Origin of the sequence: Streptomyces sp. NRRL B-1140 (assembly GCF_001280065.1) — a bacterium.
Classification (GTDB): domain Bacteria; phylum Actinomycetota; class Actinomycetes; order Streptomycetales; family Streptomycetaceae; genus Streptomyces.
Genome location: NZ_LGEA01000117.1, coordinates 1 through 42,164 on the forward strand (window position 1 = coordinate 1; position 42,164 = coordinate 42,164).

A 42,164-nucleotide genomic window follows, 5' to 3' on the forward strand; every position below is an offset into this window, starting at 1 on the left:
CCCGCTTTCGCGTTTCCCTTTCCGGCGGTTCCGACTCTATCAGATCCTTTCGGGCCTGATCCCCGGTCAGCGGGGTTTGTCTTTGCGGCTGTTGGGCCGTTCCGACGAGTGAGACTTTAGCGGATTCCCCGGCTCCCGAGCGAATCGGGGGCCGCGTCCTTTCGAACGGGGATTCCTCATTCCGTAAATACACATGCCAATGCAGCGACGGCAGACGTACTGCGCGGCGTTGAATGGTGGGTACTTGCGGAGTGGCCGCCCGGGGACCGACCGGAGTCGGCGCTCACGTCGGGCAACTCGGAGAACACTACGGATGGGGGTAGGGCGTGTCAACTCAGGGGCGGGCGGCACTCCCGGGGCGTAGCCTGGGCTTCATGACGACGCGTACGTGCACCCGGCTGTGGTGGGCCGCCTGACGGCGGCCGCGCTCACGTACGCACTCAACGGCCGCCGCTTCGGCGGCCGTTTTCGTTTCTCCCTCCCGGAACCACGGAGGGGCGGCCGCCCGGGGCGGCGGTCCCGACCGGGAGGTGGAGGAGAGATGACGCGGGTCTTCAGCGGGGTCAAGCCGACGGGACATCTGACGCTGGGGAACTATCTGGGGGCCATGCGGCGGTGGGCCGCCGTGGACCAGCACGAGGCGGAGGCGTTGTTCTGTGTCGTCGATCTGCACGCACTGACCGTGGACCACGATCCCGCGCGGGTGCTGAGGCTGAGCCGGCAGTCGGCGACGCTGCTGCTGGCGGCCGGTCTGGATCCGCGACTGTGCACGGTGTTCGTGCAGAGCCATGTGGACGAGCACGCCCGGCTGTCGTACGTGCTGGAGTGCGTGGCCACCGACGGTGAGATGCGGCGGATGATCCAGTACAAGGAGAAGGCCGCGCGGGAGCAGCGGCGGGGCGGGAGCGTGCGGCTGTCGCTGCTGACGTATCCCGTGCTGATGGCGGCGGACATCCTGGCGTACGGGGCCGACGCGGTACCGGTCGGGGACGATCAGCGGCAGCACGTGGAGCTCGCACGGGACATCGCCGTGCGGTTCAACCAGCGGTACGGGCACACGTTCGTGGTGCCGCGGGCCACGCGGCCGGAGGTGGCGGCGCGGGTGATGAACCTGCAGGAGCCGGCGTCGAAGATGGGCAAGAGCGACGACGTCGGGCCGGGGATCGTCTATCTGCTGGACGAGCCGGACGTGGTGCGCAAGAAGGTCATGCGGGCGGTGACCGACAGCGGGCGGGAGGTCGTCTACGACCGGGAGGACCGGCCGGGGCTCGCGAATCTGCTGGAGATCCTCGCCGCGTGCACCGGTGGGGCTCCTGAGGAGCTGGCCGGGGCGTACACGTCGTACGGGGATCTGAAGAGGGACACCGCCGAGGCCGTGGTCGAGGTGCTCCGGCCCCTTCGGGAGAGGCACAAGGAGTTGTGCGCGGATCCCGCGTATGTGGAAGGGGTGCTGCGGGAGGGGGCCGAGCGGGCTCGGGGGATGGCCCGGCCGACGGTGGATGCCGCGTATCGGGCGATCGGGCTGCTGCCGGCCGTGCCGGAGGCGGCCGGGGCCGTGGTGACGGTCTGAGGTGACGCCGGTGCGGGGGCGGGTGGTGGGCCCGCCCCCGGGTGGTCAGCTGTTGTTGCCGGAGGCCAGGGCGCGGCTGCGGTCGCGGGCGGCTTCGAGGGCGGCGATGAGGGCGGCCCGTACGCCGTGGTTCTCCAGTTCGCGGATGGCGTTGATCGTCGTGCCGGCGGGGGACGTGACGTTCTCGCGGAGCTTGACCGGGTGTTCGCCGCTGTCGCGGAGCATCGTCGCGGCGCCGATGGCGGACTGGACGATGAGGTCGTGGGCCTTGTCGCGGGGCAGGCCGAGGAGGATGCCGGCGTCGGTCATGGCTTCGACCAGGTAGAAGAAGTAGGCCGGGCCGGAGCCGGAGAGGGCGGTGCAGGCGTCCTGCTGGGACTCGGGGACGCGGAGCGTCTTGCCGACGGCGCCGAAGATCTCCTCGGTGTGGGCGAGGTGGTCGGCGGTGGCGTGGGTGCCCGCGGAGATGACGGACATCGCCTCGTCGACGAGGGCGGGGGTGTTCGTCATGACGCGGACGACCGGGGTGTCGGGAGCGAGGCGCTCCTCGAAGTAGGCCGTGGGGATGCCGGCGGCGCCGCTGATGACCAGGCGGTCGGCGGGGACGTGGGGGGCGAGCTCGTCGAGGAGGGTGCCCATGTCCTGCGGCTTGACCGTGAGGATCAGGGTGTCGGCGGTCTTGGCGGCCTCGGGGTTGGTGACCGGGGTGACGCCGTAGCGGCTGCGGAGTTCCTCGGCTCGTTCCTGGCGGCGGGCGGTGACCAGGAGGTCGGACGGGGTCCAGCCGGCGCGGATCATTCCGCTGAGCAGGGCTTCGCCGATCTTGCCGGTGCCGAGGACTGCGACTTTCTGGGTCATGGCGCGGGGTGCCTCCGAAGGGTGCGTCGTCCGGGGTCCATCCTCGCACCGGGGAGTGGGGGACGGCTCGGGTGTCCGCTGGGCGGGATGTCGCGCCGGGCCGGCTACGCCGTCCGGCGCCTCAGGGTCGCGGCGCCCAGGGTCAGGACCAGGAGGGCGCAGCCGGCGACGATCAGGGTGTCCCGGACGAAGGTGGCGGTCATGTCGCTGTGGTGCAGGACCTCGTTCATGCCGTCGACGGCGTAGGACATGGGCAGGACGTCGGAGAGGGCCTCCAGGGCCGGGTGCATGTTGTCGCGTGGGGTGAACAGCCCGCACAGGAGGAGCTGGGGGAAGATCACCGCCGGCATGAACTGGACCGCCTGGAATTCCGAGGCCGCGAAGGCCGAGACGAAGAGGCCGAGGGCCGTGCCGAGGAGGGCGTCGAGGAGGGCCACCAGGAGGAGGAGCCAGGGGCTGCCGGTGACGTCGAGGCCGAGGAACCAGACGGCGAGGCCGGTGGCCAGGGCGGACTGGATGATCGCGAGGGTGCCGAAGGCGAGGGCGTAGCCGGCGATGAGGTCGCCCTTGCCGAGGGGCATGGCGAGGAGGCGTTCGAGGGTGCCTGAGGTGCGTTCGCGCAGGGTGGCGATGGACGTCACCAGGAACATCGTGATGAGCGGGAAGATGCCGAGGAGGGACGCGCCGATGCCGTCGAAGGTGCGGGGGCTGCCGTCGAAGACGTAGCGCAGCAGGAGCAGCATCACGCAGGGGATGAGGACCAGCAGCGCGATGGTGCGGGGGTCGTGGGTGAGCTGGCGCAGGACCCTGGCCGCGGTGGCGGTGGTGCGGGAGGCGTTCAGGGCCCTGGGTGGGGTGGTCGTCCTGGGCGGGGTGGTGGTCATCGGGTCGTCTCCTTCGTGCGGGGTGCTGCCTTCGCCTCGTCGACCAGGTGGAGGAAGGCCTCCTCGACCGTGTCGGTGCCGGTGCGGGCGCGCAGGGCGTCGGGGGTGTCGTCGGCCAGGAGTTCGCCGTCGCGCATGAGGAGGAGGCGGTGGCAGCGTTCGGCCTCGTCCATGACGTGGGAGGAGACCAGGAGAGTGGCGCCGCGGGCGGTCGCGATGTCGTCGAAGAGGTTCCAGAGGTCGCGGCGCAGGACCGGGTCGAGGCCGACGGTCGGTTCGTCGAGGACGAGCAGGTCGGGCGTGCCGAGGAGGGCGACGGCGAGGGAGACGCGGTTGCGCTGGCCGCCGGAGAGGTTGCCGGCGAGGGAGTCGGCGTGGGTGGTGAGGTCGACGTCGGCTATGGCCCGGGTGACGTCCTCGGCACGGCGGTCGGCGGCTGCCCGGCCGGGGTTCAGGATCGCGGCGAAGTAGTCCAGGTTCTGGCGGACGGTCAGGTCGTCGTAGACGGACGGGGCCTGGGTGACGTAGCCGATGCGGGTGCGCAGGGTGGGGTGGCCGGCGGGGTGGCCGAGGACGTCGAGGGTGCCGGTGACCTTGGCCTGGGTGCCGACGAGGGCGCGCATGAGGGTCGACTTGCCGCAGCCGGAGGGGCCGAGGAGACCGGTGATCTGGCCTCGGGGAACGGTGAAGCCGAGGTTGCGCAGGACGGTGCGGGTGCCGCGGGTGACGCTGAGGTGCTCGGCGTGGACGGCTGGGGTGTGCGGTGTCGGCGGACGGTCGGGGGCGGGGCCCGGGCGTGGTGAGCTCCCGGGAGCATTATTCATCATGCGATGAATAATGCTCCCGGGGGTTGGGTGCGTCAAGCGGCCGGGGTCTCGGCCAGGAGGAGGACCACCTCGTAGACCTCCTCCACGAGTCCGTCCGGGAAGGTGCGGAGGAGGTGCTCGCGTTCCGCGGCCAGGAAGGCTGCGGTGCGTTCCGGGTCGTGCGTGAGGAAGACCGAATGGCTGCCGATGTTGGCGAGGTGGGTGTCGACCGGGACGCGGCGGCTCCAGCGGACCGTTCGGCGGGTGAAGTCGAGGAGGCCGGTGGGGTCGGCGGCGCGGGCGTTGACGTTGCGCTTCTCCGCGGAGACGTCGATGCGGAAGTGGCGCTCGGTGCGGGTGGCGGCCTCGGCGATCCAGGGGACGTCCAGGGCGTCGGTGTTCCACCACAGGGCGAGGGCGCCGCCGGGGCGCAGGACGCGCAGGGCTTCGGGGACGGCTCGGGTGGGGTCGGTCCAGTGCCAGGCCTGCGCGTAGGTGAGGAGGTCGACGGAGTCGTCGGTGAGGGGGAGGTCGTCGCCGGTGCCGCGGACGATCGGGATGCCCGGGAGGGTGCGGCGGAACTGGGCCGCCATGCCGTCACCGGGTTCCACGGCGATGACGTGCGCGCCCCTCGCGTGCAGGAGGGCCGTGGCGATGCCGGTCCCGGCGCCGACGTCCGCGACGCGGGTGCCGGTGAGGGGGCGTCCGGTCAGGTCTTCTATCGCGTCGAAGAGGGCCGGGGGGGTAGGAGGGGCGGTTGGCCGCGTACTGGGCCGCGGCGGCGTTGAAGGAGTGCGCCCGGGCGGAGCGGGCGGGCTCGGAGGTGGGGTGTTCGTCAGGGGGTTCGGGGGCGGGGCGGGCTCCGGTGGGGTGGTGGGCGGAGGGAGGTGTGGTCATACGGCCATGGTGGCCGCGGGACGGGGTGGTGAGGGGTGAGATTTCGGTGAGAGCGGCGGGAGTTGGGCGGGGGTGGCCCGGAGGAGCCGGGGCGGCCCACGAACCGCCGGGATCACTCGACGCAACGAAGCGTTACTGGACCCGGCGGCGGTTCTTCGGGTTGCCCGAGCGGCGCGACGTGCGCTTCTCGTACTGCTTGCGGGCCTCCTCGTACTCCTCGCGGTGCAGCGTCTCGCCGGGTGCCTCGGTGAGGGAGCGGAGGAAGTAGGCGAGGAGGGAACCGACGAAGCCGACGGCCAGAAGGCCGCGCAGGGACGCCTGGCGCTCGGGGTCGGGGCGGCTGGTGAAGCCGGCCCGGGTGTGGCGGAAGGCCATCGCGCTGCAGAGGGCGAACATCGCGACCATGAGGACCGTGACGAAGCCGCCGATCGCGGCGATCCGGAGACCCTGGTAGGCGAGGCGGAGGACGAGGCAGGAGGCACCGGCGGTGGCCAGGGAGCCGACGGCCACGGCGATACGGCGGGCTGTGTAGCCGCGGTCGTGGTGCAGCCAGGTCGTGCCGAAGAAGCGCAGGGGCTCGGGCCGGGGGCCGGAGGCCTCGGCCGTGGAGCCCGCGGCGGCAGGGGTGCTGTCTTCTGCACTCACGGGTCGATTATCACCCTCGCCCGGCCGCGGGCTCTGTGCGGGCTATCCGCAGCGCGGACGGACGTAACCGTCGCTGCCGGTGTTCACGTAGGCGTCCGAGACGTACTCGCCGTCGCCGATGTTGTCCCAGATGTTCGAGCTGCCGTACGGGCCCGCCACGGTGGTGCCGGGCCTCTGGCAGATGATCGTGACCCTGGCTCCTTCGGGCAGGACGCGGACGAGGGCGTAGCCGGTACCGGGGCCGCTGCGGACGTTCAGGCGGACACCCGGAGCGACGGAGTACGAGCGCAGGGCCGTCGCCGCCATGGTGACGGCTTCTCCCTCGCCTCTGCGTTCGAGTTCCTCGGTGTGGTCGACGGACATGAAGTTCTCCCCCGTTGAGCCCCACGGCTGGCGTGGGGTCCCGTTGATTCCCGCGCATCACGGCATGCGGCACGTGTGCGCGACTCGTGCCGGGAGGCTAGCAAGCCGCCTCTGTCCCGCACGAGTCTTCGACTAGGCTCCGTGCGTCGCGCGCGCGGACGAACAGCACGGGGGTGGTTCCATGGCGCCACAGCGGAACGCCGGAGCGGGCGCGGAAGCGGAACTTCCCGAATACGCCGGGCACTACCGCCTGGAGTCCTGCCTGGGCTCCGGGGGGATGGGGGTCGTGCACCTGGCGCGCAGCACCTCCGGGATGACGCTCGCGGTCAAGGTCGTGCACGCGGAGTTCGCCAAGGACCCCGAGTTCCGGGGGCGTTTCCGGCAGGAGGTGGGGGCCGCCCGGCGGGTCAGCGGGGCCTTCACCGCGCCGGTCGTGGACGCCGACCCCGAGGCGGGGCGGCCCTGGATGGCCACCTTGTACATCCCGGGTCCCACGCTCGCCCAGGAGGTGAAGCGGAACGGGCCCTTGGCCCCTGCCCGGTTGCGGCGGCTGATGGCCGGGCTCGCGGAGGCGCTGCGGGACATCCACCGGGTCGGGGTCGTGCACCGGGATCTGAAGCCGGGCAACGTGCTGCTCGCCGAGGACGGGCCGAAGGTCATCGACTTCGGCATCTCCCGGCCGAAGGACAGCGAGTTGCGCACCGAGACCGGGAAGCTCATCGGGACACCGCCGTTCATGGCGCCCGAGCAGTTCAGTCGGCCGAGGGAGGTCGGGCCCGCGGCCGACGTGTTCGCGCTGGGCTCGGTGATGGTCCACGCGGCGACCGGGCGGGGGCCGTTCGACTCGGACAGTCCGTACGTGGTCGCCTACCAGGTCGTGCACGACGAGCCGGAGCTGACCGGCGTGCCCGAGGAGCTGGCTCCGCTCGTGCTGCGGTGCCTGGCCAAGGAGCCCGGGGACCGGCCCTCCCCCGACGAGTTGATGCGGGAGCTGCGGTCGGTGTCGGCGTCGTACGACACGCAGGTCTTCGTACCCCCGGAGCGGGCCGGGGAGGAGCCGGCGGAGCCCGCCCCCGAGGCGCCCGCCCCCGAGGCTCCGGCTGCCGAAGCGCCTGCTGCCGAGGCGCCGGTGCGTGAGGGGTCCGGCCGGCTGCGGAAACGGGGGGCCGTGGTGGCCGGGGCCCTGGGACTGGCGGTCGCCGGGGCGCTGGCGGTGGTGGGTCTGCCCGGGGGTGCGGATCCGGCGCGGGAGGTCGCCTCGCCGCGGACCACGGCCGCCGCGTTCTCCGGGTGGGAGGCGGAGCCGCTCGACGGCCGGAGCACGCCGCAGTGCTCGTACGCGGCGGACGCCGTGGTGTGCGCGCAGGAAGGGCTGGTGTTCGCGCGGGACTCCGTGGACGGGCGGCTGCTGTGGCGGCGGGCGCTGAAGGGCACCGCAGCGAGCGGGCCGCCGGCCGGGGCCCCGGTCGTGGCGGACGGCAGGGTGCTGGGCGGACTCGGTCAGGGACGGGAGCTCACGGTCGTCGACCTGGCCTCGGGCGGGGTGTCCCGGCGGGAGCTGCCGGCGTACGGCGGGCTGCGGGCCGTGGGGGGCATGGTGCTGCTCACCGGATCCGACGGCACGGTCAGCGGGGTGGAGGCCGCCTCGGGACGGGTGCGCTGGAGCCACCGGGTGCCGGGGCAGGACGTGCCGTACTTCGTCTCGTTCCCCGGCGACCGGCTGGCGTACGCGGTGAGCGTGTCCGGTGACGGGAGCCGGACGCGGGTCACGGCGGTGGATCCGCGGACGGGTGCGGCGCGGTGGCAGGCAATGCTGGACGGTGACCTGGAGGCCGTCGGCACGGCGGACGGGGCGCTCGTGGCGCTGGCCGTCGACCCGGCACGCGGTGAGGCGCGGGCCGTCGTGCGCTACGACCCCCGCAGCCGCACGACCGTGCGGGTGCCGTTGCGTGTGCCCCTGGCGCAGGCACAGGGCAGCGTGCGCGGGGAGGTCGTCCATCTCATGGCGAGCGGCGGGGCGTTGACGGCCGTGGACCTCAGGGCGCGTGAGCAGGTGTGGACCCTGGAGACGGGGGTCGTGCGGGCGTCCAGGCCGGCGGCGGACGGCCGGCATGTGTACGTGAGCGCGCCCGACGGGCGGATGCTCGCCGTCGACGCCCGGCGGGGCAGGCTCGTCGGGCAGACGCCGGTCCGGCTGAGCGAGCGGTCCGACCGGGTGCCGGCCTCCCTCCCCGAGCCGGTGGTGGTGGGCGACCGGGTCTACGGCAGCGCGCCGGACGGAACCGTGTTCGCCGTCAACGGGCGGGATCCGGCGGCCTGGTGAGCGCGCACGGCGAGGGCCGCCCCCCCGGTCGGGGGAGGCGGCCCTCGGCGTGTGGTGCGGGCTCAGCCCAGCTTCGACACATCCCGCACGGCGCCCTTGTCGGCGCTGGTCGCCATCGCCGCGTAGGCGCGCAGGGCGGCGGAGACCTTGCGCTCGCGGTTCTTGGGGGCGTACACGCCGTTCAGCGCCTGCTCACGGCGGGCCAGTTCGGCGTCGTCCACCAGCAGCTCGATGGCGCGGTTCGGGATGTCGATGCGGATGCGGTCGCCGTCCTCGACCAGGGCGATGGTGCCGCCCGCGGCCGCCTCGGGCGAGGCGTGGCCGATGGAGAGGCCGGAGGTGCCGCCGGAGAAGCGGCCGTCCGTGACCAGCGCGCAGGTCTTCCCGAGGCCGCGGCCCTTGAGGTACGAGGTCGGGTAGAGCATCTCCTGCATGCCGGGACCGCCCTTGGGGCCCTCGTAGCGGATGACGACCACGTCGCCGTCCTTGACCTGCTGGGTGAGGATCTTCTGGACGGCCTCCTCCTGCGACTCGCAGACGACCGCCGGGCCCTCGAAGGTCCAGATGGACTCGTCGACGCCGGCCGTCTTCACGACACAGCCGTCGACCGCCAGGTTCCCCTTGAGGACCGCGAGGCCGCCGTCCTTGGAGTAGGCGTGCTCGGCGGAGCGGATGCAGCCGCCCTCGGCGTCCTCGTCCAGGGCCTCCCAGCGCTCGGACTGGGAGAAGGCCTCGGCGGAGCGGACGCAGCCGGGGGCCGCGTGCCACAGCTCGACCGCCTTGGCGGAGGGGGAGCCGCCGCGCACGTCCCAGGTCTTCAGCCAGTCGGCGAGGGAGGGGCCGTGGACGGAGTGGACGTCCTCGTTGAGCAGGCCCGCGCGGTGCAGCTCGCCGAGCAGGGCGGGGATGCCGCCGGCGCGGTGCACGTCCTCCATGTAGTACGTGCGGTCCTTGGCCACGTTCGGGGCGACCTTGGCCAGGCACGGCACGCGGCGCGAGACCTCGTTGATCTCGTCGAGGCCGAAGGGGACACCGGCCTCCTGGGCGGCGGCCAGCAGGTGCAGGATCGTGTTGGTGGAGCCGCCCATGGCGATGTCGAGGGCCATGGCGTTCTCGAAGGCCGCGAAGGACGCCACGCTGCGGGGCAGGACCGTCTCGTCGTCCTGCTCGTAGTAGCGGCGGGTGATGTCCATGACCGTGTTGGCCGCGTCGACGTACAACTGCTTGCGGGCCGTGTGGGTGGCGAGGACCGAGCCGTTGCCCGGCAGGGACAGGCCGATGGCCTCGGTCAGGCAGTTCATCGAGTTGGCGGTGAACATGCCGGAACAGGAGCCGCAGGTCGGGCAGGCGTTCTCCTCGATGCGGAGGATGTCCTCGTCCGAGATCTTGTCGTTCACGGCGTCGGAGATCGCGTCGACCAGGTCGAGGGTGCGGACCGTGCCGTCGACCAGGGTGGCCCGGCCGGACTCCATGGGGCCGCCGGAGACGAAGACCGTCGGGACGTTCAGCCGCAGGGCGGCGTTGAGCATGCCCGGGGTGATCTTGTCGCAGTTGGAGATGCAGATCAGGGCGTCGGCGCAGTGCGCCTCGACCATGTACTCCACGCTGTCCGCGATCAGGTCGCGGGAGGGCAGGGAGTAGAGCATGCCGCCGTGGCCCATGGCGATGCCGTCGTCGACGGCGATGGTGTTGAACTCGCGGGGGATGCCGCCGGCGGCGACGACCGCCTCGCTGACGATCCGGCCGACCGGCGCGAGGTGCGTGTGCCCCGGCACGAACTCGGTGAAGCTGTTGGCGACCGCGATGATCGGCTTGCGGCCGATGTCGCCGCCCGGTACACCGGAGGCGCGCATAAGGGCGCGGGCGCCCGCCATGTTGCGGCCGTGGGTGACTGTGCGGGACCTCAGCTCGGGCATCGTCGCTCGCTCCTTCAGAGACGGCGTCAGAGAGTTCGGAGATTTCTGACTGCTACCGAGCGTACGCCCGTCATCCAGTGGGCGGGACGAGGTGTCCGGAATGCGGGACGCCTGTCTCGGACGACGGCACCCGTGGCGGCACGCAGGCGTTACGGATCGGTCAGATGTCCTTGTACGACGGGGGCCAGCCGTGCGATGACCTGCTCCGGGTCCGCCGAGGCCAGCGGCTCGATCCTCAGCACGTACCGCAGGATCGCGGTGCCCACGAGCTGGGCGGCGGCGAGCTCGGCCCGCAGCTCGGCGTCCGGCAGGTCCAGCCGCACGGCGATGCGGCGCAGCACCTGGGTGGCGATGATCCGCCGGAAGACGGCGGCCGCGGTGTCGTTGGTGAGGGCGGAGCGGACGATGGCGAGCAGCGGCGCGCGGGTCGCCGGGTTCTCCCAGACGCCGAAGAAGAAGCGGGCCAGACGCTCCCCCACCCCGTCGAGCGGGCCCTCCTCGACGGCCTTCGGCGCTTGCAGGGCCGGTCCGAAGGACTGGGTGATCGCCGCCTCGAAGACCTGCTCCTTGGTCCCGAAGTAGTGGTGCACGAGCGCCGAGTCGACCCCGGCGGACTTGGCGATGCCGCGCACGGACGTCTTCTCGTAGCCGCGCTCGGAGAACTCGTCGCGGGCGGCGGTCAGGATGCGGTCGCGGGTGTCCGCCGACTCCGTGCGCGGGGGGCGGCCGCGGCGGCGGGCGGTGGTGCCGGGCGCGCTGTCGGCCGGGGGCCGGCCGGTCATCGCCGTGGCACCTTCACCGCCGAGGCCAGGTGCAGGCGGGTGAAGGCCAGGGCCTCCGCCAGATCGGCCTCGCGCTCGGCGCTCGACATCGCGCGGCGGGTGTTGACCTCGATGACGACGTGCCCGTCGAAGCCGGTCAGGGCGAGGCGCTCCAGCACCTCGGCGCAGGGCTGGGTGCCGCGGCCGGGCACCAGGTGCTCGTCCTTGGCCGAGCCCCGTCCGTCGGCGAGGTGGACGTGGCCGAGGCGGTCCCCCATGCGGTCGACCATGTCGAGGGCGTCGGAGCGGGCCGTCGCGGTGTGGCTGAGGTCGATCGTGAAGTGCCGGTAGTCGTCCTTGGTGACGTCCCAGTCGGGGGCGTACGCGAGCATCTCGCGGTCGCGGTAGCGCCAGGGGTACATGTTCTCGACGGCGAACCGTACGTCCGTCTCGTTCGCCATGCGCCAGATGCCGGCGACGAAGTCCCGGGCGTACTGGCGCTGCCAGCGGAACGGGGGGTGGACCACGACCGTGCTCGCGTCGAGCTTCTCGGCCGCCGCGCGGGCCCGCTGCAGCTTGGTCCACGGGTCGGTGGACCAGACGCGCTGCGTGATGAGCAGGCAGGGGGCGTGCACGGCCAGGATGGGGATCTGGTGGTAGTCGCTGAGCCGGCGCAGGGCCTCGATGTCCTGGCTGACCGGGTCGGTCCAGACCATGACCTCGACCCCGTCGTAGCCGAGGCGCGCGGCGATCTCGAAGGCCGTGGCCGTCGACTCCGGGTAGACCGAGGCCGTCGACAGGGCGACCTTCGCGTCCGGGATCTTCACGGCTGGGTCTGCCATGCAGGACAGATTACGGGGTGTGGTCGGGGTGGGGTGGGGGTCCTCCCGGCCGTTGTGGTGTTTGCCATAGCGTTCGGCCCCCCTGACACCTGTCCTACTCGGACTCCATGTGATCCAGGCGACGCAGGATCACGCCTTCGCGCAGCGCCCAGGGGCATATCTCCACGCGCTCCACGCCGAAGAGGTCCAGCGCGGCCTCGGCGACCAGGGCGCCCGCCAGGAGCTGGCCGGCCCTGCCCTCCGAGACGCCGGGCAGCTCCGCGCGCTCCCGTTCGGTCATGGCGGCCAGTCGCGGGACCCAGCCCTCCAGGGACTCCCGCTTGAGCTCGCGCTGGACGTACAGGCCCTCCGCGGAGCGGGCCGCCCCGGCGATGCGGGCCAGCTGCTTGAAGGTCTTGGAGGTGGCGACGACGTGGTCGGGGGTGCCGAAGCGGCTGAACTCGCCGACCGTGCGGGCGATCTCGGTGCGGACGTGGCGGCGCAGGGCGCGGACGTCCTCCGGGTCGGGCGGGTCGCCGGGCAGCCAGCCGGCGGTGAGGCGGCCGGCGCCCAGCGGCAGCGAGGCGGCCGCGTCGGGCTCCTCGTCGATGCCGTAGGCGACCTCCAGGGAGCCGCCGCCGATGTCCAGGACCAGCAGCTTCCCGGCCGACCAGCCGAACCAGCGGCGGGCGGCGAGGAACGTCAGCCGGGCCTCCTCGGAGCCGGTGAGGACCTGGAGCTCGACGCCGGTCTCGGTGCGCACGCGCTCGAGGACGTCGTCGGCGTTGCGCGCCTCCCGTACGGCGGAGGTCGCGAACGGGAGGACCTCCTCGACACCCTTGTCCTCGGCGGCCTGGAGCGCCTCCTTGATCACCGAGACCAGCCGGTCGACGCCGTGCGGGCCGATCGCGCCGTCGTCGTCGAGGAGCTGGGCGAGGCGCAGTTCCGCCTTGTGCGAGTGCGCGGGCAACGGGCACGCGCCGGGGTGCGCGTCCACCACGAGCAGATGCACCGTGTTCGATCCCACGTCGAGGACACCGAGTCTCATGTACGGAACGCTAGCGCCCTGCGGGCCCTCCGCCGTCCTCGGCGGGGGTACAAGGCCCGTGGCGGGGCCCGTACCCTGGACTCGTGCCAAAGACGAAAAAGGCGAAGCGCGACAAATCACCGGCTGTCGTGGATTCCGACGAGAAGGGCCTCGACTTCGCTCGCGCATGGGTGGAGTTTCCTGATCCGGCGGACGACGAGCAGGTCTTCCGCTGCGATCTGACATGGCTGACCTCTCGCTGGAACTGCATCTTCGGCAGCGGCTGCCAGGGCATCCAGGCGGGCCGCGCGGACGACGGGTGCTGCACGTTGGGTGCCCACTTCTCCGACGAGGACGACGAGAAGCGCGTCGCCGAGCATGTGGCCAGGCTCACGCCGGACATCTGGCAGCACCACGCCGAGGGCACCCGGAACGGCTGGGTCTCCGAGGACGAGGACGGCGAGCGGCAGACACGGCCCTTCCAGGGCTCGTGCATCTTCCAGAACCGGCCCGGTTTCGAGGGCGGCATGGGCTGCTCGCTGCACATCCTCGCCCTGAAGGAGGGCCGCGAGCCGCTGGAGACCAAGCCGGACGTGTGCTGGCAGCTGCCGGTGCGCCGGACGTACGAGTGGATCGACCGGCCCGACGACACGCGTGTGCTGCAGGTGTCGATCGGGGAGTACGACCGGCGCGGCTGGGGCCCGGGCGGCCACGACCTGCACTGGTGGTGCACGTCGGCCACCTCGGCGCACGGCGCGGGCGATCCCGTGTACGTCTCCTACCGGCCCGAGCTGATCGAGCTGATGGGCAAGGCCGGCTACGACCGGCTGGTCGAGCTGTGCGAGGAGCGGCTGGCCTCGCAGTTGCCGCTGCTGGCTCCGCATCCCGCGGATCCCGCGCCTCCGGCGGGCCCTGGGGCCTGAGGGGCCGCGTCCCGCGCCTCCGGCCGGTTCCGGGCCCGAGGGGCCGGCTATGACGTGACCGGGTCCGGGTCGCCGCTGTCCGAGGGCGGTGGCGTCGAGCCCTCCGGATCGGTCGGGTCCGGGTCCGTCGGCGTGGGTGTGGGGTCCGGGTCGGTCGACGGGGGCGGGGTGGTCGGCGTCGGGTCGGGGTCCGGGGCGGAGGTCGTGGGTGTCGGATCGGGGTGGGTCGGCACCGGCTCGCCCGGGTCGCTGGGGCGGGGGTCCGGGCCGGAGGGCGTGGGCGCGGTGCCGTAGCCCTCGATGCGGACGACGGCGCCCCCCGGTGCCACCGCCACCTGCGCCTGCCAGGCGCCGGCGGGCTCCCGCAGATGGTCGACGTACACCTTGATCGTCAGCGACTCGCCGGGCCGGAGCGTTCCCGAGGACTGGCTGAGGTAGAGCCAGGGGGCTCCCGTGGACGCGGACCAGCGGACCGGGGCCGGACCGCTCGCGGTCAGGGTGATCAGGGTGGTGTCGCCGCTGTTGTCGGCCGTGATCTCCAGGGCGCTCTCCCGTCCCGCGCCGGCCACGCCGAGGACCTCCACGGAGACGTCGGCCTTGCCGTCCTTGCCGAAGCGGGGACCGGGGCGCGTGCTCGCGTTGCCCGTGTTCTCGTAGCCGCCGCCCGCGATCTCACCGTCCAGGCCGAACGGGTCGTCCGCCTCGAGCGCGGAGGCCGAGCGGCCGTCCTGGCCCTCGCCGACCGGGGTGCCCCGGTAGGCGGCCCACAGGGCCAGCACGGGGGCGGCCACGACGGTGGCGACGACGGTCGTGGTGATGGCACGCGCGCGAAGGCGGTCCCTACGGGCGGCGTGGTCCTTGGGGTCCATCGGGAATCCCCGCCGGTCGAAGCGGGGAGCGGCGTTCCGCGCGCGCGGGTGGTGGGCCATGGCGACGTGCACGGCCGCGCGGGGTGCCGGCAGGACGGGCAGTTCGGCGGGCGTGACGCTGGTGCCGGGCCAGCGGCCGGGGATGGCGCGCTCGGCGGTGCGGCGGCAGCGCGGGCAGTCGTCGACGTGCCGGACGAGTTCGCGGCGCAGGGCCGTACCGAGGACGAGCCGGTCGTCGCCGACGAGGTGCGCGACGCTCGGACACGCCCCGGTCTCGACCACGGCGAGGGCGGCACGCGTGCGTTCCACCTCGCACGCGGCGGAGGCGAGCAGATCGCGGGCGGCGGCCAGGTCCATGCCGAGGACGGCGGCGACCTCGTGGGCGGCGAGGTGGTGGCGCACGGCCAGTTCGAGCGCCTCGCGCTGCTCCGGGGTGGTGCCCGCGGCCTCCGGCCAGGCCAGCAGGGCCAGTTCGCGACGGCGCTGCTCCTGGACCTCCTCGGAGGGGGCCGGGGCGGCGGGACGGTCGGCGCGCCGACGGTCGGTGCGGCCCGCCGCATGACTGCTCAGACGTTTCTGCTTGGCCTCGGCCAGCTTGCGCAGGCACGCCCAGCGGGCCAGGGCGTACAGCCAGGCCCTGCGGTCTCCGGGTGCCCCGGGGGCCTGCCGGCCGCGGCGTTCGGCGAGTGCGAGGACGTCGCCCAGGGCGGTGGTCGCGGCCTCGTGGTCGCACAGCACCGACAGGCAGTAGGTGAACAGGCCGTCCAGGTACGGCTCGTAGCGCGCGGGCGGCCGCTGCGCCAGCGTGCGCGCCGCCCCGTGGTCGCGCGCTTCCCGGTGCGCCCGGTGTGCACCGGCCGTGCGGGTCGAGCGGGTCGAGATGTCCGGAGTACTGCTCATCATTCGGCGACCGTAGGGGGCCGGGAGTGGCCCCTTCCTCCGGCTTGAGCACATTTAATCCGTACGGGTGAAACGATCCCTCAATCGGGGACATGAACCGGTTGTTCCGCGGCCGGCGCGGGGTGGCGGGGCCCTGGCGCGCAGGTGGCCGCCGTCGGCCGGTCCTCGCGATGTCAGTGTCTGCGGCTACGGTTCCGTCCATGGCTGCCCGTACGAAGACCACCAAGGACCGTCCGTCCTACCGCTGCACGGAGTGCGGCTGGCAGACGGCGAAGTGGCTCGGCCGCTGCCCCGAGTGCCAGGCCTGGGGGACGGTCGAGGAGTACGGCGCGCCCGCGGTCCGGACGACGACACCGGGCCGGGTCACCACCTCCGCCCTGCCCATCGGCCAGGTGGACGGACGGCAGGCCACCGCCCGCCCCACCGGCGTGCCCGAGCTGGACCGCGTGCTCGGCGGCGGGCTGGTGCCCGGCGCGGTGGTGCTGGTCGCGGGCGAGCCGGGGGTCGGCAAGTCCACGCTGCTGCTCGACGTGGCGGCCAAGTCCGCGAGCGACGAGCACCGCACGCTGTACGTCACGGGCGAGGAGTCGGCGAGCCAGGTCCGGCTGCGCGCCGACCGCATCGGCGCCATCGACGACCACCTGTACCTGGCGGCCGAGACGGATCTGGCCGCGGTGCTGGGCCACTTGGACGCGGTGAAGCCGTCGCTGCTGATCATGGACTCGGTGCAGACGGTGGCCTCTCCCGAGATCGACGGCGCGCCCGGCGGCATGGCCCAGGTGCGGGAGGTCGCGGGCGCCCTCATCCGGGCCTCCAAGGAACGCGGCATGTCCACGCTGCTGGTGGGCCACGTCACCAAGGACGGCGCGATCGCGGGGCCGCGCCTGCTGGAGCACCTCGTGGACGTCGTCCTGCACTTCGAGGGCGACCGGCACGCCCGCCTGCGTCTGGTGCGCGGCGTCAAGAACCGCTACGGCACCACCGACGAGGTCGGCTGCTTCGAGCTGCACGACGAGGGCATCACGGGCCTCGCCGACCCGAGCGGGCTCTTCCTGACCCGCCGGGCCGAACCGGTCCCGGGCACCTGCCTGACCGTCACCCTGGAGGGCCGCCGCCCGCTGGTCGCCGAGGTCCAGGCGCTCACGGTCGACTCGCAGATCCCCTCCCCGCGCCGCACCACCTCGGGCCTGGAGACCTCCCGCGTCTCGATGATGCTCGCGGTGCTGGAACAGCGCGGGCGGATCAGCGCCTTGGGCAAAAGGGACATCTACTCCGCGACGGTCGGCGGTGTGAAGCTCTCGGAGCCGGCCGCTGACCTGGCCGTCGCCCTCGCCCTGGCGAGCGCCGCGAGTGACACACCTCTCCCGAAGAACCTCGTCGCGATCGGGGAAGTGGGCCTCGCGGGCGAGGTGAGACGCGTCACGGGCGTGCAGCGCAGACTGGCGGAAGCCCACCGTCTGGGCTTCACACATGCCCTGGTACCGGCCGATCCGGGCAAGGTCCCGCCGGGCATGAAGGTCCTGGAAGTCGCGGACATAGGGGACGCCCTGCGGGTCCTCCCGCGCTCCCGTCGCCGAGAGGCCCCACAGGACCAGGAGGGTCGCCGGTAGACTTTGCCCTGGTCTCGCCCGTCCGTGCGAACCGAGCGCGCGACACGGGGGCGCCCAGAACCTGCGACCGGAGGAGTGCAGTGGCAGCCAACGACCGGGCATCGGCTCCCGGAAAGTCCGGCGGGAGTGCCGGTACCGATGGCCTGATGCGCGCCTCCCTGAGCGCCGTGGCACCCGGCACCAGCCTGCGTGACGGCCTGGAGCGGGTGCTCCGCGGCAACACCGGCGGGCTCATCGTGCTCGGCTCCGACAAGACGGTCGAGGCGCTGTGCAGCGGCGGTTTCGTCCTGGACGTCGAGTTCACCGCGACCCGTCTGCGCGAGCTGTGCAAGCTGGACGGCGGCATCGTGCTGTCCTCGGATCTGTCGAAGATCCTGCGCGCCGGCGTGCAGCTGGTCCCGGACCCGACGATCCCCACGGAGGAGACGGGCACCCGGCACCGCACCGCCGACCGCGTCAGCAAGCAGGTCGGCTTCCCTGTGGTCTCCGTCTCCCAGTCGATGCGGCTGATCGCCCTGTACGTCGACGGCCAGCGCCGCGTCCTGGAGGACTCCGCGGCGATCCTGTCCCGCGCCAACCAGGCCCTCGCGACCCTGGAGCGCTACAAGCTCCGTCTCGACGAGGTGGCGGGCACCCTGTCGGCGCTGGAGATCGAGGACCTGGTGACCGTCCGGGACGTCTCGGCGGTCGCCCAGCGTCTGGAGATGGTCCGCCGCATCGCCACGGAGATCGCCGAGTACGTGGTGGAGCTGGGCACGGACGGCCGGCTGCTGGCCCTCCAGCTCGACGAGTTGATCGCGGGCGTGGAGCCCGAGCGCGAGCTGGTCGTGCGGGACTACGTCCCCGAGCCCACGGCCAAGCGCTCCCGCACGGTCGACGAGGCCCTCGCCGAACTCGACGCCCTCAGCCACGCCGAGCTCCTCGAACTGACCACGGTGGCAAGGGCGTTGGGCTACACCGGCGCGCCCGAGACGCTGGACTCGGCGGTCTCCCCGCGCGGGTTCCGCCTGCTGGCCAAGGTGCCCCGGCTGCCCGGCGCGATCATCGACCGCCTGGTCGAGCACTTCGGCGGGCTGCAGAAGCTGCTCGCCGCGAGCGTGGACGACCTGCAGACGGTGGACGGCGTGGGCGAGGCCCGGGCGCGCAGTGTCCGCGAGGGCCTGTCGCGGCTGGCGGAGTCGTCGATTCTGGAGCGGTACGTGTAGCGACGCGCAGGATCCCGTGTTCGAACGGCTGAGGGCGGTACCCGGAGAAAGAGGTACCGCCCTCGGACGGTTCCGCCGCGGCCTCTCGTTCGGTTGTTCGCTCGCTGCCCGGCGCCTGCCGCTGGTTCAACTGCCCGGGCTACGCCGCCGGGAGCCAGCCGGCCGGAGGCGGGCCGCCGGGCCCTGGGTGTCGCGGGTCAGGACGTTGGTGACGACGCATAGTGGCGGGCAAGATCGGTGGCGAGGTCGCGAAGGTGAGCCCTGGCTTCGGTGGGGCCGTGCACAGTGATGGCGCTCCCGAACGGCAGTAGTGCTCGCACGTCCTCAAGATGCAGGAAGCGGATCGTTACCTTGCGGCCGGTGGCGGATTCTTCCTTGTCGTCCAAGACGAGTCGTAGGCCGAAGATCCGTTGGGCTCGCTCGATCTGGGTCCGGTCGATGGTGGCGCTGACCTCGATCGCGTGGTTGTGTTCCCATCGGTCGACGAGCGCGGCAGCAACGGTGGCCAGGGTCTGACTTTCGCGGATCCGTCGTGGCCGGTCGACTTCCTGCCACGTCGTGATCCGTTCGAGTCGGTACATCCGTGGCACTCGGGCACAGTCGGCGACGAGGTACCAGGTGCCGGCCTTGGCGAACAGCCCGTAGGGATCCACGACCAGGTCGCGTGGGCTTGATTCGCGTGGGCTGTCGTACTGGATCCGTAGCCGGTGACCTCGCCGCACTGCGCCGATCAGCGAAGCCGGAGTCGTGTCGAAAGCCCGTGCCTGACGCCAGGGACGGCTGTCCACGTGCACCACGTCGGTGAGGGGCAGGAGTTCATGAACTCGATGTCCCTGTGTAGCGGCGACCTTGGAAAGCGCGCGCCGGCTTGCCACGGATGCGTCGAGCTCCGCGCGTTGCTTCTCGTCCAGCCCGGTGAGCGACAGATGATCACGCTCGTCCGGTGTGAGTCGCGTGAGGTCGAGTCCAGAACCGGGCAGCATGATCACGCCTCCGAGGCGGCCCCGGTGTGCGGTCACCGACAGACCGGCGTCACGGAGCCAGTTCAGGTCACGGGTGACGGTTCGAAGGGACACCCCGAGCGCTGAGGCGAGTTCCCGTGTGGTCACGGCATCCCTCGATGTGAGGAGCAGCATGAGGGTGAAGAAGCGGTCTGGGGTCACGCACCGATTTACTCAGGAATTGCGACACGATGCGGCGCATATCCCGGTCAGGCTGGTGGATGCGTATTCGCCACCTGTGAGAAGGAACAACCATGACCAGATCCGTCGTGTCCATCGTCTACGTGAACGACGCTCCCACCGCAGCTCGTTTCTACGGCGACCTCCTTGGCATGAGTCCCTCGTTCCAGACGCCGGGATACATCACCTTCGACCTCGGGCCAGGCGCTGACCTCGGTCTGTGGTCTGGCCAGTTCGAGGATCTGTCACCGGACGTCCCGCGCACCAGTGAGGTGTGCCTGGCCATCGGCGGTGGGCCCGACGAGCTCCGAACGATCTACGACCTGTGGAAGTCCAAGGGCGTCACGATCCTGCGCGAGCCTCATGATGCGGGGTTCGGGCTGACCTTCCTCGCAGCCGATCCTGACGGAAACCGTATCCGCGTCGCACCGAAGGACTGAAAGGCCGCAATGCGGCAGGCGCAGTCGGGAGGGACTCTGCTGGTGCTGGTAGAACAGTGACCGGTGGGTATCCAGGAGCGCGAGCGCAAGATGTACCGGCCGCTGCGGCGGGCCGGCCTCGAGGTGATCCCGGACGCCGTTCCGGACGGCACGATGCCGTTCGTCTTCGGATATCGTCCCGAGGACATTGTCGGCCGCTTCTCCCACCGCTACGAGACCCCACGGCTCATCGAGCGTCTCAACGAGGACTGGTACGACCTGGCGGTATCCTCCGGCCTTCTCGACCACCAGCGCGAGTTCCTCGTCCGGCTTCCCCACGGCACCCACACGCACCAAGCCGTCCTGCGTAGGCAGAACCAGCACTATGGCCGCCGTGCCGCACCGGAGGTCTGGACCCGGGTCAGGCTCCTGGACCGCTGGGACATCATGGGCCGGGGTGCGGCATCGGCGTTCCTCGGCATACGGGCGGGCCACCCGGGCTTCGGCATGATGGCGCTCGACAGCAGCGTGTACATCAGCTGCTCGACGGGCGAGGCCGGTGTCGACGTGAGCGCAGTGGCCCACCCGGCCCGCTCTGAGAATGTCCTTCAGTACCTGGAGTGGTACGCGCATTGGGACTATCCCCGCGCCGACAAGGAGTTGCAGAGGCGGATCGCCGTCTGGCTCGCGGGCCGCGCACCTGATGCCATCAGCAGTTCCGACCGATGACCGCGCGGCCCCAGCGGCGAGGTCGGCAAAAGGTCGCCGTCCAGTTGATCAGGTGACTACGCCCATTCGGCAAGCACTGGTAGCGCTTCGTTACGTGAGTGACCTCGCCCCCTGCAGACCAGCAGATCCGGCACCTGACGAAGCACTACTAGTCGGCCGAGAGCACGAACGACGTCTGCACCTTCGCGAAGCCCGGGGCCTTGGCTTCCACCAGGTACGTGCCCGGCCCGGCCGAGCCGGCGGGAGGCGTGGCGCACTTGGGAGCGCTTTGCTTGCGGTCCCACTTCACGGTGTAGGTGATGTCGCTGCCGGCGGCGACCCGGTACAGCTGGTGCGCGGCGGACTTGGGGCAGTCCTCGGAGGACCAGTAGTCGTCGTCGCTGCTCGCCGGCGCGATGGTGAACACGGCGTTCTTGGGCCCGAGATCGATCTTGCAGTCGCTGCCGGAGACGTTCCTCACGGTCAGCAGGAACGTGGGCGTCTGCCCGGGGTCGTAGGTGTTGTGCCGGCTGCGCAGGCTGAACTTGACCGCGCTCGCGGTGCAGTTGGGCAGGGTGGAGCCGGACGGCAGGGTGTCGCCCGCGCCGATACCGCCCGCGGTGGCGCCGTTCGCCGAGCCGTCGTCGTCGCCCGCCCCCTCGGAGCCGGAACCGGAACCGTCGCCGGAACCGGAGCCGGAGCCGTCTCCCGACCCGTTCCCCGAGCCGTCACCGGAGCCGTCGCCGGAGCCGGACGAGGAGCCGCCGGGACCACCGGAACCGCCGCCGCCCGACTCGTCGCGCCCGCCGGGTGCCTGACTGATGGCCGGACCCGAGCTCGACGGTCCGGGCGTGATGGAAGGCGCGGGATTCTTGCCGTTGGCGCCGTTGTCACCGCCCTTGCCGCCCCCGCCGCCCATCATCACGATCCAGGTGGTCAGCAGCGCCAACACGGCGACCACACACACCAGTACGACCCTCCGACGCCAGTAGATGGAGGAGGGAAGCGGCCCGACCGGATTGCGCAGAGATCCCACGGCCCAAACCTTACGAGAGATCGGCACGCCAACCCGTGCCACCCGCCGCTCGAAGCGACAACTTTTCCGGATCATCATCCCGGAAGTCGGCTTCCCGACCCCGTCTTTCGTCAGGTACGCGACCTGACGATCGCTGGGTGTGGCCGAACAGGCCATTCGCCTACCGTCCGTGAGCATGGCCTTCCAGGACGCGACGCTCTACCGCGACATCACCGACTTCGCCCGGACCACCCCGTCGTGGGTACAACACGGAGCCGAGGCATGGACGGAGGCAGGACTGCTCGTCTTTGTCGCACTGTTCACCGCCGGCTGGTGGCGCGCCCGCCGCGACAGTACCCGCGCGTTCGCGACAGCGGTCCTCGCACCTGCGGCCACGGCTGTGGCGTATGTGTGCGGTGAAGCACTCAAGTCCGTTGTCACGGAGGAACGTCCGTGCAGGGCGGTGACTGACGCGGCGGTGTCGCTGACCGGATGCCCGCCGCACGGCGACTGGTCCTTCCCGTCCAACCACGCCACGATCGCGGGCGCTTCGGCGGACGCCCTGGCCCTGGTTCGGCGTGCGCTGCTGTGGCTGACCGCCCCGCTCGCCCTGCTCATGGCCTCTCCAGGGTCTTCGTCGGCGTCCACTACCCGCACGACGTCTTGGCGGGCCTCGGACTCGGCGCACTCGTCGCCCTCGTCGCCGTACGGCTGAGCACCGAGCCGATGACCCGGCTGACCGAGGCGCTGCGCGCCTCCTCGGCACCGGCGGTGCGGTGGGTGCTGGGACCGGGTCAGGCGCTCGCCCCGCCGTACGAGACGGTCGCGCGCCGGTGAGCCGGGACGCACGGCGCGCAGCGCGACAGGGCGGCACGCGCGCCGCCCAACCGCTCCGCACGCGCGGCCGCTTACGACTCCACCAGCCCCGCCTCGTACGCCACGATCGCCGCCTGCACCCGGTTGCGTACGTCCAGCCGGTCCAGGACCGCGCTGACGTAGGCCTTCACGGTGCCCTCGACCAGGTGGAGCCGGGCGGCGATCTCCGGGTTGGACAGGCCCGCGCCGACCAATCCGAGCACCTCGCGCTCGCGAGGGCTCAGGACCGCCACCCGCGCGTGCCCGGGCCTCCCGGGTGAGGCGCCCGCCGCCGAGGCCCTCGTCGATGACGTACCGGGCCACCTTGGGCGAGAGGAACGCAGCCCCTGCGGGTAGGAGACGGTGAACAGGGCCGGGGCGGCGGCGAGACTCAAGGCCGCCACCAGCCCGAAGGCGACCAGAGGCAGCCGCCGGGACGCGGCGGCGGCCCCTGCCAGCACGACCACTCCGCCCACCTGCTGCCAGCCCGGCCGCGGCTCGTTCAGCCCGATCCGGTCCGCCGTGAGCGCCGGGACGGCGAGGGCGGCCCAGAGGAGGGCGCCACGGGCGAGGGAGGCTGGGCCGGGAGGTCGCATGCGCTTGACGCTACAAGCGCCCGGCACGCCCGCACTGCTGTCGATCGTCAGGTAGCTGCCTCCTTCACGGGTGGCGGTTCAACCGAACAGGCACCTCTGCGTGGCACCATCGAGAGGCCATGACTGCTCCCACGAAACCCCCGCACCCCACCGCCGCCTCCCCCTCCGCCCCCTCCGGCACCTCCACCGGCGACACTCCCCCGGGCCCGGCCCTCGGAGAGAACCTGCACTCCCCCGTCATCGACTGGTTCGGCGAGAACGCCCGTGACCTGCCGTGGCGGCGCCCCGAGGCCGGGGCGTGGGGAGTGATGGTCAGCGAGTTCATGCTGCAGCAGACGCCGGTGAGCCGTGTGCTGCCCGTCTACGAGCAGTGGCTGGAGCGCTGGCCACGGCCGGCCGACCTGGCCAAGGAGGCGCCCGGCGAGGCCGTTCGCGCCTGGGGGCGGCTCGGCTACCCCCGCCGCGCGCTGCGGCTGCACGGCGCCGCCGTCGCCATAACCGAACGGCACGGCGGTGACGTACCGGCCGACCACGCCCAGCTGCTCGCACTGCCCGGCATCGGCGAGTACACGGCGGCCGCCGTCGCCTCCTTCGCCTATGGGCAGCGGCACCCGGTGCTGGACACCAACGTCCGCCGGGTCTTCGCCCGCGCGGTCACCGGTGTGCAGTACCCGCCGAACGCCACCACCGCCGCCGAGCGCCGGCTGGCCCGCGCGCTGCTGCCCGAGGACGAGCCGACCGCCGCCCGCTGGGCCGCCGCCTCCATGGAGCTGGGCGCGCTGGTGTGCACGGCGAAGAGCGAGTCGTGTCACCGCTGCCCGATCGCCGCGCAGTGCGCGTGGCGGCTGGCGGGCAAGCCGGAGCACGAGGGGCCGCCCCGCCGGGGCCAGACGTACGCGGGCACCGACCGTCAGGTGCGCGGGCGGCTGCTGGCCGTGCTGCGGGAGGCCCCCGGACCCGTACCGCAGGCGGCTCTGGACCGGGTGTGGCACGAGCCGGTGCAGCGGGCCCGCGCCCTGGACGGTCTCGTCGCCGACGGCCTGGTGGAGCCGCTGGCGGGCGGTTCGTACCGGCTGCCGCTGACCTGACGTACAGGCAGGTCACAGCCGCGGACCGGCGTCCGTAACAGAGACCGGGTGGACAAATCACCCCTAACCAGCCTCAACACCCCCACCGCCCTACCCCGTTCGGATTTCCGTTACACAACCGACGGACAGCCGAGTGCTGGCCGCAGGCTGCTTCGGACAGTGCCGTGACAACGCCTCCGTACCTTCAGATGCGTTCCCGCAGAACAGGGGACGACTGAAGACCACAGCAGTGCACGGGCGGCGGGGAGCCGGCCCGAAACGGGGAAACGGGAGGCGGTTCACCATGGCGCAGGGCGAGGTGCTCGAGTTCGAGGAGTACGTCCGCACCCGGCAGGACGCGCTGCTGCGCAGTGCCCGCCGCCTGGTACCGGACCCGACCGACGCGCAGGACCTGCTGCAGACGGCGCTGGTCCGGACCTACGGCCGGTGGGAGACCATCGAGGACAAGCGGCTGGCCGACGCCTACCTGCGCCGGGTGATGATCAACACCCGCACGGAGTGGTGGCGGGCGCGGAAGCTGGAGGAGGTCCCGACCGAGCAGCTCCCGGACGCCTCGGTCGACGACGCCACCGAGCAGCACGCGGACCGCGCCCTGCTCATGGACGTCCTGAAGGTCCTCGCCCCGAAGCAGCGCAGTGTCGTGGTGCTGCGACACTGGGAGCAGATGTCCACGGAGGAGACGGCCGCCGCCCTCGGCATGTCGGCCGGAACGGTCAAGAGCACGCTGCACCGGGCGCTCGCCCGGCTCCGCGAGGAGCTGGAGTCCCGCGATCTGGACGCACGCGCGCTGGAGCGTGAGGAGCGGGAGCGGTGCGCGGCCTGACCGGCGAGGGTCCTGCACGGACCCGGGGCAGTATCCAGGCGGTGAGCGCGGCCCTGGCCGTGCCCACCGCCCTCGCCCTTTTGGTGTCGGGCTGCGGTGCGGGCGGCACCGGCGCCCGTGACGAGGGCCCGGCGCACGCCGACTCGGTGGCCGGCGCCGCCGCGACCCCGTCCGCCGCACCGTCGAAGTCGCCCGACAGCGTGAACGCGGTCAAGCTCGTCAAGGACGACCCGAAGGTCGCACCCGAGGTGAAGCGCGAGCTGAAGCCGTGCGTGGCCAACGAGTACCCGGTCGACGTCTCCTACGGCAATCTGACGTCAGGCTCCGCGGACGACGTCGTCGTCAACGTGCTGACCTGCGGTGACGCGGTGGGCGTCGGCAGTTACGTGTATCGCGAGCAGGGCGGCTCCTACGAGAACGTCTTCACGTCCGAGGAGCCGCCGGTCTACGCGGAGATCGACCGCGGCGACCTGGTGGTGACCAAGCAGGTGTACGACAAGGGTGACCCGGTGTCGAGTCCGTCCGGGGAGAACGTGATCACGTACAGATGGACCTCCGGCCACTTCGCCGAGAAGTACCGCACGCACAATGACTACGGGAAGGTCGCCGTCGACAGCGCGACGCCGGCGCCCGCGAGCTGACGCGGGCGCAGGGCCGCGTGAACCGATCGGGACACTCGGACCGATCCCTCCGTGAACGCATCGGGCGGAACGTGCGTCCCAGCAGTAGAACGCACCTCCATCAACCGCACATGCGTCCACAGGCGTAGAACGCACCCCCACGGACCACAGAGGACAGAGAGCACCGGGATGGCAGACCAGACCCACGTCCTGTTCGTCGAGGACGACGACGTCATCCGCGAGGCCACGCAGCTCGCCCTGGAACGCGACGGCTTCGTGGTCACCGCCATGCCCGACGGACTGTCGGGTCTGGAGGCGTTCCGGTCGGACCGCCCCGACATCGCGCTGCTGGACGTCATGGTGCCCGGCCTCGACGGGGTCAGCCTGTGCCGCCGGATCCGGGACGAGTCGACCGTGCCGGTGATCATGCTGTCGGCGCGGGCCGACTCCATCGACGTCGTGCTGGGCCTGGAGGCGGGCGCCGACGACTATGTGACCAAGCCGTTCGACGGTGCCGTCCTGGTCGCCCGGATCCGCGCGGTGCTGCGCCGCTTCGGGCACGCGGGCGGCGGCCGGGGCGAGGAGCCGGCGGCCCCGGCGAGCGGCGGGGTCCTGGCCTTCGGGGACCTGGAGGTCGACACCGAGGGCATGGAGGTCCGCCGCGCCGGGCAGCCGGTGGCGCTGACGCCGACCGAGATGCGGCTGCTGCTGGAGTTCTCCTCCGCGCCCGGCACGGTGCTCTCCCGCGACAAGCTGCTGGAACGGGTGTGGGACTACGGCTGGGGCGGCGACACCCGGGTCGTCGACGTGCATGTGCAGCGGCTGCGGCAGAAGATCGGCCAGGACCGGATCGAGACGGTCCGCGGCTTCGGCTACAAGTTGAAGGCCTGAGCAGGGGCAGGGGTATGAGGGGGCACTTCCGGCGCCTGGTCGCCGCGGGCTTGGAGCGTGCGGGTATCCGTACGGGCCTCAGATGGAAGCTGAGCGCCGCCATCGCCCTGGTGGGCGCACTGGTGGCGATCGCGCTGAGCCTCGTGGTGCACAACGCCGCCCGGGTCTCGATGCTGGACAACGCGCGCGATCTCGCCGACGAGCGGATCATGATCGCCCAGCGCAACTTCGAGCTGTCCGGGCGGATGAACTTCCCCAACACCAAGATCAACGACCCGGATCTGCCGCATGCGCTGCGGGAGCGGGTCGAGGCGGGCCGGCGGGCGACGTACGTGGCGGACCGGCCGGGCGACGTGCCCGACATATGGGCCGCCGTGCCGCTGAAGAACGGGCAGGTGATGTCGCTGCACTCGGGCTTCACCGACCGCAGCTCGGACATCCTCCAGGACCTCGACCAGGCCCTGCTCATCGGGTCCATCGCGGTCGTCCTCGGCGGCAGCGCGCTGGGCGTGCTCATCGGCGGGCATCTGTCGCGGCGGCTGCGCAAGGCGGCCATCGCGGCGAATCAGCTCGCGGGCGGCGAGACGGACGTGCGGGTGCGGGACGCCATGGGCGGGGTCGTGCGGGACGAGACCGACGACCTGGCGAGCGCGGTGGACGCCATGGCGGACGCGCTGCGCCAGCGCATCGAGGCCGAGCGGCGGGTCACCGCCGACATCGCGCACGAGCTGCGCACCCCGGTGACGGGGCTGCTGACGGCCGCGGAACTGCTGCCCCCCGGGCGCCCCACCGAGCTGGTGCTGGACCGGGCGAAGGCGATGCGCACGCTGGTCGAGGACGTGCTGGAGGTGGCCCGGCTGGACGGGGCCTCCGAGCGGGCGGAGCTGCAGGACCTCATGCTGGGGGAGTTCGTCGCCCGGCGGGTGGCGGCCAAGGATCCCGCCATCGAGGTGCGCATCGTGCACGAGTCGGAGGTGACCACCGACCCGCGCCGCCTGGAGCGCGTCCTGTTCAACCTCCTGGCCAACGCGGCCCGGCACGGCAAGCCGCCCATCGAGGTCAGCGTCGAGGGCCGGGTCATCCGGGTGCGCGACCACGGCCCGGGCTTTCCGGAGGACCTGCTCGCCGAGGGGCCGAGCCGCTTCCGCACCGGCAGCAAGGACCGGGCCGGGCAGGGTCACGGGCTCGGTCTGACCATCGCGGCCGGGCAGGCCCGGGTGATGGGCGCCCGGCTGACCTTCCGCAACATCCGCACCCCCGGAACACCGGAGCATCTGCCGGCCGAGGGCGCGGTCGCCGTGCTGTGGCTGCCGGAGCACGCGCCGACGAACACCGGCAGCTATCCGATGCTGCCGGGCTCGTGAGCCTCCCGGGCCTTCGGAGCCGGCCGCGTCGACGCCGTCAGCAGGACCAGTCCTGGTCCATGTCGAGGCCGCCCTCGCGGGGCTGGGTGAACGAGAACCAGTTGCCGGAGTCGTCGCGGAACAGCGCTTCCGTGCCGTAAGGGCGCTCCTGCGGCTCCTGGAGGAACTCCACGCCCTTGTCCTTGAGCTTCTTGTAGTCGCCGTGGATGTCGTCGGTGGTCAGCACGCCCGCGCCGAGCGCGCCCTTCGTCACCAGCTTGCGGAGCATCTCGGCGGACTCGGGGTCCATCGCGGGCCCGCCGGGCACCATCAGCGTCAGCTCGACGTCGGGCTGGTTCGGCGAGCCGACCGTGAGCCAGCGCATCCCGCCCTCGCCCATGGTCATGTCCGTGCGGACCTCCAGGCCCAGTTTCTCCGTGTAGAACTCCTTGGCCCGGTCCTGGTCGAGGACCCAGACGGTCGAGATGGCGAGACCCTTGATCATGGCGTACTCCTGCTCTGACGCTACGGCCGGTGGTGCCTGCCCTGCCACGGTAGGCAGCGGGGGTGTCAGCGCGCTTCTCCGGAATTGCGGTGCTGCGCCTCTCCGGGATCGCGCTGCTTGCCGACGGCGGGTGCGGGGCGGAAACCGCCGGCCCAGAGCATGGCGTAGCAGCCGGGTATGAGGGCGGCCCCGCGGCCCACGTGCCTGGTCCGGTACTCGCTCGGGGTGAGACCCGTCCAGGTCTTGAAGCGTGCCGAGAACGTGCCCACGCTGCTGAAGCCGACCAGATGGCAGATCTCCGTCACCGACAGGTTCGCCGTGCGCAGCAGGTCCTCGGCGCGTTCTGTCCGGCGGTGCGTGAGGTACTGGCCGGGGGTCTCGCCGTACGCCTCCTTGAAGGCGCGGATGAAGTGGTAGCGCGAGTACCCGGCGTGGGCGGCGACGGTGTCCAGGTCGAGGCCGGGGTCGGCCCAGTCCCGGTCCATCGCGTCCTTGGCCAGCCGGATCCGGCGCGTCTTGTCCATGCGACCGATGGTGGCACGGGGGGCTGACAACGGCTCCCGGCTCGATGCCGGGCATGACGGAGGCCCCCGGGCGGACACTCCCGGGGGCCTCGTACGGCGTGGTCAGACGGCCTCGACCATGGGCTGCTGCGCCGCCGGGGTGTCGGGCTTGCCGTCCTCCTTGGGTCCCGCTCCCTTCAGCGGCACCTCCTTGACGAACACGGCCGCCACGAGGGCGACCACCGCCACCACGGCGCCGAGCAGGAACGCCGAGTGCGTGCCGGCGGACACCGCGTGCTGGTACGCCTCCCGGACCAGCACCGGCAGCTTCTCCAGGCTCTTCGCGTCGAGCTGCGCCGACTGCTCGGTCACCTTGGAGCCCAGCGCACCGGCCCGCTCGCTCATGACGTCCTGGACGCGGTTGTTGAACAGCGCGCCCATGATCGCGACGCCGAAGGAGGAGCCGAGGGTGCGGAAGAGCGTGGTGGAGGAGGACGCGACGCCCATGTCCTTCATCTCCACGCTGTTCTGCGCGACCAGCATGGTGATCTGCATCAGGCAGCCCATGCCGAGCCCGACCACGGCCATGAAGACGCCGGACGTCAGACGCGAGGTGCCGGTGTCCATCGTGGACAGCAGGTACAGCCCGACGATCATCAGCGCGGAGCCGACGACCGGGAAGACCTTGTACTTGCCGGTGCTCGTCGTCACCCGTCCGGCGACCATCGAGGTCACCAGCATCGCGCCGAGCATCGGCAGGAGCAGCAGCCCGGAGTTGGTCGCGGAAGCGCCCTGCACGGACTGCTGGTACAGCGGCAGGAACAGCGTGGCACCGAACATCACGAAGCCGGTGATGAAGCCGATGACCGACATCAGCGTGAAGTTCAGGCTGCGGAAGATGTGCAGCGGAACCACCGGCTCCGCGGCCCGGGTCTGCCAGAACACGAACCCGACCAGTGCGGCGACCCCGATGCCGATCAGCTCCATGATCCGCGCGGAGCTCCACGCGTACTCCGTGCCGCCCCACGTCGTCACCAGCACGATCGCGGTGATGCCGACGGTCAGCAGCGCGGCGCCCAGGTAGTCGATCCGCGCCTTGGAGCGCTTCCTCGGCAGGTGCAGCACGGCACTGACGGCGACCAGCGCGACCACGCCGAGCGGCAGGTTGATGTAGAAGGCCCAGCGCCAGCCCCAGTTGTCGGTGATCGTGCCGCCGACCAGCGGGCCGCCGATCATCGCCAGCGCCATGACACCGGCCATCATGCCCTGGTACTTGCCGCGCTCACGGGGCGGGATCAGGTCACCGATGATCGCCATGACGCCGACCATCAGACCGCCGGCGCCGAGGCCCTGCACCGCGCGGAAGCCGATCAGTTCGCCCATGTTCTGGGCCATGCCACTCAGCGCGGAGCCGATCAGGAAGATCACGATGGACGACAGGAACGTGCCCTTGCGGCCGTACATGTCGCCGAGCTTGCCCCACAGGGGGGTGGAGGCCGCGGTCGCGAGGGTGTAGGCGGTGACGACCCAGGAGAGGTGTTCGAGCCCGCCCAGCTCGCCGACGATCGTCGGCATCGCGGTGCCGATGATCATGTTGTCGAGCATCGCGAGCATCATCGCGATCATCAGCGCGAGCAGCACGACCCGTACGCTCTTGGGTTGCTTCTCCCCCGCGGCGCCTGCCGCCGACTGGCCCTTTGTGTCCGTTGTGTCCGCCATCGCTTCCCACTCCCCCAGCTACCGCTACTTACTTGCCGACCGGCTAGTGACTACACTCGGAAGCTAGCCGCGGAACTAGCCGGGCGTCAAGTAAGTTTTATGGAAAGCGGGCGGCGTAGGAGGATGGGCGGCACCATGGACGGCACCAGGCAGCGGCGCCGCGGGGACACCCGCCGGCGCATCCAGGACGTGGCCCTCGAACTCTTCGCCGAGCACGGCTACGAGAAGACCTCCCTGCGCGAGATCGCGGAGCGCCTGGAGGTCACGAAGGCGGCGCTCTATTACCACTTCAAGACGAAGGAAGAGATCCTCGTCAGCATCTTCGAGGACCTCACGCAGCCGATCGAGGACCTGATCGAGTGGGGCCGACAGCAGCCGCACACCCTCGCGACCAAGCAGGAGATCATCCGCCGCTACGCCGACACACTCGCCGAGGCGACGCCGCTGTTCCGCTTCATGCACGAGAACCAGGCGACGGTACGGGACCTGCGGATCGGCGAGTCGTTCAAGGAGCGCATCCACAGTCTGCGCGACATCATCGTCGACCCGGACGCGGACCTGGTCGACCAGGTCCGCTGCGCCAGCGCGATCTTCACGCTGCACGCCGGCATGTTCCTGCTCCAGGACATGGGAGACGACCCCGAGGAGAAGAACAAAGCCGTCCTCGAGGTCGCCACGGACCTGGTGAGCCAGGCCCACCGGGGAGCCGGAGGCTCCTAGCGGGCCCGCCCGGTCAAGCGGGTCAGACCGTCACGCCCTTGGCGCGCAGGAACTTCACCGGGTCGACCGCCGAGCCGTAGTTCGGGGTCGTACGGATCTCGAAGTGCAGGTGCGGGCCGCTGGAGTTGCCGGTGTTGCCGGACTTGGCTATCTCCTGGCCGGTCTTGACGATCTGGCCGATGCGCACCTCGACCTTCGACAGGTGGGCGTACTGGGAGTACGTGCCGTTGCCGTGCTTGATGACGATGGCGTTGCCGTACGCGGGACCGTCACCGGCGCCGTTGCCGCCGGCCTTGACCACGGTGCCGCCGTGGGTGGCGACGACCTGGGTGCCGCTGGGCACGGCGAAGTCCTGGCCGCTGTGCTTGTGCGCCCACATGCCGCCGTTCTGGGCGAAGCTCGCGGAGAGCGTGTACTTCTTCACCGGGTCGACCCAGGACGGCTTGGCCTTCTTGGCCGCGGCCTTCTTCTCGGCCGCCTTCTTGGCGGCGGCGGCCTTGGCGGCCTTCTCGGCCTTCACGGCCTCGGCCTTGGCGACCTTGGCCTGGGCGGCGGCCTGCGCCTGGACGGCACTGGCGGCCCCGGACGCGGCCGTGGTGTCGGCGGCGGACGCGACCCCGGCTCCCAGTGCGACCGAGACACCGAGGCCGGCGGCCAGCACGGTCGCACGGGTGCGGAGCTGGGACGTACGGGAAGAACGGGACGTGACGCGCTGAGACATCGAAACCTCGTGGGGAAGGGGACGGAGAAAACCACCCGGCGCACAACCGCTCGCCGTGTGGCCATCCCTTGGTAACCCGAAGCCCGACAAAGCCCCAAAAGCGTGATCTACGACGTTCTTTAGTAATTTGGTTCAGTGTTCTACGTCTCTTGACACAGCAGCCATTCAGGACAAATCAGGGCACTGGCCCCCACTTCCGCCTGTATCGCTGAGCGAGAATCCCTTTTGCCCCGGCCGCTTATCCACTATTCCGTCTAGTAACGGACATATCGCCTGTGCGCCATGTCACCGGGGACCCTCTTCGGCCATTCAGAAAATGTGGCGCAGGCCTCTAGGCGCCTACCGTCCGGTAACCCTACGGTTCCCCTCACGCCACCCTCGAGCACAAGCATGCACACGACATGTTGGCAGCGTCACGGACGTGAGAGGACCCCCACGACATGCAGACCCGACGCCCCTGGTTGCGCCGCGCATCAGTGACCGCCGTCTCGGCGGCAGCCCTCGTGGCCATGGCCGCACCGGCCGACGCCGCGACCACGGCACAGGCCTCCACGACCACCACCGCCGCGGCCACGGCCGTCGACTACGGCACCTGGCAGAAGGACTGCCAGGCCGTGATGGACCAGGCGCTGCCCTATCTGAAGCAGCGGATCGCGGCCGCGAAGCCGGGCGAGAAGCAGGCGATCGTCTTCGACATCGACAACACGACCCTGGAGACCGACTTCGGCTTCGCCTACCCGCAACCGGCCAACAAGCCGGTTCTCGAGGCCGCCAGATACGCACAGGAGCACGGCGTCGCCCTGTTCTTCGTGACCGCCCGGCCGGACATCATCGCCTCGTTCACGCAGTACAACCTGAAGCAGACCGGCTACCAGGTCTCCGGACTCTACGTCCGCAACCTCATCGACCTCTTCAAGAACGTCGCCGACTACAAGACGGCCCAGCGCATCGACGTCGAGAAGAAGGGCTACACGATCATCGCGAACATCGGCAACAGCACCACCGACCTGTCGGGCGGCCACGCCGAGAGGACGTTCAAGCTGCCGGACTACGACGGGCAGCTTTCCTGACCCGCCTGGTCAACTGCCGGTAGTCTCAACCCCGTTCACTCGATCACGGGGGTGCGGCGGTTGGATCCGACGGTACTCGGCGGCAAGCTGGCGTCCTCACTGGTCGCCCCGCTGCTGAAGAAGCTCGTGCGCCCGGAGGGACCGGGAGCGGGCCTGGTCGACAAGCCCGTACGCCTGTCCGCTCTCGTGTCCTTCCGGGGCGAGAAGCGCACCCTCGACGAGCGGGACGTGCAGAAACTCGCCGCGCAGCTCGTGGCGCAGGCGGTGGACTCCCCCGGCGAGCCGCCCTTCCCGTCCGACGAACGGATCGCGGTCACCGACACGCTCGCCCGCAGACTGCTCGCCCTCGGCGACCTCGACATGGACGACGTACAGGCGGTCCGCCTGGGCCACCGCGAACTGGCCGGGAAGCTGCACCGCGCGGCCCCGGCGCCCGACGGGCTGACCGCGGACTCCTGCCACTTCCTGGACCAGGCGACCGAGTGGGCGTGCCTGAACATCCTGGAGTTCTTCACCCGCCGCTCCACCTTTGTCACCCGCACCCTCGTCGAGCAGACCCGCGGTCAGGCGGAACTGATCGCCAAGGTCGACGAGCTGCTCACCCGCGCGCCCCGCCCGTCCGCACAGGACGCCGCCTTCGAACGCCGCTACCGGTCGTACGTCACCGAGCGCCACAACCACCTGACGATCTACGGCATCGACCTGCGCGACTCCCCCGACAGCTGGCCGCTGGAGGTCGCGTACCTGACGCTGGAGGCGACCGCCGACCGGGAGGACGACCGGGCGGCCCCGCCCGGCGAGGAACAGCCGGCCCGCACCGGGCGGATGCCCGCCGACGAGACGCTGAACCGGGACTCCAGGGTGCTGCTGCGCGGCGACGCGGGCTCCGGGAAGACGACACTGGTGCAGTGGCTGGCGGTGACTGCGGCCCGCGCCGGTACGCACATCCCGTACGTCCTCCCGCTGCGCACCCTGATCCGCACCGGCCCGCTGCCCGCACCGGCCGCCCTCCTGAGCGCCGTCGGCTGCCCGCTGTCCCCTCCCGAGGGCTGGGTGGAACGCGTGCTGGCCGCGGGCCGCGCGCTGGTCCTGGTCGACGGTCTGGACGAGGTCCCGGCAGCCGACCGCCACGGCACCCGTGACTGGCTGCGTGCCCTCATCCACGCCTACCCCGGCAACCGCTGGCTGGTGACCACCCGCCCCACCGCCGTACGCGCCGAGTGGCTGTCGCAGGAGGGCTTCCGGGAGCTGTCCCTGGCGCCGATGGGCCGAGCCGAGGTGGCCACCTTCGTCCACCGCTGGCACCAGGCGGCACGTGCCCCGGAGTACGAGCAGCGGCTGCTGGACTCCCTGCGCACCAAGCGCGACCTGGCCCGCCTCGCCTCCAACCCGCTGATGTGCGGGCTGATCTGCGCTCTGCACCGCGAGCGCCGCGGCTATCTGCCCACCGGCCGCAAGGAGCTCTACGACGCCGCCCTCGCCATGCTGCTCTCCCGCCGCGACCGGGAGCGCGGCATGGGCCCGGTGCACGGGGTCGAACTGGGCGAGGAGGTCCAGCTGGAGTTGCTCCAGCGCCTCGCCTACGCGCTCGTGCTGAGCGGACGGACCGAGATGGACCTCGAGACGGCCGAGGGCATCGTGGGGCGCTGCCTGCCGACGATCGCCCGGGTGCCGGATCAGCGGGGCGCGGCCGAGGTGCTGCATGCCCTCATGCTCCGCAGCGGCCTGCTCCGCCAGCCGACCGAGGGCGTCGTCCACTTCGTCCACCGCACCTTCCAGGACTACCTGGGCGCCCGGTACGCCGTCGAGGAGGGCCACCTGGACGTCCTGGCCGGCCACGCGGGCGACAGCCTGTGGGAGGACGTGATCCGCATGGCGGTCGCGCACGCCCGGCCCCGGGAGCGGGCGATGCTGCTGCGCCGCCTGCTGGCCGAGGACACCCCACGGCTGACCCTCCTCGCCCTGGCCTGTCTGGAGCACGCCGCGGCCCTGGACCCCGGGGTGCGGACCGAGGTGGAGGAACGGGCCGGAGCGCTCATCCCGCCACGCACGACGGAGGAGGCGAAGGCCCTGGCGGAAGCGGGCCCCCTGGTGCTGGAGCTGCTGCCGGGCCCGGAGGGACTGACCGACGAGCAGGCCCACGGTGTCACCGTCACCGCGTCACTCCTCGGTACGGAGGAGGACGAGGGCGCGCTGGCGGTGCTGCGCCGCTTCCGCGACCACCCGAACCTCGGCGTGCGGCGCCAGCTGGCGGGCACGTGGAGCCGGTTCGACGCACGGGAGTACGCGGTGGAGGTGCTCGACCATCTGAAGCGGGACGGGCTCTCCGTGGTCTGCGAATCCGCCGAGCAGAGGGCGACACTCCGGCTGATGCGCCCCTGGGGGAGGCTGCGGTTCGACGGCCCGCTGACCGCGGCGGAACTCCTCGCATGCGTCTCGGAGCCCGCCGGGGTCCACCTGCTGCACCTGTGGAACAACCCGGTCCTCGGGCACCTGCGGGACCTGCGGGCGTTCCGCTCGCTGACCGGTCTGTGGCTCAGCCGCTGCACCGGCACGGAAGGCCTGTCGAGCCTGGCGGAACTGCCGCTGACGGACCTCGTGCTGTTCGACAGCGGAGCGGACCTCACCGGACTGGGGACGCTGCGCCGGCTCACCCAGCTCTCGCTCGACCAGGACCTGCCGGGAGACCTCCTCACCGACAGCCTGCCCACCGACGCGCCCCTGCGGCATCTCTTCCTGGGCTCCATCCACTCGACCGGGCTGCGTGGTCTGAGCGGGTGGCCCACGCTCAGGTCGCTCGCCGTGGGTGTGTCGGGCCGGAGGCACCTGAGCACCGAGGACTGGCGCGAGGTGGCGGCCCTCCCGGCGCTCACCAACCTCCGTCTGTACGGGCGGTCGGACCACTACGGTTTCGACGCCATGCCGGAGCTGCCGGGCATCGAGGACTTCGAGTTCCCCGGGGACGGCGATCTGGACGTTCTCCACGTCATCGCGTCCCGGCTGCCCCGCCTGCGCAGGCTGACCGTCTCCGAGGCGCTCACCGGTACGCCCTCCCCCGACACGTGGGCCGGCATCTTCCCCAGCGTCGAGATCGTCCGCGTCTGACCCCGGACACGGCGAAGGGGCCGGCGCCCCGGAAGGCGCCGGCCCCTCTCACTCGGCTGTGACGCCTACGCGTCCTTGCTCAGGTTCGGGCCCGAGCCGCCGGCCGCCTGCTCGATCGGCGGGACGTCCGGCAGGGCCGCCTTCTCCTCGCCGCGGAAGGTGAAGGTCTTGGTCTCGCCCTCGCCCTCCGTGTCGACGACCACGATGTGACCGGGGCGCAGCTCGCCGAAGAGGATCTTCTCCGACAGCGAGTCCTCGATCTCGCGCTGGATGGTGCGACGCAGCGGACGCGCACCCAGCACCGGGTCGTAACCCTTCTTGGACAGCAGCTCCTTGGCGGACTGGGAGAGCTCGATGCCCATGTCCCGGTCCTTCAGGCGCTCGTCCACCTTGCCGATCATCAGGTCGACGATCTTGAGGATGTCGTCCTGGCTGAGCTGCGGGAAGACGACCACGTCGTCGACGCGGTTGAGGAACTCGGGCCGGAAGTGCTGCTTGAGCTCGTCCGAGACCTTGTTCTTCATGCGCTCGTAGTTGGACTTGGTGTCACCCTGGGCCGCGAAGCCCAGGTTGAAGCCCTTGGAGATGTCCCGGGTGCCGAGGTTGGTCGTCATGATGATGACCGTGTTCTTGAAGTCCACGACCCGGCCCTGGGAGTCGGTCAGGCGACCGTCCTCCAGGATCTGCAGCAGCGAGTTGAAGATGTCCGGGTGGGCCTTCTCGACCTCGTCGAAGAGGACGACCGAGAACGGCTTGCGGCGGACCTTCTCAGTGAGCTGGCCGCCCTCCTCGTAGCCCACGTAGCCGGGGGGCGAACCGAAGAGACGCGAGACCGTGTGCTTCTCGCTGAACTCCGACATGTCGAGGGAGATCAGCGCGTCCTCGTCGCCGAAGAGGAACTCGGCGAGCGCCTTGGACAGCTCGGTCTTACCGACACCGGACGGGCCGGCGAAGATGAACGAGCCACCGGGGCGCTTGGGGTCCTTCAGACCGGCACGCGTACGGCGGATCGCCTTCGACAGCGCCTTGACGGCGTCGTTCTGGCCGATGACCCGCTTGTGGAGCTCCTCCTCCATGCGCAGCAGGCGGGAGGACTCCTCCTCGGTGAGCTTGAAGACCGGGATGCCGGTGGCGGTCGCGAGGACCTCGGCGATCAGCTCGCCGTCGACCTCGGCGACGACGTCCATGTCGCCGGCCTTCCACTCCTTCTCCCGCTTGGCCTTGGCGGCGAGGAGCTGCTTCTCCTTGTCGCGCAGGGACGCGGCCTTCTCGAAGTCCTGCGAGTCGATCGCGGACTCCTTGTCGCGGCGGACGCCGGCGATCTTCTCGTCGAACTCGCGCAGGTCCGGCGGTGCGGTCATCCGGCGGATGCGCATCCGGGAACCGGCCTCGTCGATCAGGTCGATCGCCTTGTCCGGCAGGAAGCGGTCCGAGATGTACCGGTCGGCCAGCGTGGCGGCCTGGACCAGCGCCTCGTCGGTGATGGAGACGCGGTGGTGGGCCTCGTACCGGTCGCGCAGACCCTTGAGGATCTCGATCGTGTGCGGCAGGGACGGCTCCGCGACCTGGATGGGCTGGAAGCGGCGCTCCAGGGCCGCGTCCTTCTCCAGGTGCTTGCGGTACTCGTCCAGCGTGGTGGCGCCGATGGTCTGCAGCTCACCACGGGCCAGCATCGGCTTCAGGATGGAGGCGGCGTCGATGGCGCCCTCGGCGGCACCCGCACCGACCAGCGTGTGCAGCTCGTCGATGAACAGGATGATGTCGCCGCGGGTGCGGATCTCCTTGAGCACCTTCTTCAGGCGCTCCTCGAAGTCACCGCGGTAGCGGGAGCCGGCGACCAGGGCACCGAGGTCCAGGGTGTAGAGGTGCTTGTCCTTGAGGGTCTCGGGCACCTCGCCCTTGACGATGGCCTGGGCGAGGCCCTCGACGACGGCGGTCTTGCCGACGCCGGGCTCACCGATCAGCACCGGGTTGTTCTTCGTACGGCGGGACAGCACCTGCATGACCCGCTCGATCTCCTTCTCGCGCCCGATGACCGGGTCGAGCTTGGACTCACGAGCGGCCTGGGTGAGGTTCCGGCCGAACTGGTCGAGGACCAGGGACGTGGAGGGGGTGCCCTCGGCAGGACCGCCGGCGGTGGCGGTCTCCTTGCCCTGGTAACCGGAGAGCAGCTGGATCACCTGCTGCCGCACGCGGTTCAGATCTGCGCCCAGCTTCACCAGGACCTGGGCGGCGACGCCCTCGCCCTCGCGGATCAGGCCGAGCAGGATGTGCTCCGTGCCGATGTAGTTGTGGCCCAGCTGAAGGGCCTCGCGGAGCGACAGCTCCAGGACCTTCTTGGCACGGGGGGTGAAGGGGATGTGGCCGGACGGGGCCTGCTGGCCCTGGCCGATGATCTCCTCCACCTGCTGGCGGACCGCCTCGAGCGAAATCCCGAGGCTCTCAAGGGCCTTGGCGGCGACACCTTCACCCTCGTGGATCAGGCCCAGGAGGATGTGCTCAGTGCCGATGTAGTTGTGGTTGAGCATCCGGGCTTCTTCCTGAGCCAGGACGACAACCCGCCGCGCGCGGTCGGTGAACCTCTCGAACATCGTTAATCGCTCCTCAGAGCGGTCAGGCAGTGGGGGGAACTTCCCCTCCCTGTCCTTCCGCAGCTTAGTCCCGCAAGCGGGGACCGCTCATTCCAACTGCCGACACCGTCGATGGCCTCCTGACCCGTGACGCCGACATCTGCTCCAACCCGATGGTGCGAGACGATGTTCCCGCAGGCCAGGCAGATACCCCACTCGCCAGTACGCCGATGGCGAACGCGAGACGCCCTTTCCTGCGTGTCGCCCCCTCCCACTAGGGATGTCTTACCCGCGGGGGCCGGAAGTCCATGCCGAGCGCGCCCGTTCCCTCCGCTACGGGCGAACAACCTTGCGCCTCCCCGCACCCCCCGCGCGCCCCCATTTAGCCACTCTTTGCGCTCACAACGCCACCCAGCGTAACTCGCGGGCGCTTTCGGCTGTTGCACTTGGCATGTTCGGCGCCCCTCAGCCCGTGATCGCATCCTCGCCCCCGCTCGTTCCGCTCCCCCGCCGGCCGCCGGACCCGGTCGTCACGAGCGGTCAGGCCCGGCGGTGGTACGAGAACGAACTGGGGTGGCCGACGGTGCCCGGCGATCCCCTGCGACTGGTGGTGGGGGTGCGCTACGACGTCCTGGACGTTCCGGCTCAGGCGGGGCACGCGGCGCTGCGGCGCCGGGCTGTGGCCTCTCCCGTCGCCCTGGACGGCGACCGGATGCGTTTCCTGGTGGCCGCGGGCAGCGCCGAGGAACTCCCCGGACTGCTGGAGTGGCTGGACTGGGGGCGCCTGCCGCTGGATCTGGCGGCGATCGGTGCGGGCGGCCTCATGGCGGCGCCGTCGCCCCCGGAACCTCACGAGGAGCGGGCGGCGCTGTTCTCACGCGTGCCGTGCGCGTCGGACGCGGTGCCGGCGGGCTCCCTGCGGGCCGGCGGCGCGCACACACCGCTGCGGGGCGGGTCACCGCCCGCCGATCCTGGTTCTCCCGCCGGCCGGCCGTCTCCGCCGGGCCGGGTCGGTTCCCAGGGGGCCGCCGTATGGCTGCGGCCCCCCGAGCCGGGATGCGAGGTCGAGGCCTCGCTGCCGACGCTGTCGGCGCCGGGGGGCGCCGGTGACGCCCCCGATCTCGTGCGGCTGGTGAACGCGGTGGCCACCCAGTGCCACCGGCTCCGGCTGCGGCGCGCGTGCGCCCAGCCGCCGGCCGTGCGTGAGCAGGGTCGGTAGTGCCGCTGTTCAGCCGTTGGCCTTCTCGTACGCCTCGCGGATGGTCGCGGGAACACGGCCGCGGTCGTTGACCTCGTAGCCGTTCTCCTTCGCCCAGGCGCGGATCGCCGCGGTGTCCTGGCTGCCGCTCGAAGCCGCGCGCGCCTTTCCGCGCCCGCCCGAAGCACGGCCTCCGGTACGACGACCGCCCTTCACGTAAGGCTCGAGAAGGCCACGGAGCTTGTCCGCATTGGACGTGGTGAGATCGATCTCGTACGTCTTGCCGTCCAGCGCGAACGTCACGGTCTCGTCCGCCTCGCCACCGTCGAGGTCGTCGACAAGAAGGACCTGAACCTTCTGTGCCACCGGATTTCCTTTCATCGATATCTTCAGGGCCGGGGGTGTGCCGGCGTCCGCCGTATCGCCGTCCCCTGTTATATGCAGTACTGCAGTACCTCGGAAAGCAAACCGCTTTTGCCGGGAAAACACAAACCCCCGGCAGAGACCGGCAGCCCGGGCTCGGTCCGGAAACGTGCGCGTTTCGGACATAGGGCACCGGGGCAGGGCGACCCCACGGAATATGCCTTCACGAACCCGACCGGCCCTCTTGCGACCGGCTAGTGCCCGACGATCACAGATGCAGAAGCATCCGGCTGTTGCCCAAGGTGTTCGGTTTCACTCGTTCGAGTCCCAGGAACTCCGCGACACCCTCGTCATAGGAACGCAGCAGCTCCGCGTAGACATCGGTGTCGACGGGTGTCTCGCCGATCTCCACGAAGCCGTGCTTGGTGAAGAAGTCGACTTCGAAGGTCAGACAGAAAACGCGGCGAACACCGAGCCAACGGGCGGTCTGCAGCAACTTCTCCAGCACCCGGTGCCCCACGCCCGCGCCCTTCAGGCCGGGCTTCACCGCGAGAGTGCGGACTTCCGCGAGGTCTTCCCACATCACGTGCAGCGCACCGCAGCCGACGACCTCGGCGTTGTCGTCCCGTTCCGCGACCCAGAACTCCTGGATGTCCTCGTAAAGCGTCACCGTCGCTTTGTCGAGCAGGATGCGGCCGCGCACGTAGGCGTCAAGGAGGCCGCGCACGGCCGGGACATCGCTGGTGCGGGCCCGCCTGACGGTGATGGCTTTTGCGGTGGCTTCGGGGCTCTTCGCGGACATGGCGGGACGCTATCGCCCGCCGGGGTCCTGAGCGGAGGCGGGGTTCTCCTCGGGTCCTTCCCCGCGTTCCGGCCGTTCGGGCCGTTCCGCGGATTCCGACGGTTCGGTCGGTTCCTGGGTTTCCGGGCCCTGCACGATGCGCACGGCATCACTGAGAGACCGCCGTTGTTCCTCGCTCATCATGCCGAAGAACGCGACGAGAGCGGCGGCGGGGTTGTCGCTCTGCGACCAGGCGTCGTTCATCAGGGCGGCCGCGTAGGCGGCACGGGTGGAGACCGCCTCATATCGATAGGCACGGCCTTCCGCCTCGCGGCGCACCCAGCCCTTCTGATGGAGATTGTCCAAAACGGTCATCACGGTGGTGTACGCGATGGACCGCTCCTTCTGAAGATCTTCCAGGACTTCTCGAACGGTCACCGGGCGGTTCCACTTCCACACCCGCGACATGACCGCGTCTTCGAGTTCTCCCAATGGGCGAGGCACAGCTCAGAACAATAGTGGGAGATCCCGGTAATGGCGTGGCGGACGTGCGCTTCACCGGCGAACGGGAACAAAAAGGGCGTACGGCTCGGAAGTGCGGGCGCCCACGGGGCGGGTCCGCCGAGTCGTACGCCCTCGGAAGGGGTGGGTCAGGCGTCGGTCTTCGAAGGCGCCGTGCCGGACTGGCGGGCACCCTCCGCGCGCGCGAGGGCGGCGTCCACGGCCGCGTCCTCCTTGGCCTTGTTGGCGCCGCCCTGGGTCTTCACGATCACCCGGATCACGCCGATGAAGAAGACGGCCATGACGACCGGAGGCAGCAGCGCGGAGACGTAGTCCATGGAGCCAGGGTAGCCACGTCAGCCCGCGGCGAGCTGCTGGGGGTTCCCGGGTGGCGGCGGGGTCGGCTTGCGGCGCGGGAAGACCTCGCCCGGGGTGGGGATCGGGCGGGTGGGCTTGGGCGTGCCGGGGGCTGGGGCCGGGGCGGGGGGTCG

Annotated in this window: 37 protein-coding genes and 3 pseudogenes; 17 read left to right on the forward strand and 23 right to left on the reverse strand. The window is 71.2% G+C overall.

Annotated features, from left to right (window positions below; genetic code table 11):
- The first annotated feature begins 541 nt into the window (after nt 1-541).
- Nucleotides 542-1,570 carry a tryptophan--tRNA ligase gene (gene trpS / locus ADK65_RS28670; RefSeq protein ID WP_053673891.1) on the forward strand — a complete coding sequence of 343 codons (1,029 nt, stop codon included), beginning with the start codon at nt 542-544 and terminating at the stop codon, nt 1,568-1,570.
- Nucleotides 1,571-1,615: 45 nt separating this feature from the next.
- Here the strand turns inward: trpS and proC are convergent, their stop codons facing one another.
- The 6 genes and pseudogenes from proC to ADK65_RS28700 form a co-directional block, all read right to left on the reverse strand.
- Nucleotides 1,616-2,428 (reverse strand): pyrroline-5-carboxylate reductase, encoded by an 813-nt coding sequence (gene proC / locus ADK65_RS28675; RefSeq protein WP_053673892.1) that lies wholly within the window; start codon nt 2,426-2,428, stop codon nt 1,616-1,618.
- Between the two features lie 104 nt (nt 2,429-2,532).
- Nucleotides 2,533-3,312 carry an ABC transporter permease gene (locus tag ADK65_RS28680; RefSeq protein WP_053673893.1) on the reverse strand — a complete coding sequence of 260 codons (780 nt, stop codon included), beginning with the start codon at nt 3,310-3,312 and terminating at the stop codon, nt 2,533-2,535.
- On the reverse strand, nt 3,309-4,139 hold the full coding sequence (locus ADK65_RS28685; protein ID WP_053673894.1) for an ABC transporter ATP-binding protein: 831 nt from the start codon (nt 4,137-4,139) through the stop codon (nt 3,309-3,311). The genes ADK65_RS28680 and ADK65_RS28685 overlap by 4 nt, the downstream gene beginning before the upstream one ends.
- Before the next feature lie 32 nt (nt 4,140-4,171).
- Nucleotides 4,172-5,015: pseudogene (locus ADK65_RS28690) on the reverse strand (class I SAM-dependent methyltransferase).
- A 132-nt stretch (nt 5,016-5,147) separates the two neighbouring features.
- Nucleotides 5,148-5,660: a hypothetical protein gene (locus ADK65_RS28695; RefSeq protein ID WP_053673895.1), complete on the reverse strand. Its 513-nt coding sequence runs from the start codon at nt 5,658-5,660 to the stop codon at nt 5,148-5,150.
- A 42-nt stretch (nt 5,661-5,702) separates the two neighbouring features.
- On the reverse strand, nt 5,703-6,023 hold the full coding sequence (locus ADK65_RS28700; RefSeq protein WP_053673896.1) for an SH3 domain-containing protein: 321 nt from the start codon (nt 6,021-6,023) through the stop codon (nt 5,703-5,705).
- Between the two features lie 181 nt (nt 6,024-6,204).
- Between ADK65_RS28700 and ADK65_RS28705 the strand changes: the two genes are divergently transcribed.
- Entirely contained in the window at nt 6,205-8,346 is a 2,142-nt protein-coding gene (locus ADK65_RS28705; RefSeq protein WP_053673897.1) for a protein kinase domain-containing protein, read from the forward strand.
- A 62-nt stretch (nt 8,347-8,408) separates the two neighbouring features.
- Here ADK65_RS28705 and ilvD read toward each other — a convergent pair whose 3' ends face one another.
- The 4 genes from ilvD to ADK65_RS28725 all read right to left on the reverse strand — a co-directional run bounded on the left by ilvD (nt 8,409) and on the right by ADK65_RS28725 (nt 12,892).
- Nucleotides 8,409-10,262, reverse strand: coding sequence for a dihydroxy-acid dehydratase (gene ilvD / locus ADK65_RS28710; RefSeq protein WP_053673898.1), 1,854 nt, complete (start codon nt 10,260-10,262; stop codon nt 8,409-8,411).
- Nucleotides 10,263-10,411: 149 nt separating this feature from the next.
- Nucleotides 10,412-11,044 carry a TetR/AcrR family transcriptional regulator gene (locus ADK65_RS28715; protein WP_053673899.1) on the reverse strand — a complete coding sequence of 211 codons (633 nt, stop codon included), beginning with the start codon at nt 11,042-11,044 and terminating at the stop codon, nt 10,412-10,414.
- Nucleotides 11,041-11,865 (reverse strand): sugar phosphate isomerase/epimerase family protein, encoded by an 825-nt coding sequence (locus tag ADK65_RS28720; RefSeq protein ID WP_053673900.1) that lies wholly within the window; start codon nt 11,863-11,865, stop codon nt 11,041-11,043. Before ADK65_RS28720 ends, ADK65_RS28715 begins: the two co-directional genes overlap by 4 nt.
- 94 nt (nt 11,866-11,959) lie before the next feature.
- Nucleotides 11,960-12,892, reverse strand: coding sequence for a Ppx/GppA phosphatase family protein (locus ADK65_RS28725; protein WP_053673901.1), 933 nt, complete (start codon nt 12,890-12,892; stop codon nt 11,960-11,962).
- A gap of 83 nt (nt 12,893-12,975) precedes the next feature.
- Between ADK65_RS28725 and ADK65_RS28730 the strand changes: the two genes are divergently transcribed.
- Nucleotides 12,976-13,794 carry a hypothetical protein gene (locus tag ADK65_RS28730; protein ID WP_053673902.1) on the forward strand — a complete coding sequence of 273 codons (819 nt, stop codon included), beginning with the start codon at nt 12,976-12,978 and terminating at the stop codon, nt 13,792-13,794.
- Nucleotides 13,795-13,841: 47 nt separating this feature from the next.
- Here the strand turns inward: ADK65_RS28730 and ADK65_RS28735 are convergent, their stop codons facing one another.
- Nucleotides 13,842-15,566, reverse strand: a complete 1,725-nt coding sequence (locus ADK65_RS28735; RefSeq protein ID WP_053673903.1) for a BACON domain-containing protein — start codon at nt 15,564-15,566, stop codon at nt 13,842-13,844.
- 197 nt (nt 15,567-15,763) lie between these two features.
- On the opposite strand from ADK65_RS28735, the gene radA reads away from it, so the two are divergent.
- Entirely contained in the window at nt 15,764-17,173 is a 1,410-nt protein-coding gene (gene radA, locus ADK65_RS28740; protein WP_053673904.1) for a DNA repair protein RadA, read from the forward strand.
- 80 nt (nt 17,174-17,253) lie between these two features.
- Nucleotides 17,254-18,378 (forward strand): DNA integrity scanning diadenylate cyclase DisA, encoded by a 1,125-nt coding sequence (disA, locus tag ADK65_RS28745; RefSeq protein ID WP_053673905.1) that lies wholly within the window; start codon nt 17,254-17,256, stop codon nt 18,376-18,378.
- Between the two features lie 197 nt (nt 18,379-18,575).
- On the opposite strand, the gene ADK65_RS28750 is transcribed toward disA, so the two are convergent.
- Nucleotides 18,576-19,541: a helix-turn-helix transcriptional regulator gene (locus ADK65_RS28750; protein ID WP_053673906.1), complete on the reverse strand. Its 966-nt coding sequence runs from the start codon at nt 19,539-19,541 to the stop codon at nt 18,576-18,578.
- 92 nt (nt 19,542-19,633) lie between these two features.
- Between ADK65_RS28750 and ADK65_RS28755 the strand changes: the two genes are divergently transcribed.
- Together ADK65_RS28755 and ADK65_RS28760 are read left to right on the forward strand one after the other, a co-directional pair.
- Nucleotides 19,634-19,999 (forward strand): VOC family protein, encoded by a 366-nt coding sequence (locus tag ADK65_RS28755; protein WP_053673907.1) that lies wholly within the window; start codon nt 19,634-19,636, stop codon nt 19,997-19,999.
- A 63-nt stretch (nt 20,000-20,062) separates the two neighbouring features.
- Nucleotides 20,063-20,707 carry a hypothetical protein gene (locus ADK65_RS28760; protein ID WP_234352984.1) on the forward strand — a complete coding sequence of 215 codons (645 nt, stop codon included), beginning with the start codon at nt 20,063-20,065 and terminating at the stop codon, nt 20,705-20,707.
- 148 nt (nt 20,708-20,855) lie between these two features.
- On the opposite strand, the gene ADK65_RS28765 is transcribed toward ADK65_RS28760, so the two are convergent.
- On the reverse strand, nt 20,856-21,722 hold the full coding sequence (locus ADK65_RS28765; protein ID WP_078956190.1) for a hypothetical protein: 867 nt from the start codon (nt 21,720-21,722) through the stop codon (nt 20,856-20,858).
- Nucleotides 21,723-21,897: 175 nt separating this feature from the next.
- Here ADK65_RS28765 and ADK65_RS28770 point away from each other — a divergent pair.
- Nucleotides 21,898-22,538: pseudogene (locus ADK65_RS28770) on the forward strand (phosphatase PAP2 family protein).
- A gap of 71 nt (nt 22,539-22,609) precedes the next feature.
- On the opposite strand, the pseudogene ADK65_RS28775 reads toward ADK65_RS28770, so the two are convergent.
- Nucleotides 22,610-22,919 (reverse strand): annotated as a pseudogene (locus ADK65_RS28775) (response regulator transcription factor); the annotation flags it as partial.
- A gap of 352 nt (nt 22,920-23,271) precedes the next feature.
- Between ADK65_RS28775 and ADK65_RS28780 the strand changes: the two are divergent.
- The 5 genes from ADK65_RS28780 (at nt 23,272) to cseC (ending at nt 27,938) form a co-directional block, all read left to right on the forward strand.
- Entirely contained in the window at nt 23,272-24,240 is a 969-nt protein-coding gene (locus ADK65_RS28780) for an A/G-specific adenine glycosylase (RefSeq protein WP_053673909.1), read from the forward strand.
- A gap of 283 nt (nt 24,241-24,523) precedes the next feature.
- The gene (locus ADK65_RS28785; protein WP_053673910.1) at nt 24,524-25,063 is read left to right on the forward strand and encodes a SigE family RNA polymerase sigma factor; all 540 of its coding nucleotides are present in this window, start codon (nt 24,524-24,526) and stop codon (nt 25,061-25,063) included.
- Entirely contained in the window at nt 25,051-25,704 is a 654-nt protein-coding gene (locus tag ADK65_RS28790; RefSeq protein ID WP_053673911.1) for a hypothetical protein, read from the forward strand. Before ADK65_RS28785 ends, ADK65_RS28790 begins: the two co-directional genes overlap by 13 nt.
- A 168-nt stretch (nt 25,705-25,872) precedes the next feature.
- Entirely contained in the window at nt 25,873-26,574 is a 702-nt protein-coding gene (cseB, locus tag ADK65_RS28795) for a two-component system response regulator CseB (RefSeq protein ID WP_053673912.1), read from the forward strand.
- 14 nt (nt 26,575-26,588) lie between these two features.
- The gene (gene cseC / locus ADK65_RS28800; protein WP_053673913.1) at nt 26,589-27,938 is read left to right on the forward strand and encodes a two-component system sensor histidine kinase CseC; all 1,350 of its coding nucleotides are present in this window, start codon (nt 26,589-26,591) and stop codon (nt 27,936-27,938) included.
- 37 nt (nt 27,939-27,975) lie between these two features.
- On the opposite strand, the gene ADK65_RS28805 is transcribed toward cseC, so the two are convergent.
- From ADK65_RS28805 to ADK65_RS28815, 3 genes are all read right to left on the reverse strand, one after another.
- A complete protein-coding gene (locus tag ADK65_RS28805; protein WP_053673914.1) occupies nt 27,976-28,422 on the reverse strand; it encodes a VOC family protein in 447 nt (148 codons plus the stop codon).
- Between the two features lie 65 nt (nt 28,423-28,487).
- Nucleotides 28,488-28,946 carry a helix-turn-helix transcriptional regulator gene (locus ADK65_RS28810; protein ID WP_053673915.1) on the reverse strand — a complete coding sequence of 153 codons (459 nt, stop codon included), beginning with the start codon at nt 28,944-28,946 and terminating at the stop codon, nt 28,488-28,490.
- Nucleotides 28,947-29,048: 102 nt separating this feature from the next.
- Complete coding sequence (locus tag ADK65_RS28815; protein WP_053673916.1) at nt 29,049-30,644, reverse strand: MDR family MFS transporter; 1,596 nt, start codon at nt 30,642-30,644, stop codon at nt 29,049-29,051.
- Between the two features lie 123 nt (nt 30,645-30,767).
- On the opposite strand from ADK65_RS28815, the gene ADK65_RS28820 reads away from it, so the two are divergent.
- Entirely contained in the window at nt 30,768-31,364 is a 597-nt protein-coding gene (locus tag ADK65_RS28820; RefSeq protein ID WP_053673917.1) for a TetR/AcrR family transcriptional regulator, read from the forward strand.
- A 22-nt stretch (nt 31,365-31,386) separates the two neighbouring features.
- On the opposite strand, the gene ADK65_RS28825 is transcribed toward ADK65_RS28820, so the two are convergent.
- Nucleotides 31,387-32,085, reverse strand: a complete 699-nt coding sequence (locus ADK65_RS28825) for a M23 family metallopeptidase (RefSeq protein ID WP_053673918.1) — start codon at nt 32,083-32,085, stop codon at nt 31,387-31,389.
- A gap of 440 nt (nt 32,086-32,525) precedes the next feature.
- Here ADK65_RS28825 and ADK65_RS28830 point away from each other — a divergent pair, with 440 nt between their 5' ends.
- Nucleotides 32,526-33,155, forward strand: coding sequence for an HAD family acid phosphatase (locus ADK65_RS28830; RefSeq protein WP_053673919.1), 630 nt, complete (start codon nt 32,526-32,528; stop codon nt 33,153-33,155).
- A 60-nt stretch (nt 33,156-33,215) separates the two neighbouring features.
- Nucleotides 33,216-36,260, forward strand: coding sequence for an NACHT domain-containing protein (locus ADK65_RS28835; protein ID WP_053673920.1), 3,045 nt, complete (start codon nt 33,216-33,218; stop codon nt 36,258-36,260).
- Between the two features lie 65 nt (nt 36,261-36,325).
- On the opposite strand, the gene ADK65_RS28840 is transcribed toward ADK65_RS28835, so the two are convergent.
- Nucleotides 36,326-38,851 (reverse strand): ATP-dependent Clp protease ATP-binding subunit, encoded by a 2,526-nt coding sequence (locus tag ADK65_RS28840; RefSeq protein ID WP_053673921.1) that lies wholly within the window; start codon nt 38,849-38,851, stop codon nt 36,326-36,328.
- A 451-nt stretch (nt 38,852-39,302) separates the two neighbouring features.
- On the opposite strand from ADK65_RS28840, the gene ADK65_RS28845 reads away from it, so the two are divergent.
- Complete coding sequence (locus ADK65_RS28845) at nt 39,303-40,049, forward strand: SCO3374 family protein (protein ID WP_420709100.1); 747 nt, start codon at nt 39,303-39,305, stop codon at nt 40,047-40,049.
- A 9-nt stretch (nt 40,050-40,058) separates the two neighbouring features.
- On the opposite strand, the gene ADK65_RS28850 is transcribed toward ADK65_RS28845, so the two are convergent.
- The 4 genes from ADK65_RS28850 to ADK65_RS28865 all read right to left on the reverse strand — a co-directional run bounded on the left by ADK65_RS28850 (nt 40,059) and on the right by ADK65_RS28865 (nt 42,011).
- On the reverse strand, nt 40,059-40,394 hold the full coding sequence (locus tag ADK65_RS28850; protein WP_053673923.1) for a histone-like nucleoid-structuring protein Lsr2: 336 nt from the start codon (nt 40,392-40,394) through the stop codon (nt 40,059-40,061).
- A gap of 265 nt (nt 40,395-40,659) precedes the next feature.
- Nucleotides 40,660-41,193, reverse strand: a complete 534-nt coding sequence (locus ADK65_RS28855; RefSeq protein WP_031111859.1) for an amino-acid N-acetyltransferase — start codon at nt 41,191-41,193, stop codon at nt 40,660-40,662.
- Nucleotides 41,194-41,202: 9 nt separating this feature from the next.
- On the reverse strand, nt 41,203-41,640 hold the full coding sequence (locus tag ADK65_RS28860) for a BlaI/MecI/CopY family transcriptional regulator (protein ID WP_053673924.1): 438 nt from the start codon (nt 41,638-41,640) through the stop codon (nt 41,203-41,205).
- Nucleotides 41,641-41,822: 182 nt separating this feature from the next.
- A complete protein-coding gene (locus ADK65_RS28865; RefSeq protein ID WP_053673925.1) occupies nt 41,823-42,011 on the reverse strand; it encodes a hypothetical protein in 189 nt (62 codons plus the stop codon).
- Nucleotides 42,012-42,164 lie beyond the last annotated feature (153 nt).

Coding starts and splice junctions, on each gene's coding strand:
- ADK65_RS28855 (WP_031111859.1), bottom strand. CDS start 41,193: ATGTCCGCGAAGAGCCCCGAAGCCACCGCAAAAGCCATCACCGTCAGG.
- ilvD (WP_053673898.1), bottom strand. CDS start 10,262: ATGCCCGAGCTGAGGTCCCGCACAGTCACCCACGGCCGCAACATGGCG.
- ADK65_RS28810 (WP_053673915.1), bottom strand. CDS start 28,946: ATGGACAAGACGCGCCGGATCCGGCTGGCCAAGGACGCGATGGACCGG.
- ADK65_RS28860 (WP_053673924.1), bottom strand. CDS start 41,640: ATGTCGCGGGTGTGGAAGTGGAACCGCCCGGTGACCGTTCGAGAAGTC.
- ADK65_RS28815 (WP_053673916.1), bottom strand. CDS start 30,644: ATGGCGGACACAACGGACACAAAGGGCCAGTCGGCGGCAGGCGCCGCG.
- ADK65_RS28825 (WP_053673918.1), bottom strand. CDS start 32,085: ATGTCTCAGCGCGTCACGTCCCGTTCTTCCCGTACGTCCCAGCTCCGC.
- ADK65_RS28725 (WP_053673901.1), bottom strand. CDS start 12,892: ATGAGACTCGGTGTCCTCGACGTGGGATCGAACACGGTGCATCTGCTC.
- cseB (WP_053673912.1), top strand. CDS start 25,873: ATGGCAGACCAGACCCACGTCCTGTTCGTCGAGGACGACGACGTCATC.
- ADK65_RS28865 (WP_053673925.1), bottom strand. CDS start 42,011: ATGGACTACGTCTCCGCGCTGCTGCCTCCGGTCGTCATGGCCGTCTTC.
- ADK65_RS28735 (WP_053673903.1), bottom strand. CDS start 15,566: ATGATGAGCAGTACTCCGGACATCTCGACCCGCTCGACCCGCACGGCC.
- ADK65_RS28780 (WP_053673909.1), top strand. CDS start 23,272: ATGACTGCTCCCACGAAACCCCCGCACCCCACCGCCGCCTCCCCCTCC.
- ADK65_RS28720 (WP_053673900.1), bottom strand. CDS start 11,865: ATGGCAGACCCAGCCGTGAAGATCCCGGACGCGAAGGTCGCCCTGTCG.
- ADK65_RS28755 (WP_053673907.1), top strand. CDS start 19,634: ATGACCAGATCCGTCGTGTCCATCGTCTACGTGAACGACGCTCCCACC.
- cseC (WP_053673913.1), top strand. CDS start 26,589: ATGAGGGGGCACTTCCGGCGCCTGGTCGCCGCGGGCTTGGAGCGTGCG.
- radA (WP_053673904.1), top strand. CDS start 15,764: ATGGCTGCCCGTACGAAGACCACCAAGGACCGTCCGTCCTACCGCTGC.
- ADK65_RS28700 (WP_053673896.1), bottom strand. CDS start 6,023: ATGTCCGTCGACCACACCGAGGAACTCGAACGCAGAGGCGAGGGAGAA.
- ADK65_RS28685 (WP_053673894.1), bottom strand. CDS start 4,139: ATGATGAATAATGCTCCCGGGAGCTCACCACGCCCGGGCCCCGCCCCC.
- ADK65_RS28830 (WP_053673919.1), top strand. CDS start 32,526: ATGCAGACCCGACGCCCCTGGTTGCGCCGCGCATCAGTGACCGCCGTC.
- ADK65_RS28705 (WP_053673897.1), top strand. CDS start 6,205: ATGGCGCCACAGCGGAACGCCGGAGCGGGCGCGGAAGCGGAACTTCCC.
- proC (WP_053673892.1), bottom strand. CDS start 2,428: ATGACCCAGAAAGTCGCAGTCCTCGGCACCGGCAAGATCGGCGAAGCC.
- ADK65_RS28680 (WP_053673893.1), bottom strand. CDS start 3,312: ATGACCACCACCCCGCCCAGGACGACCACCCCACCCAGGGCCCTGAAC.
- ADK65_RS28840 (WP_053673921.1), bottom strand. CDS start 38,851: ATGTTCGAGAGGTTCACCGACCGCGCGCGGCGGGTTGTCGTCCTGGCT.
- ADK65_RS28805 (WP_053673914.1), bottom strand. CDS start 28,422: ATGATCAAGGGTCTCGCCATCTCGACCGTCTGGGTCCTCGACCAGGAC.
- ADK65_RS28820 (WP_053673917.1), top strand. CDS start 30,768: ATGGGCGGCACCATGGACGGCACCAGGCAGCGGCGCCGCGGGGACACC.
- trpS (WP_053673891.1), top strand. CDS start 542: ATGACGCGGGTCTTCAGCGGGGTCAAGCCGACGGGACATCTGACGCTG.
- ADK65_RS28715 (WP_053673899.1), bottom strand. CDS start 11,044: ATGACCGGCCGGCCCCCGGCCGACAGCGCGCCCGGCACCACCGCCCGC.
- ADK65_RS28785 (WP_053673910.1), top strand. CDS start 24,524: ATGGCGCAGGGCGAGGTGCTCGAGTTCGAGGAGTACGTCCGCACCCGG.